The organism is Agrobacterium sp. CGMCC 11546, assembly GCF_013365515.1.
GTDB classification, from domain to species: Bacteria; Pseudomonadota; Alphaproteobacteria; order Rhizobiales; family Rhizobiaceae; genus Agrobacterium; species Agrobacterium fabrum.
This window is the reverse complement of record NZ_CP047387.1, coordinates 2,948,471-3,003,041: the sequence shown is the minus strand read 5'-3', so window position 1 is coordinate 3,003,041 and position 54,571 is coordinate 2,948,471. Positions and strand designations below refer to the sequence as shown.

Here is a 54,571-nt window from a genome sequence, read left to right as displayed (position 1 = left end):
AGCATGAACAATAAAGGTCAGGTCCATGCTTTCGATGCCGATCGCAAGCGGCTCGCGCCGATCATCGAGCGGCTGAAGCGGGCCGGTACGCGCAATGTGCAGGTGCATGATCGCGCAGCAGGTCTTGCGCCGTTCCAGGAAAAATTCGACCGCGTTCTGGTCGATGCACCCTGCACCGGCACCGGAACATGGCGCAGACGTCCCGACACCAAATGGCGGTTGACGGCACGCAATCTAGAAGAACGCGTGCAGCAGCAGGGCGAGGCGCTTTCGCAGGCCAAGGGTTTCGTGCGCCCGGGCGGCGAGCTACTTTATGTCACCTGTTCGGTTCTGCCCGAGGAAAACGAACAGCAGGTCAGGCGCTTCTGCGAGGAAAATCCAGAATTTGCCATCGGTTCGGCTCTGGAGCGCTGGCAGTCGATTTTCAGTGGCAATGCGAATAAACCGCATTCTTCAGATGGCAAGACAGTGACGCTCACGCCTGCAACCACAGATACGGACGGTTTCTTCTTCTGCTTGATGAAACGCAAAGCATAAAGCAGGTTTTGCACGCAGCGATTTTACTTGGGAAATACCGCGCAGGCTTGTTTCAAAGCGTTCTAAACTAGAATGTTTGACACAAGTTTGTGATTGGGTCAGAACTCGCTGGTCGCAGCCTGATGTCTTTTCACGGCTGCCCAAGGAGAGGGATCATGATCCGCAAAACCATTCTCAGCGCGTCTTTCGTGCTTCTGGCCGCATCGGCGGCCTTCACCGCGCTTCCCGCACAGGCTGCCACCGACGCTGCCGCCGTCATCAAGCATTATGCCGATGTCGCGCATGCCAAATACGAGGATTCGCTGACCACGGCGAAGGCGCTGGACAAGGCTATCGACGCTCTGATCGCAACGCCGAGCGAAGAAACCCTCAAAGCCGCGCGCGAAGCCTGGATCAAGGCACGTGTTCCCTACCAGCAGTCGGAAGTCTACCGCTTCGGCAATCCCCTTGTTGATGCATGGGAAGGCAAGGTGAATGCCTGGCCGCTGGATGAAGGCCTGATCGACTATGTCGACGCCTCCTACGGCACGGAAAGCGACGAGAACGAACTTTACGTCGCAAACATCATCGCCAATCCGAAGATCAAGATCAGCGGCGAAGAGGTTGACGCCTCCAAGATCACCCCGGAACTGATCGAAAGCCTGCACGAGGCGGGCGATGTCGAAGCCAATGTGACGACCGGTTATCACGCCATCGAATTTCTGCTCTGGGGCCAGGATCTGAACGGCACCGGGCCGGGCGCGGGCAACCGCCCCTATACCGACTATGACAAGGCAAAATGCACGAATGGCAATTGCGACCGCCGCGCCGATTACCTGAAATCCGCCTCCACCCTGCTAGTCAAGGATCTTCAGGAGATGGTGGATGCCTGGGCGCCGGAAGGTGAGGCCACGAAGACCGTGGAAGCCGATCCGAAGGCAGGCCTCACCGCCATTCTCACTGGCATGGGCTCACTTTCCTATGGCGAACTGGCCGGCGAACGTATGAAGCTCGGCCTGCTACTGCACGATCCGGAAGAGGAGCATGATTGCTTCTCCGACAATACCTATAACTCGCATCTGAACGACGCCATCGGCATCGCTTCGGCCTATACCGGCGACTATACCCGCGTCGACGGCACGAAGATGACCGGCGCCTCGCTGGCGGAACTCGTCGGCGCCAAGGACAAGGCGCTGAACGACGAAATGACGGCGAAGCTGAACAAGACGCTCGACGCCATGCATGCGATGGAAAAGCGCGCCCAGACGGTTGAAGCTTATGACCAGATGATCGGCGAAGGCAACAAGGAAGGCAATGCCGTGGTTCAGGCAGCCATCGACGGTCTCATTGACCAGACGAAGACCGTTGAACGTGTCATCGCGGCGCTCGATCTCGGTAAGATCGAGCTTGAAGGCTCCGCGAGCCTCGACAACCCGAACGCCGTCTTCAAATAAGCGGCAAGGCGGGCCGCGATCACTGCGGCCCGCCACCAAATGTGCCTTCCGACCCCCATGGAATTGTCGCTGTCCCCGATCCGCAAGCCGTTTTTCTTCGCCGGGGCAGCCTGCCTTGTGGCGTCGGCAACGCTTGCCGCACCGTTGCGTGAAGACCTGACGGAGAACGATCGAAGCCGCGTGCTGGCCGTCACTGCGCCAACAAACGATTTTACGAGACCGGAGCCCTTCGAGGCCATGTCCGGCGGCGCAACCACCAGCACCGGCAAGGTCGATGGCAACGCATTTTCCCAGCCTTCCGCCACCATGCCTTTCGAGCGGAAGCAGGATTTCAAGCTCGGCAACGCGCTGTTCCAGAAGCTCTGGGTCTCCTCCCCCTCCTCCACCCAGGCTTCCGATGGGCTCGGCCCTTTTTATAACGCCCGATCCTGCCAGACTTGCCATGTGAAGGATGGCAGGGGCCGCCCACCACTTGCCGGCGAAGACGCTGTTTCCCTGTTTCTGCGGTTGGCGCGACCGGCCCGGGACGAGACGGAACGGGCCGCGATTGCGCGCCATGAGGTGCTGAATTTTCCCGACGAGACCTATGGCCGGCAGCTGCAGAATCTCGCCATCCCCGGCCTCGCCGCCGAGGGCAGGCCGGTCATCACCTACACTGAAAAGCCCGTGCGCCTTTCGGATGGCGAAGTGGTGTCGCTGCGGAAGCCCGCTTATGCCGCTACCCTGAGATATGGCCCGCTCGGTACGGACACAACAGTTTCGGCCCGCATTGCGATGCCGACGCTCGGCCTGGGCTTGATCGAGGCCATTGCCGATGCCGATATTCTCGCCAGCGCAGACCCCGATGACAAAAATGGCGGTGGCATTGCCGGGCGCCCGGCGTGGGTCAAGGATCATCGCACCGGCGAGATAAAACTCGGACGGTTCGGCTGGAAAGCACAGAATGCAAGCGTGCGCGACCAGAGCGCGAGCGCCTTCTCCCACGATATCGGCATTTCCACACCGGATGCGCCGAATGCCTATGGCGATTGCACCGATGCCCAGAAGGACTGTCTGGCCATGCCAACAGGCGTGCAGTCGCGGCTGGGGCTGGTGGAAGCGCCAGACCCCGTTCTCGATCTCGTGACCTTCTACACCGAAAACCTGGCGGTGCCACAGCGGCGCAATGCGGGGGATCGAACCGTTCTTGAGGGCAAGCAGCTTTTCTATACATCCGGCTGCACAGCCTGCCATACACCGAAATTCGTCACCCGCCGCGATGCTGGCGATCCAACGCATTCCTTCCAGCTGATCTGGCCCTATTCGGACTTCCTCCTGCATGACATGGGAGAGGAGCTTGCCGATGGCCAGCAAGTGGGGGAAGCCAGCGGCCGGCACTGGCGCACGCAGCCGCTCTGGGGCATAGGTCTGACGCAAAGAGTGAATGGCAACGGCTTTTACCTGCATGACGGGCGGGCGCGCAGCCTTACGGAAGCCATATTGTGGCATGGCGGCGAAGGGCAAAAAGCGCGCAACGCCTTTGCCGCCTTGCAAAAATCCGACCGGCAGGCTTTGCTGGCTTTTCTGGAGTCTCTCTAATGAACTTTGCCATGCGAAAAATTTCCGGCGTCATCTCCGTGCTGCTGCTTCTCACCACGCCGCCGACAAAAGCGCAGGATGTGGAACTGTTGCCGCCACCGCCACTCGACCCCGCGCAGGTGCGGGGCGTGATGGAAAAGGCGGTGAATGGCTTCATCCGTCCCGGTTATGACCACTTCCGGCAATCTGCGGAAACGCTGGAAGGCAGCATGAAGGCTTTCTGCGCCGCGCCCTCCAAAACGACGGAGGCGGCGGCACAGGCGGCTTTTACTGAAACGGTCTTGAACTGGTCGACAATCGAGATCGTGCGTGTCGGCCCTGTCATCGAGAAGAACCGTTTCGAACGCGTGCTCTATTACCCCGACAAGAAGGGTCTCGGACTGAAGCAGGTGCAGCGTTACCTCTCGGACAAGGATGAAAGCGTTACCACCGCCGACGGCTTGAAGGGCAAGAGCGTCGCGGCACAGGGGCTTGGCGCGCTGGAGTTCGTGCTTTACGGCACCGGCGCGGAAGAACTGCTAGACAAGAAAGGCGATTTTCGCTGCCGTTTCGGCGCCGCCATCGCCGGTAACATCGCCAATGTGGCGACGGAGCTTTCCGATAGCTGGAACGCACCTGACGGTGCGCAGAAAAACTGGACACGGCCGGGACCGGACAACCCCGTTTTTCGCGATGAACGCGAGGCGTTGGTTGCGCTGCTCGGCATTCTCGTGCACGGTGCAGAGGCTATCCGCGACCAGCGGATCGAAACCTTCTACAAGGGGCCGGACAAGGCGAAATTTCCCCGCACCGCCATCTACTGGCGCTCCGGCCTGACCTGGAAGAGCATCTCCACCAATATCAAGGCCGTGCAGACTCTCCTGCATACCGCCGACATGGTCGAACTCGTACCGCCCGATCAGCGCTCCATCGTCAACTCCATTGACTTCATCGCCAAATCGATGATCCGCGTTGCCGCAACGATCGATACGGATGTGGAAAAGGCACTGGACAAGGACGACCAGCGCGCCAAGGTGGATTACCTGTTGCTCAACGGCAAAGACCTGATCTACCGCCTCAACGACCAATATGGCGGCGCCATCGGCCTCAGCTCCGGCTTTTCCTTTGCTGACGGAGACTAAACGATGATCTCCGGCAGCAAGCGGATGCTGATCGACCGGCGCAGCTTCATCAAGGCGGCGGGTATTCCCTTTCTTGCCGCCCTCGCCCCGCGGTCGCTCCATGCGCTGGAACGCACAGACGCCGTCTTCGCCTCCGCCTTCCGCGCCCGTGATGGATCCTACGGCATTGCGACGGTAAGCGAGCGCGGCGAAATCATCGACCGCGTTGCGCTTCCCGCCCGCGCCCATGGAATGGCGACGAGCCATGCGACCGGTAGGACGGTGGCCTTTGCGCGCCGTCCCGGCACTTTCTTCATGGCTTTCGATCCCGTGCAACGTCAGGAGCCTGTCGTGATGCACGCGCCGGAGAACCGGCACTTTTATGGCCACGGGCAATTTTCACCCGATGGCGCAATCCTCTATGCCAGCGAAAATGACTTCGACGGCAATCGCGGCGTCATCGGCCTTTACGACGCCCGCAACGGCTTTGCCCGCATCGGTGAATATGACGCGCATGGTGTCGGCACCCATGACATGACGGTCAGCGATGACGGACGGCTGATCGTGATCGCCAATGGCGGCATCGAGACCCACCCGGATTTCGGCCGGACAAAGCTCAATATCGACAGCATGGAACCGTCACTCGTGCTTCTGGACGCCGCCACCGGCCAGCTGATCCAGAAACATGTAATGCCGGAGCAGCTGCGGCAGCTTTCCACCCGCCACGTCGATCTCGGCGATAACGGCCGCATCTGGTTCGCCTGCCAATATGAAGGACCGCGCAACAATCTTCCGCCGCTTGTCGGCCATTTCTCGAAGGGTGAGGATGTAGCCTTTGTCGATCTGCCGGAGGAAACGACGGTGCGGCTTGCCAATTATGTCGGGGCCATCGCCGTCAACCGGCGCGAAGGGCTGGTGGGCCTGACCTCGCCGAAAGGCAACGCTGCCGTGACGATCGATGCGACGACGAGGCGTGTGGTTTCCGAAGTCACCGTGCGGGAGGCGGCGGGCGTTGCGGCGGCTGCCGGCGGCATTGCGGTTTCCTCCTATGACGGATTTTTCGAGGCCGTTCGCAGCGACGTCGCCTGGGACCAGCATATCGTGCGCCTTTCCGGCTAAAATACTGAAAAGGCAGGGAACAAAAGCATGGCCAGCGCATTTGAGGCGTCATGAAGAACCTTCCCGTGTATATTATTTTTGTGGTTGTTGTTGTCGCCATCGGGGCGTTGATCGGCGTCAACAATGTGCCGGGCGAATGGTATCAATCGCTGCAGAAACCATTCTTCAATCCACCAAACTGGATTTTCGGGCCGGTCTGGACTGCGCTTTACGTGCTGATCGGCATCGCCGGCGCACGGACGTGGATCCGGAAACCGATGGGGACGCGCATGCGCCTCTGGTTCACGCAGATGGTGCTGAATTTCCTGTGGTCGCCGATCTTTTTCGGCATGCAGAGCCCGGCCGGCGCGCTCGTCATCATCATCCCCATGCTGATCTGCATCATCGCCTTCATGGCACTGACCTACCGTCGCGACCGCATATCCATGTGGCTTTTCGCACCCTATGCCCTATGGGTCGCCTTTGCCACGGTGCTCAACGCAAGTATCGGCATGCTGAACTAATTCGCCTTACGCCCTTGCCTTGCCCGACGCCACGCGCCATGTCAGTCTGCGACGGGGCAGAAGGCAGGCAGGTAGGCCATGGAGATTACGGATCCCGGCGATTTTCGCCAGCGGATAGAAACAAGCTTCGCGCGGCAGGGCGTGGTGCAGGCCATCAATGCCGAGATAAGCCGCATCGAACACCGGCTGGTGGAAATAGAACTGCCCTTCCATGAAAAGCTGACACAGCAGCATGGCATATTGCATGCGGGCGTCATCGCCGCTGGCCTCGACACCGCCTGCACTTACGCGGCCTATACGATCATCGAACCGGAAGCCTCGCTACTGACCATCGAATTCAAGGTCAACCTCATGTCGCCGGGACGTGGTGAGCGGTTTCTGTTTCGCGGCGAGATCATCAAGCCCGGCAACAATCTGATCGTGGCGGATGGTCGTGCCTATGCCCTGTCCGATGGACCGGCGAAGCTGATCGCCTCGATGACGGGCACGATGATGGTGGTGAAGGGGCGCGAGGATATTACCGGATGAGCTACCGGCTTTCGCATGTTGCGGATAAATCCGTTCTTTTCGTTATGGCGGCCTCCGCTGAATACGGCCCCCATCTGCAGGCGCGCATCGCGCCACTCATGACCGGCGTCGGCCCGGTCGAGGCGGCCATTTCGGTGACGGCCATCCTTGCCGGTCTCGATGCGGCAGACCATTTGCCCGACCTCGTTGTTTCGCTTGGCTCCGCCGGTTCGCGGACATTGGAACAGATGGGTATCTATCAGGCGGTTTCGGTTTCCTATCGCGATATGGATGCGTCCGCGTTCGGTTTCGAGAAAGGGCGCACACCGTTTCTCGATCTGCCCGCCGAAGTTGCCCTGCCTTTGCGGATACCCTATCTTGCCGAGGCGAGGCTTTCCACCGGCGGCAACGTCGTTTCCGGAGAGGCCTATGGGTTGATCGATGCCGATATGGTGGAAATGGAGACCTTTGCGGTCCTGCGAGCATGCCAGCGCTTCGGTGTGCCGCTCATCAGCCTGCGCGGTATTTCCGATGGCAAGGCCGATGTGAACCATGTCGATGACTGGACGGCGTACCTGGATATCATCGATGAAAAGCTCGCCGATGCCGTCGACCGGCTCTGCCGCGCCATTGAGGATGGTGTGATTGCCCTTTGAAACCTTGCGATTTTCGCAAATTTCCGCCGTTTGGCGCCCGCTTCCGGGTTGCCTAAAGCCGCCATTTTCTTTAAAGGCTCGCCATGACCCAGATAGCCCATCCCGACAGCATTCTCATCATCGATTTCGGCAGCCAGGTGACGCAGCTGATTGCGCGCCGCATCCGCGAAGCCGGGGTCTATTGCGAAATCCATCCGTTTCAGAATGCCGCAGAGGCTTTCGAGAAGCTTCAGCCCAAGGGCGTGATCTTCTCCGGCGGCCCCGCATCCGTAACGGCTGAGGGCAGCCCGCGCGCGCCGCAGGCGGTGTTCGATAGCAAGGTTCCGATCCTCGGCATCTGCTACGGCCAGCAGACGCTCTGCACGCAGCTCGGCGGTGTGGTCGAAGGTGGCCACGCGGCGGAATTCGGCCGTGCGGATATCGATATCAAGAAGGCTAGCCCGCTGTTCGAAGGTTTCTGGGAACAGGGCAAGAGCTATCCAGTGTGGATGAGCCATGGCGACCGCGTAACAAAGCTGCCGGAAGGTTTCGAGGTCATCGCGACCTCCGAGAACGCTCCTTTCGCCATCGCGGCTGACGAGAAGCGTCACTATTACACCACCATGTTCCACCCGGAAGTGGTGCATACGCCTGACGGCGGCAAGCTGCTCTCCAATTTCGTGCACAAGATCGTCGGCCTCAAATCCGACTGGACGATGGCTGCCTACCGCGCCGAGATGATCCGCAAGATCCGCGAGCAGGTCGGCACTGGCCGGGTGCTCTGCGCACTTTCCGGCGGCGTCGATTCCTCGGTTGCAGCCATTCTCATTCATGAGGCGATCGGCGATCAGCTGACCTGCGTTTATGTCGACCACGGCCTGATGCGACTTGGCGAAAGCGAGCAGGTCGTCGGCATGTTCCGCGATCACTACAATATTCCGCTTGTTCACGTCGACGCCGCCGATCTGTTCCTCGGCGAATTGTCTGGCGTTTCCGATCCGGAAGTGAAGCGCAAGACCATCGGCCGCCTGTTCATCGAGGTGTTCGAAGCTGAGGCGGCCAAGATTGCCGCCGATGGCAAGGGTGCGCCCAAGTTCCTCGCTCAGGGCACGCTTTACCCTGACGTCATCGAAAGTGTATCCTTCTCCGGCGGCCCGTCCGTCACCATCAAGAGCCACCACAATGTCGGCGGTCTTCCTGAGCGCATGAACATGCAGCTCGTCGAGCCGCTACGTGAACTCTTCAAGGATGAAGTGCGCGCGCTTGGCCGCGAACTAGGTCTGCCGGAAAGCTTCATCGGCCGCCATCCCTTCCCCGGTCCGGGTCTCGCGATCCGCTGCCCCGGCGCGATCACCCGCGAGAAGCTCGATATTCTGCGCAAGGCGGATGCGATCTATCTCGACGAAATCCGCAAGGCCGGTCTCTACGACACCATCTGGCAGGCCTTTGCCGTGCTGCTGCCGGTGCAGACCGTGGGCGTCATGGGCGACTATCGCACCTATGACTTCGTCTGCGCGCTGCGCGCCGTGACGTCGGTGGATGGAATGACGGCGGATTTCTATCCCTACGACATGAACTTCCTCGGCCGTGCGGCAACCCGCATCATCAACGAGGTGCGCGGTATCAACCGTGTGGTCTACGACGTGACGAGCAAGCCGCCCGGCACGATCGAGTGGGAATAAGCACTATAATCGACACAGTGTGTGTTGCCGCGGCAATGCCACTGTGCCGAGAACAGTTTGAACGATAACGCCGCGACTAGTTCGCGGCGTTTCTATTTTGTCTTGTGAGGTAGATGATCTGGGCGGCAAGACCGACCACGAGGATCGCCAGCAAACCCGCCTGAACGCCGAGAAGCAGCGGTGATTTCAGATCGGTGACAAAAGGATGACCGTCCGGAACACGGCGCAGCGTCTCGGTCGCTGTCGGCACCATTAATAGAAACGCGCTCACGCTGAGACAGATGGTTTCAACATATCTGGCGACGCGCGTTGAGCCGAGAATGCGCTCGATCCCGTAACCTGCAAGCAGGAACAGGATGGTCAGCGCGCCAATGGCGTAGCTGACCGGCTGATGCGCCACGAGGAACGCCGTCGCGGCACCGATCAGCATGGAAACGAAATAGATTGCACCCGGCGTGGATCGGGGAACGATTCGACCGTGACGGGCAAACATGTAGATGGCCACGGGAATGGCCGGCAGACTGCAGAGTGTGTGGACCCAGCCAAGCGGAGAAATACCGAACATACGAGATTGCCTTTCTCTTCCAGAAAGATGGGGTGGTCCGGGGAGCAGATTGTCACCGACATATCTGCAAGCGTAGCGTTGTCTGCTAGATTGATCGGCACCTCACTCGGGTCACGCGTTCACGCCCCTCACAAGGTGCAATTTCAAGCGGCGATGCGCTCCAACACGGAGCGGGTTACCGCGCCAAAGGTCGCGGCATCCCCGTGGGCCCGCGCTGAGAGCATTGCGCCGTGCACTGTAGCCATGAAGATTTCAGCGTTGGTCCGCGCTGTTCCGGTCAGTACAACGCGCCCTTGGGCAGCGCCGCGCTCCAGCACGGCGGTGAGCCAGTCAGAGAGACTTCTAAAATGTGCGCGCACTTCAAGAACCACTGTTTCGGGAAGAACCGGAATCTCGCTGGCAAGCAGCGCACAGACGCAGAAAGGATGGGTCGCGTCAGCGATACAGCCTTCCCAATAGCCGATATAGGCGCGAAGCTGTTCCAGCGGATCAGAAATGTTTTTTTCCAACTCGGCGATCCCTGCTTCAGCTTCCTGCCTGTATTGTGAGACCAGTTTGCAGACCAGGTCCGCTTTGCTGGGAAAATGGTGGTGAATGCTCGCATTGCGAATGCTAACTACCTGGGAGATATCCGCGTAGCTGAAACTGTTATAGCCACCTCTTATGATCAGGGTGCGTGCGCACTGGAGAATATCATCGGCTTTGCTTTGAGGGTTTTTCATGTGCGATACCTACCAATTAGTAGGTAGATTGTCAATGGTGCCGTGTCGTAAGGCTATCGATCTTTCCGGCGTGCGGCGCGGACACCGCAATTTGTTCTCTTTTTGTTCTTTTAATTTCCCATTGGCGATGATAATGTCGCGAGCTTGGAATAGACCGTGGAGCATCGTCATGGGTTTGGAGTTGACGGATAAAGAAGGGTTGAGGCAGCTTTTCCTTGAAGGGTTCGAGCTGGAGAAACAACGCCGGATCAATCCGCGATTTAGCAGCAAGGTCCTGATCGTGGTGAAACCGCCGGCGGCTTTAGCGGAGAGAATTTTCACCGATGCGTCGAGCCATGCCGCAGGGCGGACGAAGCGTGAGGCCTATCCTGCGGAGCTTCTGCATATCACCCTGCTCTGTGTCGGGTGTTTCGACACCGTGCCTCGCGGCCTGGTAAACCGGCTGAAGGAAGCACTGGGGGAGATAAGGGCGCGGCCCGTTCCGATCACCTTCGATGGGAGTTCGCTTTTCGGCAATCGCAACTGTCTGGTGCTAAACAGCCGCCGCGAGATGCTGGAGCTCAGGGCTTTGGCGAAGATGGTGCAGCGCGCCCTCTGGCGGGCAAATCTTCCCTATATCGCCGCATCATCGTTTATGCCGCACCTCACCATGATCTATGGCTGCGGGAAAATCGAAACCATGCCGGTTGAAAAACCCTATAGCTGGCTGGCAGGCAGTTTCGAAGTCATCTTCAGCCATAATGGGGAAACGCGGCACGAGTCTCTGGGACGCTTCGCGCTTTCGGCGAAAGCGGACCGCTACGAGCAGCCGGAGAGTCAATTATATCTGCCGCAAAAAGTATTCGGTCCATCGAAGCGGCCAGCCCGTAAGATAGCGGCGCGATAAGGTGGGGCCAAAAAAGCGTGGCTCCCATGCCCGAAATTATCCACCTCCGCTGCTGGGCGACTATACGAACAAAGGCGCAGTTCAAATCATCCGAGGCGCCTGCGGAAAACCGACGCGGATTCGGGTGCCAGGCGCAAGCGAGGCGAAGTCGCCTCGCTACAAACGATAACCAGCTTAGAGCTGGACCTTGTCGAAAGCCTTGCCGTCGATGCCGAGAGCTTCGAGATCGGCGCGAGCGGGCTTGCGATGTGCGCGAACAGCGGCCGAAACCGAGAGCGCTGCACCGAGAACGGCGAAAGTTTCACCGAAGAAGTTACGCGATGTCTTTGCAACCTGACGCATTTTTCTCTCCATCTTTGATACCTAAATAATGGGGATTTCCGCCGCGTTCTACAACTCATGATGTAGCAGGGAAGCCATGCAGCTTTGCTCGCGCTCGTTCGGATATCAGCCACTTCGATTTTGCATGGCTCAGGCATCATGCTTCGAAAATGGCGCAACGCACCTCGGGCGGCTGCTTGAATAAGATGGATATTTTGTTATGCCGGAAGGCTTAAAGACAAAGAGGCGGTAGCATGACGGTCACGATTTACGGCATCAAGAATTGCGACACGATGAAGAAGGCCAGAAGCTGGCTGGAGTTGAACGGCATCGATTATTCTTTCCACGACTACAAGGCAGCCGGCATCGACCGCGCCCATCTGGAAACATGGTGTGACGCCGCCGGCTGGGAAACGGTTCTCAATCGGGCCGGCACGACCTTCAAGAAACTCGACGACAGCCAGACGGCCGATCTTACCCGCGAAAAGGCCATCGGGCTGATGCTGGCGCAGCCCTCGATGATCAAGCGCCCGGTGCTGGAGGCGAAGGACAAGATAACCGTCGGCTTCAAGCCGGAAATCTACCAGACCGTTTTTGCCTGAACGCAGCCCACCATGTCCAAAACGACCCGCGCCACCCAGATGCTGACGAAGGCCGGCATTGCCTTCACCACCGTCACCTATGATTACGACCCGAATGCCGATCGCATCGGCCTGCAGGCGGCCGAGGCGATCGGTGAGGCGCCGCATCTGGTGCTGAAGACGCTGATGGCGGAGCTGGACGGCAAGCCGGTCTGCGTCGTAGTCCCCTCCGACCGCGAGGTGAGCATGAAGAAGCTTGCCGCCGCTTTCGGCGGCAAATCCGCCAACATGATGAAACCCGCCGATGCGGAGCGGGCGACCGGTTACTATGTCGGCGGCATCAGCCCTTTCGGTCAGAAGAAACAGGTGCCGACAGCCATTGAAGCCGATGCCTTGGCGCATGATTACGTCTACATGAATGGCGGGCAACGTGGTTTGCAGGTCAGGCTTTCGCCCCGCGATGCCCAGAAAGTGCTTGATGCCATTGTCGCACCGCTGGTCGCGGAATGAGGCGAAACGGCCGTTCCTGAAAGCATTTGGCTTTCGGAAGGAATGGGCTATGGTCGGCGCCTCCTATGAAATAGACGAAGGCAGATCATGACTGTTTCCCCCATCGATCCCGTCAAACTCGAAAAACTCGCGGAAGTCGCAATCAAGGTCGGCCTGCAATTGCAGAAGGATCAGGATCTGGTGATCACTGCCCCGCTGGCGGCCCTGCCGCTGGTCAGGCTCTTGACCAAGCATGCCTATATCGCTGGCGGCGGGCTGGTTACCACTTTCTACTCTGACGAGGAAACCACGCTTTCGCGCTACCGCCACGCCAGCGACGCGAATTTCGACCGGGCTTCCGGCTGGCTCTATGAGGGCATGGCGAAGGCCTATGCCAATGGCGCGGCGCGGCTGGTGATTGCCGGTGATAACCCCATGCTGCTTGCCGAAGAGGACCCCGCCAAGGTCGCGCGCGCCAACAAGGCCAACTCCACGGCCTATAAGCCGGCGCTGGAGAAGATTTCCAATTTCGATATCAACTGGAACATCATTTCTTATCCCAACCCCTCCTGGGCAAAGCAGGTCTTCCCCGGCCTCACCGAGGATGAAGCAGTGCGCAAGCTCGCGGATGCCATCTTCGCCGCTTCGAGGGTGGATGTTGCCGATCCCGTCGCCGCATGGTCGCAGCACAATGCCAATCTTGCCAAGCGCTCCGCATGGCTGAATGGCGAACGCTTTTCTGCGCTGCACTTCACTGGCCCGGGCACCGACGTAAAGATCGGCCTGGCGGATGGCCACGAATGGCATGGCGGCGCTTCCATGGCGAAAAACGGCGTGACCTGCAACCCGAACATTCCGACCGAAGAAGTCTTCACCACACCGCATGCGCTGCGCGTTGACGGTTACGTCTCCAGCACCAAGCCGCTATCGCATCAGGGAACGCTGATCGACGATATCCAGGTGAAGTTCGAAGCCGGTCGCATCGTCGAAGCCAAGGCTTCCAAGGGCGAAGCCGTGCTGAACAAGGTGCTCGACACCGATGAAGGCGCGCGGCGTCTCGGCGAAGTGGCGCTTGTGCCGCATTCCTCGCCGATTTCGGCAAGCGGCATCCTGTTCTACAACACGCTGTTCGATGAAAACGCCTCGTGCCATATCGCGCTCGGCCAATGCTATTCAAAATGCTTCCTCGACGGCGCCTCGCTGTCGCAGGATCAGATCAAGGCGCAGGGCGGCAATTCCAGCCTCATCCATATTGACTGGATGATTGGCTCCAACAAGGTCGATATCGATGGCGTGAAGCCGGATGGCTCCACGGTTCCTGTCATGCGCAAGGGCGAATGGGCCTGACGGCCCCCTACCTCGGCAACTGGCTGCGCTGACTGAGCCAGATGCTGAAAAGCACGGTAATGAACCCGGCGATCTGCGCTGGCGCAAGGCTTTGGCCAAGCGCCAGCCAGCCCAGCAGGGTGGCCACGACAGGACTTAGAAAACCGAGCGATGCGGCCGCAGAAGGTTCGATGCGGGCGAGCCCACGAAACCACAGAAGATAGGTGAGCGCCGCACCGATGAGGCCGAGATAGGCCATGCCCATCACATTGACCGCCGTTGGCGCCGGAAGGGCCGGCTCCAGAGCATAAGCGACCGGCAAAAGAAGAATGCCACCGGCCGTCAATTGCCAGGCTGTGAAGGTGAGGTTCGAGACGGGCGGGCGCCATTTGCGGGTCAGCACCGTTCCGAAGGCCATGGAAACGGCGCCGGCAAGACCCGCGGCAACACCGATACCATCCAGTGCCGCGCCGGGCGTCAGCACCAGAAGCGCAACACCGGCAATGCCGAGAAAACCGGCGCCGATGGCGAGCGGCCGCACCGGGGTTGAGAGAAACAGCCGCGACAGACCGATAACGATGAGTGGTTGCACCGCCCCCACCGTTGCGGCGACACCGCCGGGCAACCGATAGGCCGAAACGAAAAGCATTGCCCAGAAAAACGAGAAATTCAGCGCGCCGAGAATGAAGCTGCGCGACCACCAGATACCCTGTGGCAGCTTTCGGACGAGAAGCAGCAGCAGGATACCGGCCGGCAAGGCGCGCAGCATGGCGACATGCAACGGATATCCCTGCGGCAAAAATTCCGTCGTGACGAAATAGGTGGTTCCCCAGATGGCGGGAGCAAGTGCTGTGACCAGCACATCGGCGGCATAGGTCGTATTTTTCTTCATTTCAAGAATCTCTATATCAAGATAGATTCAGCTTAGTCGATTTTATCTTGACGTCAAGATATCAATTGTTATGCCTTGGTGATGAGCAAGAAACCCATGGACCACGTCGACCATATTCTCGCGCAATGGCGCAAGGAACGACCCGATCTCGATGTCGGCCCGATGGGGCTGCTCGGGCGCCTGCACCGGCTCAGCACGTATCTTGGCCGCGAGGTGGAGGCGGTGCTCCTGAAACATGGCCTCTCCTCCTCCGCTTTCGATGTGCTGGCGACATTGCGGCGCGCGGGCTCGCCCCACCAACTCTCTCCCGGCGATCTGCTGGCTATGACCATGGTTAGCTCCGGCACCATGACAAACCGGATCGACCAGCTGGAAAAAGCCGGGCTGGTGGAGCGCATTCACAATCCGCAGGACCGGCGCAGCGTCTTGATATCGCTGACGGAGCGTGGCTTTGCCATCGTCGAGGAGGCGGTGGGTGCGCATGTCGACAACCAGCATCGTCTTGTCGCCCATCTCAGCGAAGAGGAGCGGGATACTCTTGATGGGTTGCTGAAGCGGTTTCTGCAGGACTTCGAGGAATAGATTTACGTCGCAGATGGAACCGTGCAATCGCGCGGGCCAGGGCGCTTGTCTACGTAGAGAAAATCCTGTAAGCAATTTTCCATAAACCTGTACTACAGGTTGGAGGAAAAATGTTAAACGCCATTTCGCATGATTCCGGCCTCGTCAGCAGCACGATCGGCGCGATCACCCGCCATATCCGCGAAAACGAGCTGGCGCCCGGCGCGAAGCTGCCGAGCGAACTTTCGCTCTCGCAACAGCTGGGCGTCTCGCGCACGGTCGTTCGCGAGGCTTTCCGGTCTCTGTCGGCCATGCGGCTGATCGATGTCAGCGCGGGCAAGCGCGCAACTGTGGCGACGCTGGACCATGGTGCGATGTCGCTGATGTTCGAGCATGGCATTCACACCGAGCAGATCAACATACAGCAGATTTACGACGTACGCCGCACCATCGAAGTCAGAACCGTAACGCTCGCAGCGCTCCGGCGCACCGACGCGGAAGCGCTTACAATCCTCGACCGCGCCAACAATATGGAGCGGGACTTCAGCGACAATGACAGGGTGATGGAGCATGACCTTGCCTTTCACCTTGCTGTTGCCAGAGCCTCCAAAAACCCGGTTTTCGAACTCATTCTCGGCGCTTTCCAGAATGTGACACGCCAGACCTGGCCGATCGGCTGGAAAAGCCGCACCTCCGATGCACAGCGCCTCGCCGCGTGCGAACTGCATATCGCCATCGGACAGGCCATTGCCGCAGGCGACCCGCAAACCGCCTCAACGCTGATGGCGCGGCATTTCGATGAAAGTGTGCATGCACTTCTGGCAGCCGGCATTGCCTGATTTTTTCAACGCAGTCCCAGATGGAAACGACTGCCTCTGGAGGAGACACCATGAAAATCACGAAACTCGAGACCGTCCGTGTGGCGGAACGGACGAACCTGCTCTGGGTTCTGGTCCATACGGATGAGGGCATTACCGGGCTCGGCGAAACCTTCTTCGGAGCGGAGACGGTGGAGACCTATGTGCATGAATATATCGCCCCCCGCGTGATCGGCCGCGATCCGCTGCAGATCGACCTGCTGGCTCAGGACCTTGTCGGTTATCTCGGTTTCCGTTCATCGGGTGCGGAAGTGCGTGGCAATTCGGCCTTCGATATCGCGCTGTGGGACATTTTCGGCAAGGCCACCAACCAGCCCATCGCCCAGCTGCTCGGTGGCTTCAGCCGCAAGGAAATCCGCACCTACAATACCTGCGCGGGCACCGAATATATCAAGAAGGCCACCGGCCAGCAGACGGCCAATTATGGCCTCTCCGGCGGCAAGGACTATGATGATCTGAACGGCTTCCTGCATAGGGCGGACGAGCTTGCCCATTCGCTGCTGGAAGACGGCATCACCGCCATGAAGATCTGGCCGTTTGATGCGGCGGCGGAAAAGACGCGCGGGCAATATATCTCGATGCCGGACCTGAAAAGCGCGCTCGAGCCGTTTGAAAAAATCCGCAAGGCGGTCGGCGACAAGATGGATATCATGGTGGAGTTCCACTCCATGTGGCAGCTTCTGCCCGCCATGCAGATCGCCAAGGCGCTCACCCCCTACCAGACCTTCTGGCATGAAGATCCGATCAAGATGGACAGCCTGTCCAGCCTGACGCGGTATGCCGCCGTGTCGCCTGCCCCGATTTCCGCGTCCGAAACGCTCGGTTCCCGCTGGGCTTTCCGCGATCTCCTGGAAACGGGTGCGGCCGGTATTGTCATGCTCGACATCAGCTGGTGCGGCGGCCTTTCGGAAGCGCGCAAGATCGCCTCCATGGCGGAAGCCTGGCACCTGCCGGTTGCGCCGCATGATTGCACGGGGCCGGTGGTGCTCTGTGCCTCCACGCATCTGTCGCTCAATGCGCCGAATGCGCTGGTGCAGGAAAGCGTGCGCGCCTTCTACAAGACCTGGTATCGCGATCTCGTCACCGCTTTGCCCGAGGTGAAAAACGGCATGATCACCGTGCCACCGGGTGCCGGCCTCGGCATGGAGCTGCATCCCGATATCGAAAAGACCTTCACCGTCAGCCGCCGTTTTTCGGATGCCGCGTCGATCTGATCAGAACAGATTGCCCTGATTGCCCGGGTCAGAAGAAGCCGGTTTCGCCGGCTTCTTTTTTGGCGCGGCGGCGATATCCGGGGCGGTTGTCCCCTCTCCCGTCGTGATGGCGGAAACGCGACCATCGGCAAATTCCATCGACACCACAGCGCCTGAGGCAATGGCAGCAGCACGGGTCAGCGGCCGGTTCTCTCCGTTACGGATCACGGCATAACCGCGGTTCAGCACATTCTTGTAAGAGAGCGATTGCAGGATACGATCATGGGCGGCGAGACCGGAACGGTTCTGCGCCATACGGTGCAGCACCGCTGTATCGGCCCGGCGCGCTGCGGTGACGACCCGTTCCTTCTGCCGTTCCAGCTGGCCAAGCAGGCGGGCAGGAAGCGAACGCAGCGCGGAATCGAATGAATCAACCCGGCCTTTACCCTGCAACAGACGGCGCTCCACCAGGGTCTCGGCCCGGTGCATACGCTCGGTGACGCGCTGCCTGTGGTGTTTGAGACCGTTCAACAGGGTTTCCGGTCTCAGCCCCGAGGCGGAACGTTCGAAGGCGCGGCGCTTGTTCAGCGTCGTCAATTCCAATCCACGGCCAAGACCACTCGCAGCTTCATCGAAACGGCGGCGCGGCAGGGCCAGAAGTTGATCGAGCGATGGCAAAGCGCGCACCAAAGCGCGCACGCCCTGGCGGCGATTGTCCATTTGCCGCGAGACCGAACCGGAAAGGCGGGCAGCGAGACCGGAAAGCTGCGCTTCGAGTTCCGCCCGCACCGGCACCGCCATTTCGGCAGCGCCTGTCGGCGTCGGCGCGCGCACATCAGCGGCATAATCGATCAATGTCGTATCGGTCTCGTGGCCGACGGCAGAAATCAGCGGGATTTCGCTCTCAGCTGCCGCGCGCGCGACGATTTCGTCATTGAAGCTCCAGAGGTCTTCCAGGCTACCGCCGCCGCGCGCGACGATCAGCACATCGGGACGGGCAATGTCGCCACCGGGCTTCAGCGCATTAAAACCGCGAATGGCGTTCGCCACCTCCTCGCCCGAGCCTTCGCCCTGCACCTTGACCGGCCAGACGACGACGTGGACCGGAAACCGATCCGAGATACGGTGAAGAATATCGCGAATGACCGCACCCGTGGGCGAGGTGACGACGCCGATGACACGCGGCATGAATGGCAGGGGACGCTTGCGGGCCGCATCAAAAAGCCCCTCTGCCGCCAGCCGCCGCCGGCGATCTTCCAGAAGCGCCATCAGCGCGCCGGCACCGGCAGGCTCCAGGCTTTCGATGACGATCTGGTATTTCGAGGAACCGGGAAAGGTGGTGATCTTGCCGGTGGCGATCACTTCCATGCCCTCTTCCGGGCGGAACTTCAGCCGAGAAAACGTGCCCTTCCAGATCACCGCGTCGATACGGGCACGATCATCCTTCAGCGAGAAATAGGCGTGGCCGGAAGAATGCGGGCCACGATAACCGGAAATCTCGCCGCGCACACGCACCTGCTCGAAAGCCGTCTCCACCGTGCGTTTGATGGAACCCGACAGTTCGGACACCGAAAATTCGGCAAGATTGCTCAAGGCGGCGTGGGAGAAGATATCGCTCATGACCGTTTGTAACCAAAAGCCGTCGATTCGGAAATGCCGGTGCTCGCCAGCCAGATTTTAACGACGATGAAACCATATCCTCAACTAACGAGTTAGCAAAACAGGGTTTGGAGGAGAAAACAAGGGTTCGTTAGGGAACGAGACGCTACGTCTTGTTCCAGACCCGGCAACCAAAAGAGGAGGCGGCATCATGATTTTTCTTACCGCCACAGTGCTTGGCGTAACCGCAGTGGCGTTGCGTTCTGTGTTCAGCATCGTTTTCATCTGCATGATGATCATCGGCGCCTATGGTGTCGCAATGGTGCTTTCTTCCACGGCCGTGCCGCTGATGTCACTGCTCTTGGCGCTTGCCGGTTATAATTTCGGCGTCGTGGGTGTCGTTATCAGCCTTCTGGTGCTGCAGCGCCCGCGCTCCACGCAGCCGACGCTTTAAAAGCCCACCCCGTTGAGACTTCCGCACTTCGCGCTGACCGAAATTTGCGGATTAGCCGTCGATCTCGCCGTTACCTGTCTGCTTGTGTTCTATCTCCACGTCGATCCGCTGGCAGCCCGTTTGCCCGGTGCGGCGGCGGGACTTGCGACGAGCTGGCAGCTTAACCGGTCGAATGGCGCAGAGCTCAACGGCTTTTTGAAGAATGCCGTCACACTCACATCCCGGATCGTCGGCGTCGGCCTGTTTGCCCTGTTGCTATGGCGCAACCCGCTTTTGCAGCCGTTCATCCCGCTCGCACTTTCAGCGATCGCAGCATTGGTCCTGGCGCTTTACGGATATTTTCGGCTGCAAAAACAGCGGACTTAAACCGTTTCCCAACCATCCTTTTCCGCCGCGCGGTAGATGGCGTCGATGAAAAGCTGGTTCTTCCTCGAATTTTCCAAAGTAACGACCTGTCCCTCACCTCTCACCGCACGGGTAAAGGCCTCCGCCTCGAGCTTGTACTGGCGGCTATCCTGAAACCGGAAGAACTGCGACTGGTCATGGGCCTGATTGGTTAGTTCTATCTCTTCCGCACCCCAGCGGTTGGCGTTGAATGGTGACTTCACCTCGATGTAACCGTCCGTGCCGTGAAAGACCATGAGCTGGCGGGCGGCAAGCTGGGTTGCCAGATAGAAGCTCAACTCAAACGTGCCAAAATCGGCCCGGACGCTGGAATAGATATCCGTGCCGAATTCCCTGTCACGCTCGACGGTGGCCTGCACGCGCCTGGGCTCGGCGCCGGTGGCAAAGCGGGTAACGATGGTCGGGTAGACGCCGATATCAGGCAACGCCCCACCACCCAATTCGGGAATATTGCGCATATTGCCGGGATCACGATTGAAATAGCTGAAAGCGCCCTGCACATGTTTCAGCGTGCCAATGGCGCCCGACGCCAGCAAATCCCTCACCTTGGCCCAAACAGGGGAATAGGTGACCATGAAAGCCTCGGACACGATGACACCATTGCGGTCCCTCGCAGCGATGAGCGTATCAATCTCTTCTGCCTTCAACGCAATCGGCTTTTCGCAGAGAACATGTTTGCCGGCATCGGCAGCCTTAATGGTCCACTCCACATGTTGCGCGGTGGGAAGCGGAATATAGACCGCATCGATCACATCCGATGCCAGCATCTCCTCATAGGAACCAAAGGCATGGTGTACGGAAAAACGCTCGGCAACCGTGCGCGCCTTGGCGTGATCGCGGCTGGCAATGGCACTCACCACGCAGTTTTCCGCATCCTGTATCGCCGGAATGACGTGATCCTGAGCGATTTTCGCCGTTGAGATTATTCCGAAGCGCAGCATTTCATTCTCCCGCTCTGCCATTCACCGGAAACTTATCACCATCGCACGGGCTGGCAAACCTCCGGCAGGCAACGAAATTAGGTATGGCTGGATTTGTCCTTCCTTTGTCGGTCTGGGTGCTTTTATCCGCACAAACATAGGAGAATTATGCTATCCATGACCTCACTGGAGAACCATGAAATGTCCTCGTCCAACACCGCACTTCTCGTCATCGACGTTCAGGAATCCTTCCGGCATACCCCCTATTTCGAAGAAAGCGGGCTTGCCGCCTATCTGGAGAAGCAGCAGGCACTGATCGATGGCGCCAAGGCTGCGGGAATCCCCGTCGTGCAAATCTTCCATGTCGATGGCGACCGGGCCTTCTCGAAAGACAGCGGTTATATCCGCGCGCTGGAGGGGGTGCGGATTACCCCTGATGTCACCTTTCACAAGAGGCGGCACTCGGCCTTCGCCGGCACCGGTCTCGAGATCTGGCTAACGCAGAGAGGCATAAACCGGCTGATCGTTTCCGGCATCCGCACTGAGCAATGCTGCGAAACCACCACCCGGCACGCATCCGATCTCGGCTACAGTGTCGATTACGTGACCGAGGCGACGCTGACCTTTCCGATGACACATGCCTCCGGGACAGTGTTCAGCGCGGATGACATTCGCAAGCGGACCGAGCTGGTGCTGGCCGGCCGCTTCGCGCGCATCGCCACTGTGAGCGACGCGCTTGCACCGCTGAAGGCCGCAGCCTGATGGATAAAGGCGGCACACGCGTCATTCCTTTTTATACGCTTGTGCCGCCGCACGCGCTGCTGCTCGATATTGCCGGGCCATTGCAGGTGATCCGCTATGCCAATGACGAGCAGAGCGATGTTTTTTTCGACTGCCGCTACATTGCAGCACAGGAAAAGCAGCAGTCCTCGATCGGCCTTGGCATTTGCGGGCTTGAAACCCTGCCTGCCACCCTGCCGGAGAATGCCTTTCTGCTGATCTCCGGCAGCACGTCGCGCTCGGAGAGCGAACCGGAAACCCGGCGGGAGCGGCAGGCGTTGGCAGCATGGCTGCGCCGCGTCGTGGGTCTCGACACGACAGTTATTTCCATCTGCTCCGGCGCATTGCTGGCGGGTGAGGCCGGGCTTTTTGACGGGCGGAGCTGCACCACGCACAGCGACTGCATCGAGACGCTCCGCCGTGTCGCGCCCTTGTCCCAGGTGGCCGAAAACCGGCTGTTTGTCGAGGATGGCAACCGTTTTTCCAGCGCAGGCATCTCCACCGGCATCGACCTGATGCTGCATGTGGTTTCGCGGCTGACATCCCTCGCCGTCGCGGCGCGCATCGCCCAAACCATGGTCGTTTACCTCCGGCGCAACGGCAATGATCCGCAGATTTCCCCCTGGCTGACCGGCCGCAACCACATGCACCCCGCCATCCACCGGGTGCAGGACCGGGTGATGGCCGAACCAGCGCGGGACTGGTCGCTGGAGCGGTTGGCCGATATCGCAGCACTCAGCGAAAGGCATCTGTCGCGCCTGTTTCGCGAGCATACCGGCATCAGCGTTATCGATTACGTCAACCTGATGCGTGTCAATCTGGCCCGTGACATTCTTTCAAATAGCCGTCTCGATATGGAAGCCATCGCCGAGCGGGCTGGCTTTGCCTCCGCCCGGCATTTACGGCGCGTCTGGCAACAACACAATCGTTATCCGCCCAGCCATTATCGCGGCATTCAGGCCTGATTTTTCCGGCCGTCGCCCCCCTCGCTGATGAGTGACATCAAAGGAATTGAATGGTTATGCAGGCGGGCAATTGCTAACCTGCGGCAAAGTCAGCAACAGGAGCATTCCCGTGGAAAAACGAAGCCTTGGCCGCACCGGCCTCTCCATCGCGCCGATCGTCTTCGGTGGCAACGTGTTCGGCTGGACAGCGGATGAGAAGACTTCCTTTGCCCTGCTCGATGCATTTTTCGACGTCGGGTTCAACGCCATCGACACCGCGGATGTCTATTCCGCCTGGGTGGACGGGCATGTGGGCGGCGAATCCGAGGCGATCATCGGCAAATGGCTTAAGCAATCGAGCGTGAAGCGCGAGGATGCCGTTATCGTCACCAAGGTCGGTTTCGACAATCGCGGCCAGAAGACCGGCCTCAGCGCCAAGTGGATCGCGGAAGCTGTCGAAGCCTCGCTGAGGCGGCTGCAAACCGACTATATCGACCTTTATCTCGCCCATAAACCCGATCCTGAAGTGCCGCTGGAAGAGACGCTTGCCGCCTTCGCAAAACTGAAGGAACAGGGAAAAATCCGCGCCATCGGCTGCTCCAACTATTCCGCGAGCCAACTTCAGGAGGCGCTGGACGTGGCCACGAAGAATAATCTTCCGCGTTATGATGTGCTGCAGCCCGAATATAACCTCTATAACCGCGCGGATTTTGAAGGTCCTATTGCTGACCTTTGCGTCAAGGAAGAGATCGGCGTCATCAATTATTACAGCCTCGCCGCTGGCTTCCTGACCGGGAAATATCGCGCCAAGGCCGATACGGAAGGCGTCGCCCGCAGCTATCGCGTCGGCGACTATGTCAACACACGGGGTCTTGCCGTTTTGGGCGCCATGGATGCTGTGGCGGTACAGACCGGGGCCAAGCTCGCGGATATCGCGCTAGCCTGGCTGTTGCGGAAAAAAGCGGTGACGGCGCCAATCGCGAGCGCCACAAGCCTGTCGCAGCTTGAAAGCTTCAAACGCGCTGTCGATCTGAAGCTGACGGATGAGATGATGACCCTTCTCGACAAGGCAGGCGCATAAGATGGAACTCACAATTCGCGACACAAAGCCCGCTGACCGGGCGGAATGGCTGCGCCTCTGGAACGATTACCTTGCCTTTTACAAGGTCGATCTTGCCGAGGATGTGACGGAACACACTTGGGCGCGTATCCTCGATCCCACATCCCGCGTTTCCATGCGCGTGGCTATGCTCGGTGAGCGAATGGCCGGTTTCGCCATCCACCATTTCCATGATTCCACCTGGGTGAAGACACCGGACTGCTATCTGGAAGATCTGTTTGTCGATGGCACGATCCGCGGCAAGGGAACGGGCCGGGCGCTGATGGACGACCTCATCACTATTTGCAAGGATAGGGGCTGGTCGCGGCTTTACTGGAACACCGACGAAGGCAATCACCGCGCCCAGAAGCTTTACGACAGCTACGTGAAGAGCGACGGGCATATCCGCTATCGCATCACGTTCTGATCAACCGCGGAAGCGGAAGAAATCCACGAAGGCCCTCAGCGCCGGGCGCATCTGCCGGCGCGAGGGATAATAAATATAAAAGCCGTCGAAGGGTGCGCACCAGTCTTCCAGCACGCGGATGAGCCGGCCTTCCGCGATATCGTCCTCAACGCGCTGCTCGAAAACAAAGGCGAGCCCTGCGCCGTCGATTGCCGCCCGACGAATGAGGCTCTGGTCCGACAGGATCAGCGGCCCTTGAACATCAACCACCAGTGGCTTGCCGTTTTTCTCCAGTTCCCAGCGATAGATCAGGCCACTGGAGAAGCGCCGGCGAATACAGCGATGGCGGATGAGATCTCTTGGCTCGCGCGGCGATGCATTTTCCGCGAAATAGGCGGGAGCGCCGACGATCGCTCCGCGCCATGCGCCGCTCGCCTTCACCGCAATCATATCCGCATCGAGATGTTCTCCGAGACGCAGACCGGCATCGAAACCCTTCGCGACAATGTCTTCGAAGCGATCATCCGTTGAGATTTCGAGGGAAACATCGGGATAAAGTCGCAGGAATTCGCCCAGCCGTGGCACGATGAGATCCTCGGCGGCCAGTCTCGGCAAGGTGATGCGCAGGGGGCCAGCGGGTCTTCCACCATGCTCGGCAAGGGTCTCGATAACCGCATCAATGTCGGCAAGCGCCGGACCCAGCGTTTCGAGAAGCCGCCTGCCCTCCTCTGTCGGCGAAACGCTGCGGGTGGTACGATGCAGCAGGCGTAACCCGAGGCTCGCCTCCAGCGATGACACCGCATGGCTGACGGCGGAAGGCGCAATGGCGAGCTCGGCGGCGGCCTTGCGGAAGCTGCGGCCTTCGGCGACGGCGGCGAGAACTGCCAGCTGGGAGAGTTGCACACGGTTCATTGTTCTAAATGATAGAACAACCCAAGCGGATTTGCAGCGATTATTTTTACCGCCATGAGACGCTATTTTCTGATCACGCCCTGATGACGGGCGGCTCCTTATGGAAGGACGAACAGATGGAAAAGAGAACCCTCGGAAACAATCTTTCCGTTTCGGCGCTTGGCCTTGGCTGCATGGGAATGACCCATGCCTATAGCCCGACCGGCGATGAAAGCAGCGCAATAGCAACGCTGCACCGCGCCGTGGAACTTGGTGTCACCTTTTTTGATACGGCAGAGGTTTATGGGCCTTACAATAACGAAATTCTCGTCGGCAAGGGTTTGAAGCCCTATCGCGACAAGGTGGTCATCGCCACCAAGTTCGGTTTCAGGATCGACCCCAGCAAACCCGCAGGCCAGATGATGGTGGGCACCGACAGCCGGCCGGAAAACGTGCGCGCCGTCGCAGAAGCTTCGCTCAAACGCCTCGGTGTCGATGTCATCGACCTGTTCTACCAGCACCGCGTCGATCCCAATGTCCCGATCGAGGATACGGTAGACGCCATGGCCGAGCTGGTCCAACAGGGCAAGGTGAAATATCTCGGCCTGTCTGAAGCGAGCGCCGAAACTCTTCGCAAAGCGCACGCTGTTCATCCGATTGCGGCCATTCAGAGCGAATATTCGCTGTGGACCCGTGACGTGGAGGAAAACGGCGTGCTGGAAACCTGCCGCGAACTCGGCATCGGTTTTGTCCCCTTCAGCCCGCTCGGTCGCGGCGCTTTGACGGGCGCGCTGAAGTCACTCGACGGCCTTGCCGCCGATGATTTCCGCCGCGGCCTGCCGCGCTTCCAAAGCGAGAACTTCGACGCCAATCTGGCGCTCATCAAGCTTCTGGAGGACATGGCTGCCGAGAAGGGCGTCACCGCCGGGCAACTGGCACTCGCTTGGGTTCTGGCGCAGGGCGACTTCATCGTTCCAATCCCTGGCACCACGAAGATTGCCAACCTGGAAAAGAACGTGGCTGCAACGGATGTTTCGCTGACGGCGGACGAAGTCGCCAGCCTCGGTGCGTTGCTCTCGCCGGCAAAGGTTGCAGGGGAACGATATCCCGAACGCATGTCGCAGATGGCCAACCGCTAAAAAGAAAAGCCGCGGCAACTGCCTCGGCTTTTTTCATTCTATCATCCGCTCTCAGGCTTTCAGGCGCGTAGAACGCCGCCCGTCGATTTCTCGACATTGCCAACGATCTTGGCCGTCAAGGCTTCGAAATCCTCGTCGGTCAGCGTCTTGTCGACTGGCTGGATCTGGACCTCGATGGCCACCGACTTGCGGTTTTCGCCGAGCGATGCGCCTTCGAAGATGTCGAATACGTTGACGCCGGTGATCAGCTTTCGGTCAGCGCTCGTTGCGGCCTTGATGATGGCTCCTGCTTCCACCGACTTGTCGACCACGAAAGCGAAGTCGCGCTTGACCGCCTGGAACGGCGAAAGCTCGAGTGCAGGCTTGGTGCGGGTCGCTTTCTTCTTCGGCTCTGGCATGGCGTCGAGATAAATCTCGAAACCGCAATAGGTGCCAGAAACATCCAGCTCGGACAGCGTCTTGGGATGGAACTCACCGAAATAACCGAGCACGACCTTCGGACCCATCTTGATGGTGCCGGAACGGCCGGGGTGATACCAGGCGGGAGCGCCTGCTTCGATCTGCACATTGGCCATGGGCAGGCCGCAGGCTTCCAGCACCGAGAGAGCATCGGCCTTGGCATCATAGACATCCACCGGCTTGCCGCCACCCTTAGCCGCGTTGGACCACATGCGGCCGCTGCCAGCGAGCGAGGCCGTGCCACGGCGGATACCGCCGGCAACGCGACGCTGCTTCTCAGGCGTATCGCCCTCATAGGTGCCGGAAACCTCGAAGATCGCCACGTCGCCATGGCCCTTGTCGGCATTGCGCTGGGCGGCGGTGAGAAGGCCCGGCAGCAGCGAGGGCCGCATATCCGACATGTCGGCCGCGATGGGATTGGCCAGTTTCAGCGCGGGCGAACCGCCGCCAAAAAGCTTCGCCTGCGCTTCCGGGATGAAGGACCATGTGACGGCCTCCAGCATGCCACGGCTTGCCAAGGCACGGCGCGCAGTACGGGTGCGGATCTGCAGCGTGGTCAGGATACGGCCGTTGACGGCACCGAAGTTTTCCAGCGGTTCCGGCTTGATATTGTCAACGCCGTGGATGCGCATGACTTCTTCGACCAGATCAGCCTTGCCGTCGACGTCAGGACGCCAGGACGGGACGGTAACGGATACGCGCTCGCCCGTTCCTTCGACGCCAAAACCGAGGCCTTTGAGAATGGCGAGGCTTTCTTCCGACGAAACTTCGAGACCGGTCAGGCGCTTCACTTCCGACAGCGGAAAATCCACGACCTTGGGCTGATGGCCCTTGTAACCGACGACCTTGGCTTCGCCAGCGATGCCGCCGCAAAGTTCCAGAACCAGTTCGGTGGTGCGTTCCAGACCTGGAACCATATATTCCGGATCGACGCCGCGCTCGAACCGATAACGCGCATCGGTGATGATGCCGAGCGAACGGCCGGTCTTGGCGATGTTGATCGGATCCCAGAGAGCGGATTCGATCAGCACGTCGGCGGTGTTTTCGTCACAGCCGGAATGTTCGCCACCCATGACGCCGCCAATCGACTCAAGGCCGTTTTCGTCGGCGATGACGACATTGTTCGGGCCGAGCCTGTATTCGCGCTGATCGAGCGCGAGGATAGTCTCGCCCTCTTTCGCACGACGGACCGTGAGATCGCCCTTGACCTTGGCGGCGTCGAAGACGTGCATCGGCCGGCCCTGATCGAAGGTCATGTAGTTGGTGATGTCAACAAGCGCATTGATGGGACGCAGGCCGATCGCCATCAGGCGCTGCTGCATCCATTTCGGGCTCGGGCCGTTCTTGACGCCGCGCACGATACGCAGCGAAAAGCCGGGGCAGAGGGCCGCATCGTCCAGTTCCAGCTTCACGTCGACGGGCGTTGCGCCTTCCACCTTGAAGGAGGGCGCAGCCTTCGTCTTCAGCTTGCCGAGGCCGGAAGCGGCGAGATCGCGGGCAATGCCGTAGATCGACGTGCAATCCGGACGGTTTGGCGTAAGGTTGATCTCGATGACCGGATCGTCGAGACCGGCATAGGTGGCGAAAGACGTGCCGACAGGCGCATCTTCCGGCAGATCGATGATGCCGTCGTGATCGTCGGAAATGTTAAGCTCCTTTTCGGAGCACATCATGCCGTGGCTTTCGACGCCGCGTATCTTGCCGACGGCAAGCGTAACATCGATGCCCGGAACGTAAACGCCGGGACGCGCCAGCGCGCCGACAAGGCCGGCGCGCGCATTCGGCGCGCCGCAGACGATCTGCACCGGCTTGCCGTCACCCGCATCCACCATCAGCACCTTGAGACGGTCCGCCTCCGGATGTTTTTCGGCGGAGACGACCTTAGCGATGACGAAAGGCTTGTAGGCCGCCTTGTCATCGACATCCTCGACTTCAAGACCGATCGCCGTCAGCCGTTCGCAAATCTCGTCCAGAGTCGCATCCGTTTCGAGATGCTCTTTCAGCCAGGAAAGAGTGAATTTCATGTCGTTGCTCCTTGGCTAACCGGATTAAACGCTCAAACCGCCGAACAGCGTCGGCATGTCGAGCGGGCGGAAGCCGTAATGGTTCATCCAGCGGACATCGGCGTTGAAGAAATCGCGCAGGTCCGGCATGCCGTATTTCAGCATGGCGATGCGGTCGAGGCCCATGCCCCAGGCAAAGCCCTGATATTCATCCGGATCCAGTCCGCCGGCGCGCAGCACATTGGGGTGCACCATGCCGCAGCCGAGGATTTCCATCCAGTCCTTGCCTTCGCCGAACTTGACAATGGGGCCGGAACGGTCGCACTGGATGTCCACCTCGAAGCTCGGCTCCGTGAAGGGGAAGAAGGACGGGCGAAAGCGCATGACGACGCTATCGACCTCGAAGAAGGTCTTGCAGAACTCTTCCAGCACCCAGCGCAGATTGCCGACATGCGCCTTCTTGTCGATGACAAGACCCTCGACCTGATGGAACATCGGCGAATGGGTGGCATCGGAATCCTGGCGATAGGTCTTGCCGGGAATGACGATGCGGATCGGCGGCTTCTGGCTTTCCATGGTGCGGATCTGCACCGGCGAGGTATGGGTGCGCAGCACCTTGCGCTCGCCTTTTTCATCCGGCTGGAAGAAGAAGGTGTCGTGCATCTCGCGTGCCGGATGGCCTTCAGGGAAATTCAGTGCCGTGAAGTTGTAATAGTCGGTCTCGATGTCAGGACCTTCGGCGATCGAGAAACCCATATCCGCGAAGATGGCGGTGATTTCATCGACGATCTGGCTGATCGGATGGATACGGCCACGTTCGGTAGGCGACTGGCGCACCGGCAGGCTGACATCCACCGTTTCCGCCTTCAGCCGGGCGGCGATGGCCGCATCCTTCAGCGCGTTCTTGCGCTCGCCGATAAGGTCGGTGATTTCGGTCTTCAGCTGGTTGATGGCAGCGCCACGGGTCTGGCGCTCCTCCGGCGTCATGCTGCCAAGCGTCTTCAGAAGCTCCGAAACCGAGCCCTTCTTGCCGAGCGCGGAGACGCGCACGGCCTCGATGGCCGGCTCATCGGCAGCGGCGGCGATCTCCGACATCAGTTGCGATTTCAAGGTATCAAGTTCAGTCATCTTTTCCTGCCTTGCCGGACTTTTTAACAGCGGCGTCGGTGTTCACAGCATTCATCAGATAGTCGGTCGCCATGATAAAGCGTCGCAGATCACTACCCATCCGCACGCGCCCGATCAACCGGGCAAGCGGTAAAAATCGCCCGAGAATGCCGGTCAGGCGGCTTAATTCTTCGACTGCCCGGGGCGGGGTGTTTTCAAGCCAGCGTGAAAAGGCTGCGTCGCGGGTTTTAGGGGCATCACAGGCACGGGTCGCGACCTGCAGAAACAGCAGCCAGATATCGCGGGCCTGCGCCGTTTCAAGCGGCATGACCTCCTGCGGGCGCTCCTCGAAATCCATGAAACCGACACGGCCGTCCTTTAAAAAGAAATCACGCACATGCGGGCGGCCGTGGCAGAGGCCCGCAGCATGAAGCTCGCCGAGCGCTTCCGCGGATTTCACAAGCAAGGCGTCATGCTCCACCGGATCGGACGACTTCAGCGCATCCATCCGCTCCATGAGCGTCGGTCCGACATCTCCCAGCACCACCGCCGTGCGTGAAGAATAGATCAGCGGCGGAACCGGGAAGCCGCGTTGCTGGAACTGCTGCAATGTTTCCAGTTCTCGCTGCATGAGGCCCGCACCGTCAAGCGGTTCGGAAGGACGAAGAAAGGTGTAGGGCAGAAGTTTCGACAGCAGCTTCTGCATTTTCATCCACCAGGTCACCCGTTCCGTGCCCTGCCGTTTGATCCATACCGTCAGCTGCGAAAGCTCGACCTTCTGAATGCGCCGGTCACTTTTCAGGAGGACACGCATCACGGTTGCGATGTCATCGTCGTCAAGATGAACGCGAAAACCTTCCGTTTCCACAACCTCACTTTTATTGACCAGCATTTTCGTCCACCAAAGGTTTCGCTCCAAACGGCGTGAATACTCCAACTCTTCTAAATTTCTAAATTAAAAAACGCCGAGGGAAATGTATCAGCAGCTCAAAACGAAAAACCCGCGCCGGTTTCCCGACGCGGGTTTCAAATGACAACAGATTGTCCGCGCCGTAATTACTTTACAGCGGTTTCAAACTCGTTGGTCGTACCGGCATTCTTGAGGTACTCAAGCGCCTTCTTCGCTGCTTCAACGAGCGCGCCGAATGCTGCCGGCTCATGGATAGCCATGTCGGACAGAACCTTGCGGTCGACTTCGATGCCAGCCTTGTTCAGGCCGTCGATGAAGCGGCCGTAGGTCAGGCCGGATTCGCGAACAGCAGCGTTGATACGCTGGATCCACAGAGCGCGGAAGTTGCGCTTGTTGACCTTGCGGTCGCGGTAAGCGTACTGCTTGGAACGATCCACGGCAGCCTTTGCTGCGCGGATGGTGTTCTTGCGGCGGCCGTAGAAGCCCTTGGCTGCCTTGAGTGTCTTGGTGTGCTTGGCGCGGGAAGTTACGCCACGTTTTACGCGTGCCATGTCATGATCTCCTTAAAGTGTCCAAAAGTGCGGAAAAGTCTCAGAGACCGTTCGGCAGGTAGTTCTTGACGACTTTCTTGCCGTCAGCTTCGGCGAGAACCATGGTTCCACGCGCGTCGCGAATGAACTTGTTGGTACGCTTGATCATGCCGTGGCGCTTACCGGCGGCGGCTGCAACAACCTTACCGGTGGCGGTGATCTTGAACCGCTTTTTTGCAGCGGACTTCGTCTTCATCTTGGGCATTTTGCTACTCCGTTTTTTGTATCGAAACAGGCAGACGAGGCCTATTTCAAGCTATTCAGGAACGGCCTCGGCATGCCCTGCCGGACCGTTCGGACGCGCGCTTATAACCGCAGTCGGCTAAAAGCGCAACGGGGAATGAAAATTTCCCCTTGCGGCGGTGATTTACGCAGCTTTCAGAACTGGCGCAAATTATCTCGGGGCGAGAACCATCATCATCTGACGGCCTTCCAGCTTCGGCTCGGCTTCCACCTTGGCAATTGCCTGGGTATCTTCCTTAACCTGAAGGAGAAGCTTCATGCCGAGTTCCTGGTGGGCCATTTCACGGCCACGGAACTTCAGGGTAACCTTCACCTTGTCGCCCTCGTCAAAGAACCGGTTCATCGCCTTCATCTTCACGTCATAGTCATGCGTGTCGATATTGGGGCGCATCTTGATTTCTTTGACTTCAACGATCTTCTGTTTCTTGCGCGCTTCAGCGGCCTTTTTCTGGGTCGAGTACTTAAGCTTGCCGAGATCGAGGATCTTGCATACCGGCGGTTCAGCGTTAGGCGAAATCTCGACGAGATCGAGACCGGCCTCTTCCGCCATTTTCAAAGCCTGATCCGTCGGCATGCTACCGAGGTTCTGGCCCTCTTCATCAATAAGCTGAACTCTGGGAACCCGAATTTCCCGGTTGGAGCGCGGGCCCTCCTTAACGGGGGCATCGGCTTTGAAAGGTCTGCGAATGGTCGTATTCTCCTGATCTGTTTCTGGATCACGTCAGCAAAAAACAGCTTGTTTGGTACAAGCGGCGGAAATGTCGTTATTGCCGTGGCGAAGTCAATAGCATATCTGCCCGAAAAGATCACCTGTTGCCACGGTTTTTGCAAATACGCCGCCGATATTGCACGAAAATCAGGAGAATTGCATATACATGACCGAACAAACTGCTGAATTCCTGCATATAGGAATGGGCGAGGATGCCCGCAACATCGCCTTCCTCCATCGCCCAGCAACATCTCAGCCGGATGCACCCACGCTCGTCTGGCTCGGCGGCTATCGCTCCGACATGACGGGAACCAAGGCAGTTGAACTCGATCGCTTCGCAGCGGAAAACGGCCTTGCCTGCCTGCGGCTCGATTATTCCGGCCACGGCGCTTCCGGCGGCGATTTCAACAAAGGCACGATCTCGCGATGGCTCGAAGAGGCACTTGCAGTAGTGCGCGCCAAGGCGTCGTCGCGCGTCGTTCTCGTCGGCTCGTCGATGGGCGGGTGGATTGCGTTGCGCATGATCGAGGAGTTGCGCAAGGCGGGTGGCGGGCCCTCGGTCGCCGGTCTGGTTCTCATCGCGCCTGCGCCCGATTTCACGCAGGAACTGATAGAGCCCAGCCTTTCGGACGCGGAAAAGACCTCTCTCGCAGAGCGGGGTTATTTCGAGGAACATTCGGACTATAGCCCCGAGCCCAACATCTTCACCCGCGCGCTGATGGAAGACGGAAAGCAGAACCGTGTGCTCACGGGCATCATCACCACCGGCTGCCCGGTTCATGTTCTGCAGGGCATGCGCGATCCCGATGTTCCCTATCAGCATGCGCTAAAGCTCATCGAACATCTTCCGTCCGACGATGTCGTGCTGACGTTGATCCGCGACGGCGACCACCGGCTTTCCCGGCCGCAGGATATCGAGCGGATGCTCGCGGCCGTCAAAGCCCTTGCAATATAGGCATTTGCGCAACGCTCTTAACCATATTCAACGAGTCTTGCGCGCCATCGATTGCTAATGATTGACTCCTCCCCCCCATCCCTCTTAACTTTTCGTTAAGAATTTAAGGGACGGGTTTCATGATGAACGCACCGCTGGCGCGTGCTCTGCTGTTTGCAGTTGCTGCCGGGCTAATGACTGCTGCCTCCGCCATGGCGGAAATCAAGGGAAGCCCTTCCATGGTAACGGGCGGGATCACGTCCCAGCCAATCGGCCATTACGAGTTCTGTCAGAAATACGCCGACGAGTGCAACATCCGCAGCAAGGTGACTCCGCCGCCGCGCGTCACCGACTATGGCTGGGGCGTCATTCGCGAGATCAATACTTCCGTTAACACCACCATCGTGGCGATGACCGACCAGGAAATCTACGGCAAGGACGAGGTCTGGGAATATCCGACGACCGCCGGCGACTGCGAAGATTTCGTGCTGCTGAAGCGCAAGAAGCTGATCGAGCGCGGTTTTTCCGTGGCCGATCTACTGATCACCGTCGTGCGCAAGCCTGACGGAGAAGGCCATGCCGTGCTGACGCTTCGCACCACGGATGGAGATTACATTCTCGACAACCTCACCGACGACGTGAAGCTGTGGACCGACACCAACTACACCTATCTGAAGCGGCAGGCGTCCTTCAATACGGGCCGCTGGATTTCCATTGAAGATGGTCGCGACGTTCTGGTCGGCGCGTTGCGCTGACACTCAAATTCCAGGTCTGATATAATTTTGATTGAGCCCGCCATCCCGGGCTCTTTCTTTTTTTTCACGCGTTGCCGATGATAATGCCGGCCGCCAGCACCAGCGAGCCACCCAGCACCACCTGAAACACCGCCCGCAGGAACGGCGTTTCCATGAAGCGGTTCTGAATGAAGGCGATGGCCCAGAGTTCCACAAAAACGACGATGGCGGCAATCGCCGTGGCCGTCCAGAAATGCGGGATGAGATAGGGCAGCGCGTGGCCGAGACCGCCAACGGCCGTCATGATGCCCGACGCCAGGCCGCGCTTCAGCGGTGATCCACGGCCGGAAAGCTTGCCGTCGTCATGAGCGGCCTCTGTAAAGCCCATGGAGATACCCGCACCGACCGAGGCGGAAAGACCGATCAGGAAGGTCTGCCACGTATCCTGTGTGGCAAAGGCCGCCGCGAAGATCGGCGCCAGCGTCGAGACGGAGCCGTCCATAAGGCCGGCAAGGCCCGGCTGCACATAGGTCAGAAGGAACTGCCGCTTGGCGGTTTCCTCCTCTTCCGTGCGGCCGCCCTCATCAAGATGTTTTTCCTCCAGCATTTGGGCGATGTCTTCATGACCCCGTTCCGCCTCGGCCAGATCACCCAGGAGCTTGCGGGTGGATGCATCGGTGGTGCGCTTGACGGCTTCATCGTAAAAGCGGATCGCCTGCGCTTCCATCAATTCGGCCTGGGCGCGGATTTTCTCAAGCGACAGGTTCTTCACCAGCCAGTCCGGCGTGCGTTCGTAAAAACCGCGCACATGTTCGCGGCGGATCAGCGGAATGGTTTCGCCGAAACGACGGCGATGCATGTCGATCAGGACATTCCGATGCTGCTGCTCGACCTCGGCCATATCCTCGAAAACTTTGGCCGATTGTGGATATTGCGCGCGAAGGTGATCGGCATAGGAGCGGTATATACGGGAATCGTCCTCTTCGGACGAAATGGCGAGTGCCAGGATTTCCTGTTCGCCGAGCGAGGAAAAAGGGCGTTTGGACAGGGAAAAAAGACTGCGAAACATGGCTCAAACCTTTTTAGAATAATTCTAAATACATCCGCCTCGTGTCGAGATCAAGTCGTTTTAGAATAATTCTAACAAGGCAATAGGTCGCATTGCAGCCAGCGGCGCTGCGCGGTAAATTTGCCAAAAAGGAAAGACGATGCAGGATCAAATTGCAGGGCGAGCCGCCCACAATGCGGAAACTCAGGACAGGGCGGAAAAGGCCATGGCTGAGATCGGCGTCGACGCCGCTTTTATCGATCTGCTGGTAGAGACCTTTTACGGCCGTGTTCTTGAACACCCGACGCTTGGCCCCGTTTTTGATGCAAGGCTTGCCGGGCGCTGGCCGGAACATATGGCCAGGATGAAACAGTTCTGGACGGCTATCGCCTTCAAGAATGGTAGCTATGGTGGCAAACCGGTGCAGGCGCATCTGGGGGTAAAAGGCATGTCGGCGGAGCTTTTTCCGCAATGGCTCGCACTTTTTTCAGTGACGCTCGATGACATCGCGCCGAGCAGAAAGGCGCATGACTGGTTCATGGAAACGGCGGAACGCATCGCCAGAAGCCTGACGCTTTCGCTGTTTTATAATCCTGCAATGGATGACCCGGCGTTAAAACGCAGTGGGTCTTAAGGCAAAGAAAGAGCCACGCGAGTTTCAATATTCCCTCTTGATGGCCGCAGGGATAAATGTTTAGTAGCCAGCGGGAGGCGTACCGTGCGGTTCGCCTGTTTTTACAGACATAGCAGGGCTTATCGACATGGATCGCAGATCATTTATCCGCAAGGCGGGCGCCGTCGGCGCCGGTGTTACCGCAACCGCTCTGGCCGCTCCGGCCATCGCGCAGGAAAACCCCAAGATCACCTGGCGCATGACGTCGTCCTTCACCAAGGGCCTCGACATTCTGTTCGGCGCAGGCCAGCTCGTTGCCGACCATGTCAAGGAAGCCTCCGGCGGCAATTTCGTCATCCAGCATTTTGCCGGCGGCGAAATCGTGCCGGCGTTGCAGGCGGCGGATGCGGTGACGGCTGGCACCGTTGAAATGGCGCATACCTGCTCGTATTATTATGTCGGCAAGGACCCGACCTTCGCCCTTGGAACCTCCGTCCCCTTCGGTCTCAATGCACGCCAGACAAATGCCTGGTTCAACCAGGCCGGTGGCAACGAGCTGCTCAATGAATTCCTTGCCCAGCACAATATCTACTCGATCCTGCTCGGCAATACCGGTGCCCAGATGGGCGGCTGGTTCCGCAAGGAAATCAACACCATCGACGACCTCAAGGGCCTGAAGATGCGCATTGCCGGCCTGACGGGCCAGGTGATGCAGAAAGTTGGCGTGACACCGCAGCAGATCGCCGGCGGCGATGTTTATGCGGCGCTGGAAAAGGGCACGATCGACGCCACCGAATTCGTCGGTCCCTATGACGACCAGAAGCTCGGTTTCTACAAGGTCGCGAAGTACTACTACTATCCGGCATGGTGGGAAGGCGGCCCGGCCGTGCATGCTTTCGTGAACCTGCAGAAGTTCAACGATCTGCCTGAGAACTACAAGCGCATCCTGAAAGACGCCTGCGCCGCCGGCAGCGCCAGCATGCTGGAGCGTTACGATGCCCGCAACCCGAAGGCGCTAAAGGAACTCGTGGCACAGGGCGCCATCCTGCGCCCCTTCAGCCAGGAAATTCTCGACGTCTGCCACAAGGCAGCGCAGGATACCTATGCGGAGATTTCGGCCAAGAACGAGAGCTTCAAGAAGATCTATGAAAGCCAGCAGGCCTTCAAGAAGGACGCCTATCTCTGGGCCCAGATCGCCGAATATACCTATGATACCTACATGATGATCCAGCAGCGCAACGGCACGCTCTGATCCTCATTTCAATATCCTCAAACGGCTACCCGGCATCTGCCAGGTGGCCGTTTTAGTGTTCGATACCAGCTTCCACACCTCGCGTTCACGCCAGTCCACCGGGCTCATGCCGGTAACACGGCGAAATTCCCGATTGAAATTAGACTTGGTCTGAAAGCCGGCGGACAACATGATGGCCGTCACCGATTGCTCCGTTTCCTCCAGCAGTCGGCAGGCTTCGCGGATGCGGAGCTGATTGACATATTGCGAGACATTGACGCCGAGGGAGCGGTTGATCGCACCCGAGATTTGCCGGCTTGGCAGGCCGAGGCGTCTCGCAAGCCGGGACAGGTTGAGGTTCTCGTCGCGATAAAGCGCCTGCGCCTCCATCAGCCGGTCGACCCTTGCGACGATGTCCTTGTCTTGTTCTGATGGCTCTACCGTCGGCGATAAGTCCGAAGTCGGCTCCGCCGCCGTTTGCGGCGCTTTGCTTTTACCGGCGAGAGCCGCCATGAGACCGATCAACAACAATCCGAAAAGATTGGCATTGCTGACGAGTGCTGCAACATTCTGCCCCTGCGCCCATTCGAAATCAAAAAACACCAGCAGATCGACAAGAGCAGAAACGCAAAGAGCAGCCGCGGCGATGATAAGCGCCCGGTGTGCCGAGGCGACGCTGGCGAATTGCGCCTCGTCCAGCCCATCCGGCCCCTTCCTCCCAAGAAGAAGAAGCGCGACGGCGTGGCCGACAAAAATGGTGATCAGCGCGATGTCGATCGCCGCCGGAAATGCAAATTCCAGCACGACGATCAACAGTGGCGACAAGGCCAGACTGGCGAGCATCACCCTGCGGCTCTCCCGCCCCGCCCCCATCAATCCGCGAAAGGCGATGTAGATGAGAGGCGGCAGGCAGGAGGCAAGGATCGGCAGGGCATAACGCATTTCGCTGATGCCATAACCCCAACGTAGCCCGACGAGGACAGATTGCACGGCGCAAAGGGCAATGGACGCGAGAAAGGCCCGGTTGGTCCGCACGTCGTTTCCGCTTCGCAGGAAGACAATGAACATGACGACCAGCAGAAGCCCCACGACAAAAGGCAGCGGAATGAACAGCACGAACGATATCCCCTAAGCGAGACCCTATTTTGCCCAGTCATGGACCAGATCGCGTTTCGGTACGACCTCAAACGCGATCAAGGACGCAAAAAACCGGTGACGGCGCAGATTGCATCTCGTTCTTTTCACCGCACGGGGTTTTCATGCGCACCTTTACGACCATCACGACCTTCCTGTTTTCCGCTCTCGCCATCCAGCCGCTTTTCGCGGGCGAGGCCGTCGGCGTCAGCGACATCGCCATCCATTCGCCCGAACGGGGCAAGGATCTTGCCGTGACGATCTGGTATCCATCCGACGGCAAGGGCACACAGGTGATTTCCGGAGAGGATCGGATTTTTCAGGGCACACCCGCCTTCAAGGGCGCTGCGGCGCAGCCGGGCCGCCTTCCGCTGGTGCTTCTCTCTCATGGCTCGGGTGCCAGCGTGCGCAGCATGGCTTGGATCGCCTCGAAACTCGCGGGTGAGGGTTTCATCGTTGCCGGCACAAACCATCCCGGCACGACAAGCGGCGATTCCACGCCGGCCGATACGCCGAAAATCTGGGAGCGGACCGGCGATCTTTCCACGATCGCCACAGCCCTCACGACACAAGGCAAATGGTCCACCTCGATCGATGCGGGCAGGATCGGCGTCCTCGGCTTTTCGCTAGGCGGTAGCGCGGCAATGGAGATATCCGGCGCCCGCGCTGATCTCGACGCCTATGCGCGTTATTGCGAAGAATATACCACGATGCCGGATTGCCAATGGTTTGGTGGGGGCCGGGGTTATCTCAATAAAGAGCCGGTCAGCGTGCCCAAGCTCGATCTCAGAACCCTCGACAAGGCCCGTTTCGAACAGCAGAATCGCGATTCCCGTATCCGTTCCGCCGTACTGGTCGATCCCGGCCTCGCACTCGCCTTCCAGCCGGAGAGCTTGAGAAAGATCTACATTCCGCTCACCTTCATCAATCTCGGCAGCAAGGGGAAAATTCCGCCGGCGGTGCTGGCGGACAGGCTGGCGGCCGAAGTGTCCGGTGCAACCTATCAGCAGGTCGACGAGGCCGACCATTTCAGCTTCCTGCCCCTCTGCAAGGAAGGCGCCAGCGCGTTTCTCAAATCCGTTGGCGAGCGGGATCCGATCTGCGAACCGGCCGGGCCGCGTGATCGTTCTGATATTCATGCCGAGCTGGAAAAGATGATCGTTGCCGCCTTCAACCGAACGCTGAAGCCCGGACAATAAGCCCCCAGCAACGTGCTAGCCGATCCGCTTGTAAAACAGGGTCGTGCCGCAATAACGCCCATCGGGAAACAGGGCGTAATCGGGAATGACGCCAACCCGCTGCCAGCCGAGACGGGGATAGATCGCCTCGGCATCACTGCCGGTGGCCGTATCCAGCACCAGAAGGGTACGGCCACGGGCAGCCGCTTCACGCTCCGCCTTATCCATGAGTTTGCGGGCGAGACCAAGTCCCCGCGCCTTGGGATGCACAAGAAGCTTCATCAGATCGCCGCGATGCGGCTGGTTGGGTTTGGAAGCAAGGCCGACCTGCACGGTGCCCACCACCCTGCCATCCACTTCCGCCACCACATGGATCGTGCCGCCCTCGCCCACGTTTTCCGCCACGGAGCGCCAAAAGGGTTCTGCATCCCGCGGGGAGAAGGGCAACATGAAGCCGACGGATGCGCCGCCATTCACGCACTCGGCAAGGACGTCGCAGAGTTCGGGCAGGACGTCGATGGTCTCTTGCCCGTTCAATACGCGGATGGTGGCCATATGAACTCCTCTGGGAATCAGCGCTGTCTTTGATCCAGCACGACGGCATAACGGGCGGGTTTTTGGGAAGGATTGTAAAAGACATGCCCTTCGCCCACCGGCATGAAAAGGCAATCTCCGGGTTCCATCAGGTGCACGATACCGCCGCTCGTCATTTCCAGAACACCTTCGAAAAGCCAGACATATTGCGTCATGCCCCGGCTTGCCGCGTGCGGCGGAAAACCGACACGCGCGCCTGCCGGAAATTCGACTTCAACGATATCGACATCGGACGCCACCCGTGGTGGGGAAATGGCGCGGCGGACATAACCGGTCTCCGGGTCTTTCCACAGCTGCTGGTCGCGTTTCTTCACCAGCGGGGAAACCGCCTCTTCGTTTTCCGCGAAGAAACCGGAGAGCGACAGGCCGAGTGCTGCGCAGATGCGCGCAAGCAGCGACGCGGTGGGGCTCGCCTCCCCTCGCTCGATGCGCGAAATCATGGCGCGACTGACGCCGGATTCGGAGGCGAGCCGTTCCAGCGTCAGGCCGCTTTCAGCCCGCAACACCTTGATCCGCTCGCCGATGGAGCGTTCTAGAATTCGATCTTCAGTTTCCATCATATGAAATTATTATTCTCACATGATGGAGTCAATATCCACGATAATGGAAATTATGGTTATCCTTCGTGGCGGACTCCGCGTGGCAAATGACGGTTCAGGCGCCGACCTGGCCGATCCAGTCGTTCAGATTATAGTAGTTTGTTACTCGGCTAACTTTCCCGTCCTTCAGGTCGAAGAAGGCGCCGGCCGGCAGCACGTATTTCTGACCGTTCGCTTCCGGCAAGCCCTCATCGGTTTTGAGATATTCCCCGTTCACGACGAATTCAGCGGATGCGCTTTTGCCGTCTTCGCTCGCCATGATCACCATGTTCGTGAGGTTTTCCCGGTAGCAGCGGTTCATATGATCCATGAAGGAGGCGAAGGCGGCCTTGCCGGTCTGGCGCTCGCCCTGATTGATGTCATGCACCACCTCATCGTGAAGCAGCGCCAGGAAGGCATTCATGTCCTGACGGTTGAAGGCATCGTAATAGGCGCGGATGGTCTCGGCAGCGGTCATTGTCTTCTCCGTTCATGCTTGCGCGGGTGTTCCATGACGGTATAACCAGTGCAACCGAGAGTGAAAATGCCCATGACCGTCGAAATCAAGTCTCTTTCCGGCATTGACGCCGCAGCCTATTTCGATGACCTCGCACGCCTGCGGATCAACGTCTTCCGTGCCTTCCCCTATCTCTATGACGGCACGCTGGATTATGAGCGCAAATATCTCGCGACCTATGCCGATACTGACGGCGCGGTGTTCGTGCTGGCGCTCGATGACGGGCGCGTTGTCGGTATGTCTACCGGCATGCCGATGATGGCGGAAACCGATGAGGTGAAGGCGCCCTTCCTCAAGGCAGGTTACGACCCGGACCGGATATTTTATTTCGGAGAAAGCGTGCTGCTGCCCGACTATCGCGGTCACGGGATAGGAGTGCGCTTCTTCGAGGAACGGGAGGCCCATGCAAAACGCCTGGGCTTCGACTGGTGCACCTTCTGCGCTGTCGAGCGGCCCGCTGATCATCCGCGCCGTCCGGCGGATTACGTGCCGCTGAATGCGTTCTGGGAAAAGCGGGGTTATCGCCACCATCCCGAATTGCGCACCAGCTTCACATGGCAGGACCTCGACGAGAGCAGTGAAAGCGCAAAACCGCTATCCTTCTGGATGAAGACCATTGCCGGAGATGCAAACGAATGACACGGTTAGCGGCCAGCCAATATGCCATCGAACTGATCGAGACATGGGAGGCCTATGCCGCGCATCTTTCCGCCATCGTCCGCGAGGCCAAGGAAAAGGGCGCGGAACTGCTGCTTCTGCCGGAATATTCGGCGATGGCGCTGACCGGGCAATTGCCACCCGATGCGCGCTCCGATCTGCACCGTTCCATTGAAGAGATACAGCCGCTCATCCCCTCCTGGGTGGAGCTTTGCGAAGAGTTGGCGCGGCAACATCAAATTCTGTTCCAGCCCGGCAGCGCGCCGGTGAAGGACCCGGACGGCAAGTTCCGCAACCGGGCGTGGCTGTTTGGCCCTGATGGCCTGATCGGTTATCAGGACAAGCAGATCATGACCCGCTTCGAGCGGGAGCAATGGAACATTCATGCCGGGGTCGAGGGTTTGAAAGCCTTCGAGACGAGCATCGGCAGACTCGGTATTTTGATCTGTTACGACAATGAGTTTCCAATGCTCGGCCGCAAGCTGGCAGAACTCGGAGTTGAACTGGTGCTCGCGCCCAGCTGCACCGACACTTTGGCCGGCGCTTACCGGGTGCGCATCGGCGCGCAGGCCCGGGCGCTGGAAAATCAATATGCCATTCTTTCCTCCCCCACCGCGGGCGAGGCTCCATGGTCTCCTGCCGTCGATGAAAATCGCGGGCGGGCGGCGCTTTACGTACCGTCCGACTACGGCATGCCGGCATCCGGCATCCTCGCGGAAAGCGAAAGCGATGCGGTGACGGAGAGCTCGATGCTGATCGCCGATATCGATCTTGCCACTGTGGCAAGGCTGCGTACCGAGGGACAGGTTGCCACCCGCCGCGACTGGCCAGAGCAATTTGCGGTCTGAAAGCCCATTTTAAAGGGCTTTTAACCAAATTCCCGCTTTGCGGCATGACAAGCCCCTGCTATAGCGCGGAACATGAGCACAAATTCGACCCGCACGCCCCTGGACCATATCCGCAACTTCTCGATCGTTGCCCACATCGATCACGGCAAATCGACGCTGGCCGACCGGTTGATCCAGTCGACGGGCGGCCTTGCCGAGCGCGACATGTCGGAACAGGTTCTCGATTCGATGGATATCGAGCGCGAGCGCGGCATCACCATCAAGGCCCAGACCGTACGCCTGCACTACAAGGCGAATAACGGCGAGACCTATGTGCTGAACCTCATCGACACGCCCGGTCACGTCGACTTTGCCTACGAAGTGTCCCGCTCGCTTTCGGCCTGCGAAGGTTCGCTGCTGGTGGTTGACGCATCGCAGGGCGTGGAAGCCCAGACGCTCGCCAACGTCTATCAGGCGATCGACAACAATCACGAGCTGGTCACGGTCTTGAACAAGATCGACCTGCCGGCGGCCGAACCAGAACGCATCAAGGAACAGATCGAGGAAGTGATCGGTATCGACGCCTCCGACGCCGTGATGATCTCGGCCAAGACCGGTCTTGGCATTCCCGATGTTCTGGAAGCCATCGTCAACCGTTTGCCGCCGCCGAAAAGCGATGTCGCCGAAAACGGGCCGCTGAAGGCACTGCTGGTCGACAGCTGGTACGACACCTATCTCGGCGTCATGGTTCTGGTGCGCGTCATCGACGGCGTGCTGAGCAAGGGCCAGCAGATCCGCATGATGGGCTCGGGCGCGAAATACGGCGTCGAGCGCGTTGGCGTACTTACCCCGAAGATGGTCAATGTCGACAGCCTCGGCCCCGGCGAGATCGGTTTCATCACCGCCTCGATCAAGGAAGTCGCCGACACCCGCGTTGGCGATACGATCACCGACGACAAGCGCCCGACGGCGCAGGCCCTGCCCGGCTTCAAGCCCGCGCAGCCCGTGGTGTTCTGCGGTCTCTTCCCGGTCGATGCGGCAGACTTCGAAGACCTGCGCGCGGCTGTCGGCAAACTTCGCCTCAACGACGCTTCCTTCTCCTTCGAAATGGAATCGTCAGCCGCCCTCGGTTTCGGTTTCCGCTGCGGCTTCCTCGGCCTGCTGCATCTCGAAATCATCCAGGAACGCCTTGAGCGCGAGTTCAATCTCGATCTCGTCGCCACCGCCCCTTCGGTTGTCTATGAAATGACGCTGACGGATGGCACGGAAAAGGAACTTCACAACCCGGCCGACATGCCGGACGTGGTGAAGATCAAGGAAATCCGCGAGCCGTGGATCAAGGCGACGATCCTGACGCCGGATGAATATCTCGGCGGCATCCTGAAGCTCTGTCAGGACCGGCGCGGCCTGCAGACGGAGTTGACCTATGTCGGCAACCGAGCAATGATCACCTATGAACTGCCGCTCAACGAAGTCGTGTTCGATTTCTATGACCGCCTGAAATCCATCTCCAAGGGTTACGCCTCGTTCGATTACAACATCATCGACTATCGCGAAGGCGATCTCGTCAAGATGTCGATCCTCGTCAATGGCGATCCTGTCGATGCCCTCTCCATGCTGGTGCACCGCTCTGCGGCCGACCGGCGCGGGCGCGGCATGTGCGAAAAGCTGAAGGAACTCATTCCGCCGCACATGTTCCAGATCCCGATCCAGGCCGCCATCGGTGGCAAGGTCATCGCCCGCGAAACCGTGCGCGCGCTGCGCAAGGACGTGACGGCGAAGTGTTACGGCGGTGACGCAACGCGCAAGCGCAAGCTTCTGGACAAGCAGAAGGAAGGCAAAAAGCGCATGCGCCAGTTCGGCAAGGTGGAAATTCCGCAGGAAGCCTTTATCGCCGCTCTGAAGATGAACGACGAATAAGCTAGGTTGTTTTTTTTCCGAGCCTTTGAATCTTAAAGTCCAGATAGTCCCGAATAAATTCGTAACGCGCTACCGTTGCTTTGCCTCGGTAGCGTATTCGTATCTCGTCACCACCATCATCGATTAAGTTCTCTTCGCTCCATCCTTCCGGCACCCGACTATCGCTATCAGGTAAATCACGCACAGGCGGCGAAATTGGTTTTTCGGGCGCATTACTGGCTTCTTGAACAACAACCTGCCCTATCTCCACCCCGGTTTTTTCACCTTCGAGGAAGACCCATAGACGCCCTTCGTACTCCTGAATTTTCTCAACGCGTTTTGGCTCTTTTAATTGAAATGCGCCGCCAATTTCTATCTGAACAAAGTCACCAACCTTAGCTTCGACATTAGTGTGATGTGAAGCTTCCTGTTGGTCGCTACTATCCGAACCTGCTTCGCTATTTACACCGGCAAACGACAAGGTCGCCCGATAAACACGAAGCACTTCATATGCAGCCTTATCGGTAAATACTCCTCCGTGCTCATGTCCCCTATCGGACGTGAGATAGTAAAGAGGAACGCTGTCATTCAGCCCGACAGCATCGCCAAAACGGGACCAAAGCTCAGAAAATATCGGTGGATTAAGCGCTGCTACCTTTAATCCTTGCCGCACTTTCTCTTGTGGGGCATGTGGATTTAGAATTCCTTGAGCAAGCGTGGACACGCGCATTTTCCGTGCTGGGCCGGAGACATTTTCGAGCAAACCATACTGCAGCAACGTAGCAAACGTTTGGATCGTCGCGCTGCTCGTTACCGGTTTTCCATATGCCTTCGCTAGAACCTCCCTTGGTTGCGGGTGGTCACGAACCTCTGTAAAAATTCGCTTCGTTCTTTCTATCGCCAGATCCAGCGATATGTAAGGATACGCAGGACTACGCTGTTGCGGCGCTAATTTCCCGTTTTCTTCATCAGCCATAACATTCCCCAAAACACTATCACGCATTATCGCGATAATTTTCATAGGCTACCCGAATATTTATTGCCAAGCAACCCGAATGATATTATCAAATGAAAGAGATCAGGAGAATCGCAATGATTAGAAGAGGGGCAGCCAACCACACCCAAGAGCACCGTCGCGGTTGGCAGTAACAAAAAGGGCCACAAAGCAGGTGGGCTGGTACCCGACCTGAAATGTGACCCATGGTGTCAGCGGACAAGCCCAAATCCGTTGGACGGAATAACTGGGAATGCCGATATCTGAAGCACTTAACACTTTTAGAATCGCATTTTCCGGTCTCCGTTTCAAGAGGGCATTCCGTCGTAGTCAGGAGAATATAATGACCAACGACAATATGCCGAGCTACACGCTCACTTTTGATGATGCCGTCCAGATTTGGCTTCGCCAATGGAAGGGTGAATTTCAGAACCGGATTGCAGCGAGTTTCGATGTCAATCCGGGTCGCGTTAATGATGTCCTTAAAGAGCGGAAACATGTCGGCAGCCGTGAAGCCGCGCTTTCCCGGCGTTCCGCGTGACGAAAGGTTCTGAACATGACGAATAAGCGTAATCAACACGTTGTTCCTCATCCCGATGGCTGGGCCGTAAAAGGTGCCGGTGCAGAAAGGGCGACGAGGGTGGTGGAAACTCAACGCGAAGCAATCAATATTGCCCGCGGGATCGCACAAAATCAGGCAACGGAAATGCTGATTCATGGAGAAAACGGTCGTATCCGCGAGCGTAACTCCTATGGCAATGATCCCTTTCCACCCAAGGGCTGACTGATCTTTTTGCTGGTGCTGGTGGCCTCCGTGGGCCACCAGCTTTATAAACTCCTTTGATTTTCATATTTCCGGGAACAGCATGGACCGGTGAGCCGCAGCGCCATCGCCCACCGCAAGGGCGACCGAGCCGGCCGGTCTTGCCACATCGCCACACGCGAAGATGCCGCGGGCGGTGGTCTGTTTCATCGGTCCGTCACGATGGTCGATCCCATTGGCCCCTCCTTCACCGCGCAGCCGAGTTTTTCGATATCGCCGCTCTGAAGATGAACGACGAATAAGCGGCAATCACTGCATCGCTATTGAAGGGAGGCACACAGCCTCCCTTTTGCGTTTGAAGGCCGATCCTCAAGCGTGCAGCTTCGCACCCTTGGTGATCTTGTCGACGATCTTCCTGTCGGCCCTCAGCGCCATGCCGACCACCTTGGCAGTGTCGGGAGAAAACTCCGAAAACACCTGGCGGTTGGCGGCATCGTGGCCGGTCGCGAACATTTCCTCGATGTAGAGCGATGTCGTGATGTCACGCTCGAGGGAACGCTGGTGGATTTTCCGCAACGCCTCCTGATCCGTGGCCATGACGACGATGGGCTGAATAGACAGGGGATTGTAGACGTTGCCTGCGCCATCGCGGTATGGTTCCCCGATGATCTCTCCGGTCTGGGCGACAATGCCGGACATGAGAAATGCGGTGACGTTCAGTTTTTGCCACACGGCAAGGTCATCACGAAGAATGACGGCGATCTTGGTATCAAACATGCGAACTCAATCTGGCTGTGGTTACGAAAGAGAAGCGATCCTAGCGCCTCGGGGCAGCAACGATCTTGAACGTTCGTGCAAATTCGAAGGGATCGTGCAGGCCCGCTCCAGCGAAGGCATAGAGCGCATAGACGCGCGCTTTCACGGCAATGCCTATGCACCACATCGCCATGATACCTATGCGCTCGGCGTCACGCTTTCCGGCGTACAGACCTTTTCCTATCGCGGCACGTCGCATTTCAGCATGCCGGGAAATGTCATCGTTCTGCATCCCGATGAAGTTCACGATGGTGGCGCGGGGACGGACGAAGGCCTGCACTATCGCATGCTCTACCTTCCACCGGAGAAAACGACGGAGGCGGGATGTAATACGCTGCCCTTTGCCCTAAGTGCCGTCATTGAGGACGAAGAGTTCCGCCAATGCCTGGCCGAGGCACTCGGCAATCTCGACGGCGAACCTGACAGTCTGCTTCTCACTGACTGGCAATCGCGGCTTTCGGATCTGCTCTGGAAACATTCGAACGGAAACGCCAGACCCATCAAGTGGATCGACCGCGCCGCCGTTCTGCGATGCCGGGACTATCTGCTGGAAAACAGCGCCAACACCGTTGTGTCGCAGGAGCTGGAACAGATAAGCGGGCTCGACCGCTTCACACTTTTCCGGCACTTTCGTTGCCTGTTCGGCACCAGCCCGCACCGTTATCTCATCATGCGCCGGCTGCAAAAATGCAAGGACATGATGCGCGCGGGTGCGAGCCTTGCCGAAACGGCGTTTGCCTGCGGTTTCGCGGACCAGGCGCATTTCACCCGGCATTTCAAAAATGCCTTCGGCATGCCCCCGGGCCGTTGGCTGAACCTCGTCTCACATTAGCGCATTTCCGGGAACAGGATAGACCGGTGAGCCGCAGCGCCCGCCATGGCACCATCGCCGACCGCAAGCGCTACCGAGCCGGCCGGTCTTGCCACATCGCCACAGGCGAAGATGCCGCGGGCGGTGGTCTGTTTCATTGGGTCCGTCACGATGGTCGATCCCATTGGCCCTTCCTCCACCGCGCAGCCGAGTTTTTCGATCCAATCCACAGTGATGCGCAATTTCGGCTGGGTGAAAAGCCCGGCCAGTGCGATGCTGCGGCCATCCGCCAGAACGACATCCGCATGCCGGGCAATCTCCCTGATGCTGGTTTTTTCCATCCGGACGCCGCGCGCTGCCAGCAGCGCATGCTGATCCGCATCCGGCTCGACTATGCCATTGGTAAAAAAGGTCGTCTCGCCCCAGTCGGGAAGCATCAACGCGTGGTGGATGGCCATTGGTGAAGCGGCGATGACGCCGATTTTTCCCTGATCGAGTTCATAGCCATGGCAATAAGGGCAATGAAAGACCGCAGAACCCCAGCGCTCCCTCAGCCCGGCAATCTCAGGAAGTTCATCGGTCACACCCATGGCGAGGATAAGCCGGCCCGCCGTCTCCCGGCGGCGGCCGTCGATCTCAACGACGAACTCGCCGAAAGAGCCCTTGGCGTCGGTCACCCTGCCCTCGACCCAATGTATCGTGGGGTAACGTTCGATCTGCTGGCGTGCCTCGGCGATAATCTCGCCCGGCGCCTTGCCATCCTGCCCGAGGAAACCGTGTGAATGGCTGGCGAAACGATTTCTGCGTTCGCCGGTATCCACGATCAGGATGTTCTTTCTGGCGCGACCAAGCTGCAGGGCGGCGGAAAGGCCGGCATAGCTGCCGCCGATAATGATGACGTCGAATTTCATGATGCACCCATTGTTCAGGGAACGAGGCGGAAGCGCCGTTCATTTTCATGAAACTTATATTGTTACATGAATTTTGAAGTCAATAGTCACGCAACTTATATTGTTACGTCACATCCAAACTGATAGCGTCCAGATAAATGGATGGGCTTGGCAATGAGACACGACACGCGCCTTTCTCGGGTGCTGCATATTCTGATCCATATGGAAAAACATGAGGGTGCCGCGACCTCCGAAAACATAGCGGCGATGCTGCAGACCAATCCCGTGGTGGTGCGCCGCACGATGGCTGGCCTACGGGAGCATGGTTACGTATCGTCGGAAAAAGGCCATGGCGGCGGGTGGGTGCTGGCACGGCCGCTCACCGAGATCACGCTGCTCGACATTTACCGGGCGCTTGGCGCACCGGAGCTGTTCTCGATCGGGCTGGCCGGCGACAATCCTAATTGCGTCATCGAACAGGCGGTCAATGCAGCACTTTTCGACGCCATGAACGAGGCGGAAAACATCCTGTTGTCCCGCTTTGGAAGCATAACGCTTTCGACGCTCGCAGAGGAGTCGATCAATCGTTGGTCGAAGCTTTCCAACTGCCCCTCCGCCATGGAGCAGCTTTAAGCGCGGTTGGCTTTTCACAAAGAAAAACCGCCTGCCGAAAAGCAGGCGGTTTTATGATATCAATCAACCCGTTAAGGCTGGGTCTGCGTGCCACCCGTATTCGGGCTTGCCGGTGCCGTGTTGTTCACGGGCGGCGTTGCCGGGGTAGTCGGAGCCATCGGCGCCGGTGCCTGATCCGTTGCCGCAGGCGGCGTGGTGGAGGACGTCGTTGCCGGATCGGTGGTCGGGCCGCTCATCTGCGACCAAGCGAAAACGCCGACCAGAACGACAACGATGATCGCCAACCACGGTACCCAGGACGACGACGTGCGGGCATGCGGTTCATTGCTGATATTCAGTTCCGGACGTAAATCGCGGTCCGGACGCGGGTTATTGGGATCGAATGTCATGGTGTTTCCTCCTCTTCATTCTGCGGAGAAAACGACGTTCACGGGATTTTGTTCCGATTTCCTTCAAATGCCGATAAATGGGTAAGGCCAGTCACTCATCGAAGGGCATCCGCGAGCACCGTCATGACCTGCGGGCCGACCATTTGCGACACGTTGAAACGCATGAAACCGGAAGCGTTCTGCGACGAGCTGAACACATTGCCGGGGGCCAGCACCACCTGCCGTGCAAGCGCCCGCTGCGCCACATCGGCGGCATCTATCCCTTCCGGCAGGCGGCACCACAGGAACATGCCCGCCTGCGGCTCGATCCACGGCATACATCCGATCGATCTCAGACGGGTTGCCGCCTCCGGCACCGCAGCCGCAAGACGCTGCCGGAGAGCCTCGACATGCTTGCGATAACTTCCATCCGTCAAAAGCGACAGGACAAGCGCCGCCGAAAAATGCGTTCCACCGAAAGCCGTGGCGATCTTGAGGTCGGTCAGGGCTTCCACCCATGCCTGGGGTGCCGCGATGAAACCGCATCGCACGGAGGCGGACAGCGTCTTGGAAAAGCTGCCGATCTGGACAACGCGGTTCAGACCATCAAAAGCCGCCAGCCGGGGAGCCGCCTGCGTTTCGAAATCGGCAAAAATATCATCCTCGATGATGGTCAGGCCCGCCTGTTCGGCCAGCATCAGCAGGCGATGGGCGGAAACGGCGGATAGTCTTGCGCCAGTCGGATTATGGATCGCGGAATTGGTGATATAAAGCCGCGGCTGGTGCTCTTTCAGCGCCTGCTCGAAAAGTGGCAGGTCGGGTCCAGCAGGTGTATAGGGCACCCCGACGATCTTCACCCGATGCGCTCGCAACAGGGCGTGGAAATTGAAGTAGCAGGGGTCGTCGACAACAACCGTATCCCGCGGCTGCAGCAGGAAACGGCAGAGAAGATCGATTGCCTGCGTGCCGGAATCGGTGAGCATGATCTGGCTCGCTCCTGCCTGTACACCGTGTTCGGCCAGCCGCCGTGACAGAAGCTGACGCAACGGCAACAGCCCCATCGGGCTGCCGTAATCCGTCAGCAAGGCGTCATCGGCACGGGCCAGCCCTCGCATCGCCCGCCGCAATCCCTCCTGTGGCATCCACGATGCCGGAAGCCAGCCGCAGCCGGGCTTGGCGAGAGCGGAACCGTCATCCAGCGCCTGTCGCGAAACCCACAAGGGGTCCACCGCCCTGTCGAGCCGCGGTTCGATATCGGCAAGCGAGAGCGGCGCAAGCGGACCGGCGACGAAAAAACCTGAGCCGGGGCGCGAGCTTATCGTACCATCCGCCACAAGCCGGTCATAAGCCTCGACAATGGTGGACGTGGAAAGCTGCATGGTCTTTGCCAGTGCCCGCACGGATGGCAGGCGCCCGCCCGGAACAAGGCTGCGCGAGGCGATGCGCTGGCGGATATTCGCCATCACTTTTTCGATGCGTGTGCCTGCCGTAACCTTCCCGTCCACATCCGTCCCTAACTGTACTGCTTTTAAGACCATAACAGTTTATTGATATTGTAGCGTATTGTCGCTGTTCCTGCCAGCCATTCCGGATCAAGAAAGGCAAAAGGCAGGAGACGATCATGGACAAGACGACAAGCGGTTGGCTGAACGGGCTGACGGGCGTGGTGATATTCAGCGGGTCTCTGCCCGCGACACGCCTTGCGGTAACGGGTTTCGACCCGGTGTTCCTGACCGCCGCCCGCGCCAGCATTGCGGGCCTGTTGGCGCTGGCGTTGCTGTTTCTGTTCAGGCAGAAGCGCCCGGCGCGCGGTGATCTGACATCGCTGATCATCGTCTCGATTGGGGTCGTGGTGGGTTTCCCGCTTTTGACCGCGCTCGCGCTGCGGCATGTCACCTCGGCGCATTCCATCATTTTTGTGGGGCTGCTGCCGCTTGCAACTGCAATCTTTGCGGTTATGCGCGGCGGAGAGCGCCCGCGCCCTGTCTTCTGGCTGTTCTCCTGCCTCGGCAGCGCGCTGGTGGCGGGTTTCTCCCTGTCGAATTCGTTCGCCGCCGGGATCGAGGCCTCGCTTGTCGGCGATCTTCTCATGCTCGGCGCAATCATCGTCTGCGGGCTCGGTTATGCGGAGGGCGCTGCCCTTTCGCGGAAGCTGGGCGGCTGGCAGGTCATTTCCTGGGCGCTGGTGCTTTCCCTGCCCGTGATGCTGCCGCTTGCCTTTTTTACCGGGCCGGAAACGCTTGGCGGCATAGACCCGCGGGCCTGGGGCGGCCTTGCCTATGTCTCGCTGTTCAGCATGCTGATCGGTTTCATTTTCTGGTATCGCGGGCTGGCGCTGGGCGGCATCGCTGCGGTGGGGCAGCTGCAACTGCTCCAGCCCTTCTTCGGGCTCGCGCTCGCCGCAACTCTGCTGCACGAAGAGGTGAGCCCGGCCATGATCAGCGTGACGCTGGTGGTGGTGCTGTGCGTTGCGGGCGCGCGAAAATTCGCGCGCTGATCATCAGCTCGAACGACGGTCGACCCAGCGATGCCAGGATTCCTCGCTGCCGTTGAAGACATTGAGATCGATGCGGCCGTCTACGCCATGCGACAGGCCGGAGCCGGAATATTGCCAGAATAGCCACTTGCGACCGGGATAGACCGCTGACGGGTGCTGAGCGACTGCACGCAGCCAGAAGGGATAATCCTGGAATTCGCCCTGGAGGTTGTCCTTGTAGAAATCGGGCGCCGTATAGATGATCGGCCGCTGACCATAATGGCGCTCGAGCTTGTCCATGAAGACACGCATCTTTTCCAGAACGCGTTCGCGGGAATGGCGCATTTTGCAGCTCGATTCGCCGTTATATTCCACGTCGATGACCGGCGGCAGCGCATCCGGATCGCGCGGCACGTTGCGAATGAACCAGTCCGCCTGTTCGCTGGCGTTGCGGCACCAATAAAAGAAGTGATAGGCGCCGCGGCGGATGCCTGCTTCCTTCGCGCGCTGCCAGTTGGTGCGGAACATCGGATCGAGATGATCGCCGCCATCCGTCGCCTTGATGAACGCGAAATTCGCACCGCGGGTGCGCAGCTGCGGCCAGTCTATATTCGCCTGCCAGCGGGACACATCCACCCCATGGACCTGGAAATGGCGTGGCTGAACCCGGCCGAAATTGATGGGCTTGGCATCGCTGAAACTGGAGCGGAAGATGCGGGAGCGGATCTGCGCGCCAGCGCTCGCCGCCGGAGCGGCAGCCATGGCCAATTGCACCGGGCGCTCCATCGGCCGTTCTGCCGGTCGCACCATTCCGGTCTGCGAAGGAACGGGCAGACGGATTTCAGGCGCATTCTGCGGCAGGGATGCCCTCGGCGTGACGGCGGAAAAGGCCTTGGGCTCATCCGGCACCGGCCCGCCCCACGCCAGGACTTCCTGCCGTGGCTGAGCCGTAATCGGCTGCGTGCCGACACTTGCCTGCGGCACCGGCGCCGATGGCTTGACCGAACTGGTGGTTTCCTTCGACGGCAAGCCAGCCATCAGGCTTTCCGGCCCGGAACTGGACGTGCAGCCGCCAAGCAGAAGGCAACCGAAGAGAAGTGCTGGTGCAGCCGATGAACGCATGAGAACCCGTACGCAAAACAAAATCGGGGGGCACTCAGACGCCACCCGCAGACCTCGAAAGACAAATGCTAACGGAAGATTATCAAAAAAGACTGAATCTTATCTTTACGCCGGCACCTGTCGATGCGCCCGTCATTTATGACAGGCGAAACGCTTCGAGTTCTCGCGCAAGGGCGGCGCTCAGGCCGTCATTGTGGTGAGATCGACGGTATCGGCACCGGCAAAGTTTCTCTTGATCGATTCGATCGCGTGGATAGCCGATGCCTTTGCCTTGTACCCTTCCGACGAAAACATCGTCTCGCCATTGGATGCCTTGAAGCGGAAGCGATATTCGCCGGCTTTGTCCTGATAGATTTCGAATTTATACATGATCTTTGCGCCTCTGTTGCAAATCGAAGTGAACCCGTCGCAATCTTGAGCAGAACCTGTTCAATTCGCAACCGAAAATCACCGCTGTCAGATCAGCCGAATCCAGGCGCGGGCTATTTCCAGACCGGCCATGTCGGCCATCTGCGCCCGCGTGCCACGGTGGTCACCGTAATTTTCCAGCCAGCCGGGCGACATTCTTTCGACGGAACCCGGAAATCTCCGACACCATTCGTCGACAACCTCGGTGGAAGCCTCGAAATGGAACTGGGTGCCATAGGCCGCCCGTCCGATACGAAAGGCCTGGTTTTGTGTCGCGGCATTGGTCGCAAGGCGCGTGGCATCGGGCGGAAGCGTAAAAGTGTCACAATGCCACTGAAAGATCGGGAAGTTCTGCTGCTGCCCGGCCAAAAGCGGATCGGATAAGCCCTCCGGCGTCAGGGACACATCCTGCCAGCCGAATTCCGGCGGGCCTGAGAGAATATTCTCTCCGCCATAGGCGCGCGCCAGCAACTGGCTGCCGAGGCAAACACCCATGACTGCCTTGCCCGCATCGCCGAAGGCCTTCATCAGAAGCGCCAGGTCCGGAAGATAGGGATAAAGCACATCATCTATCGCGTTCTGTTCGCCGCCCAGCACAACAAGCGCATCATGGTCGTCCGCATCTTCAGGAAGAGAATCGCCCGCATAGGCGCGGATGACGTGAATATCCGCCGCTGCCTCTCGCAGGGCGACGCCAATTTGCCCATGCGGCGTGCCCGCCATGTTTTCTATGATTGCTACGCGCATAAGACCTCTTGGCGACGACGACGGACTCAATCGGCAAAAATTGCCGATTGAGTCCAGCTTCACCACGGGAAAAAACGATTTTCAAGAGCGCGGTATCGTCTTTGAGGCGGTAGCGGACGGCGCGGCGTTTTAAGCCTCAGAATTCACGCGCCAGCTTGGCGTCGACCGAATGCCGGTTGCCGCCGCGCACGGCGAAGAACAGGAAAATCGCAGCCCAGAGAATCGATTTTTCCGCACCGCCCAGACCTTCCGCCTTTACGATGCCGTGAAAATAGACCGTGACCAAGAGCACGATCATGGCAGCGAAAGATGCTGGCCGCGTGAACAGGCCGATGGCGACAAGAATGCCGCCGAAAAATTCCGTGGCGGCAAGCAGCGGCGACCAGAAGACGCCAGGGTAAAAGCCAAGGCTCTCCACCATGCCGACGGCGCC

The 54,571-nt window shown here is 59.0% G+C and carries 63 protein-coding genes and 1 pseudogene (2 of these 64 cut by a window edge); 36 read left to right on the top strand and 28 right to left on the bottom strand.

What is annotated here, in order from left to right:
- The 9 genes from GSF67_RS14765 to guaA form a co-directional block, all read left to right on the top strand.
- On the top strand, positions 1-537 hold the end of the coding sequence (locus tag GSF67_RS14765) for an RsmB/NOP family class I SAM-dependent RNA methyltransferase (protein ID WP_006310135.1). 753 nt of this gene lie to the left of the window's left edge; the window shows 537 of its 1,290 coding nt (coding positions 754-1,290); its start codon lies off the left edge, out of view; the stop codon is at positions 535-537.
- A 155-nt stretch (positions 538-692) separates the two neighbouring features.
- Entirely contained in the window at positions 693-1,970 is a 1,278-nt protein-coding gene (locus tag GSF67_RS14760; RefSeq protein WP_006310134.1) for an imelysin family protein, read from the top strand.
- Between the two features lie 57 nt (positions 1,971-2,027).
- Positions 2,028-3,548, top strand: coding sequence for a di-heme oxidoredictase family protein (locus GSF67_RS14755; RefSeq protein ID WP_006310133.1), 1,521 nt, complete (start codon positions 2,028-2,030; stop codon positions 3,546-3,548).
- Positions 3,548-4,669 (top strand): imelysin family protein, encoded by a 1,122-nt coding sequence (locus GSF67_RS14750; RefSeq protein ID WP_006310132.1) that lies wholly within the window; start codon positions 3,548-3,550, stop codon positions 4,667-4,669. The genes GSF67_RS14755 and GSF67_RS14750 overlap by 1 nt, the downstream gene beginning before the upstream one ends.
- Before the next feature lie 3 nt (positions 4,670-4,672).
- Entirely contained in the window at positions 4,673-5,767 is a 1,095-nt protein-coding gene (locus tag GSF67_RS14745; RefSeq protein ID WP_006310131.1) for a DUF1513 domain-containing protein, read from the top strand.
- Between the two features lie 50 nt (positions 5,768-5,817).
- Positions 5,818-6,270 carry a TspO/MBR family protein gene (locus GSF67_RS14740; RefSeq protein WP_035214545.1) on the top strand — a complete coding sequence of 151 codons (453 nt, stop codon included), beginning with the start codon at positions 5,818-5,820 and terminating at the stop codon, positions 6,268-6,270.
- 78 nt (positions 6,271-6,348) lie between these two features.
- Positions 6,349-6,798 (top strand): PaaI family thioesterase, encoded by a 450-nt coding sequence (locus GSF67_RS14735; RefSeq protein ID WP_006310129.1) that lies wholly within the window; start codon positions 6,349-6,351, stop codon positions 6,796-6,798.
- Entirely contained in the window at positions 6,795-7,433 is a 639-nt protein-coding gene (locus GSF67_RS14730) for a 5'-methylthioadenosine/S-adenosylhomocysteine nucleosidase (RefSeq protein WP_006310128.1), read from the top strand. Before GSF67_RS14735 ends, GSF67_RS14730 begins: the two co-directional genes overlap by 4 nt.
- An 83-nt stretch (positions 7,434-7,516) precedes the next feature.
- Positions 7,517-9,094, top strand: coding sequence for a glutamine-hydrolyzing GMP synthase (gene guaA / locus GSF67_RS14725; RefSeq protein WP_006310127.1), 1,578 nt, complete (start codon positions 7,517-7,519; stop codon positions 9,092-9,094).
- A 76-nt stretch (positions 9,095-9,170) separates the two neighbouring features.
- Here the strand turns inward: guaA and GSF67_RS14720 are convergent, their stop codons facing one another.
- Both GSF67_RS14720 and GSF67_RS14715 read right to left on the bottom strand, forming a co-directional pair.
- Positions 9,171-9,659: a hypothetical protein gene (locus GSF67_RS14720; protein ID WP_006310126.1), complete on the bottom strand. Its 489-nt coding sequence runs from the start codon at positions 9,657-9,659 to the stop codon at positions 9,171-9,173.
- A 143-nt stretch (positions 9,660-9,802) separates the two neighbouring features.
- Complete coding sequence (locus GSF67_RS14715; RefSeq protein ID WP_006310125.1) at positions 9,803-10,381, bottom strand: TetR/AcrR family transcriptional regulator; 579 nt, start codon at positions 10,379-10,381, stop codon at positions 9,803-9,805.
- Between the two features lie 169 nt (positions 10,382-10,550).
- On the opposite strand from GSF67_RS14715, the gene GSF67_RS14710 reads away from it, so the two are divergent.
- Positions 10,551-11,267 (top strand): 2'-5' RNA ligase family protein, encoded by a 717-nt coding sequence (locus GSF67_RS14710; RefSeq protein WP_006310124.1) that lies wholly within the window; start codon positions 10,551-10,553, stop codon positions 11,265-11,267.
- 174 nt (positions 11,268-11,441) lie between these two features.
- Here the strand turns inward: GSF67_RS14710 and GSF67_RS14705 are convergent, their stop codons facing one another.
- Complete coding sequence (locus tag GSF67_RS14705; RefSeq protein WP_003503889.1) at positions 11,442-11,609, bottom strand: hypothetical protein; 168 nt, start codon at positions 11,607-11,609, stop codon at positions 11,442-11,444.
- Positions 11,610-11,842: 233 nt separating this feature from the next.
- On the opposite strand from GSF67_RS14705, the gene GSF67_RS14700 reads away from it, so the two are divergent.
- The 3 genes from GSF67_RS14700 (at position 11,843) to GSF67_RS14690 (ending at position 14,005) form a co-directional block, all read left to right on the top strand.
- On the top strand, positions 11,843-12,190 hold the full coding sequence (locus tag GSF67_RS14700; protein WP_006310123.1) for an ArsC family reductase: 348 nt from the start codon (positions 11,843-11,845) through the stop codon (positions 12,188-12,190).
- A gap of 12 nt (positions 12,191-12,202) precedes the next feature.
- On the top strand, positions 12,203-12,679 hold the full coding sequence (ybaK, locus tag GSF67_RS14695) for a Cys-tRNA(Pro) deacylase (RefSeq protein WP_006310122.1): 477 nt from the start codon (positions 12,203-12,205) through the stop codon (positions 12,677-12,679).
- A gap of 87 nt (positions 12,680-12,766) precedes the next feature.
- Positions 12,767-14,005: an aminopeptidase gene (locus tag GSF67_RS14690; protein WP_006310121.1), complete on the top strand. Its 1,239-nt coding sequence runs from the start codon at positions 12,767-12,769 to the stop codon at positions 14,003-14,005.
- Positions 14,006-14,012: 7 nt separating this feature from the next.
- Here GSF67_RS14690 and GSF67_RS14685 read toward each other — a convergent pair whose 3' ends face one another.
- Entirely contained in the window at positions 14,013-14,876 is an 864-nt protein-coding gene (locus tag GSF67_RS14685; RefSeq protein WP_006310120.1) for an EamA family transporter, read from the bottom strand.
- Between the two features lie 81 nt (positions 14,877-14,957).
- On the opposite strand from GSF67_RS14685, the gene GSF67_RS14680 reads away from it, so the two are divergent.
- The 3 genes from GSF67_RS14680 to GSF67_RS14670 all read left to right on the top strand — a co-directional run bounded on the left by GSF67_RS14680 (position 14,958) and on the right by GSF67_RS14670 (position 17,529).
- Positions 14,958-15,458, top strand: coding sequence for a MarR family winged helix-turn-helix transcriptional regulator (locus tag GSF67_RS14680; protein ID WP_035214543.1), 501 nt, complete (start codon positions 14,958-14,960; stop codon positions 15,456-15,458).
- A 110-nt stretch (positions 15,459-15,568) separates the two neighbouring features.
- Complete coding sequence (locus tag GSF67_RS14675) at positions 15,569-16,276, top strand: FadR/GntR family transcriptional regulator (RefSeq protein ID WP_006310118.1); 708 nt, start codon at positions 15,569-15,571, stop codon at positions 16,274-16,276.
- Between the two features lie 50 nt (positions 16,277-16,326).
- Complete coding sequence (locus GSF67_RS14670) at positions 16,327-17,529, top strand: mandelate racemase/muconate lactonizing enzyme family protein (protein ID WP_006310117.1); 1,203 nt, start codon at positions 16,327-16,329, stop codon at positions 17,527-17,529.
- Here the strand turns inward: GSF67_RS14670 and xseA are convergent, their stop codons facing one another.
- Positions 17,530-19,128, bottom strand: a complete 1,599-nt coding sequence (gene xseA, locus GSF67_RS14665; protein WP_006310116.1) for an exodeoxyribonuclease VII large subunit — start codon at positions 19,126-19,128, stop codon at positions 17,530-17,532.
- A gap of 190 nt (positions 19,129-19,318) precedes the next feature.
- Between xseA and GSF67_RS14660 the strand changes: the two genes are divergently transcribed.
- Entirely contained in the window at positions 19,319-19,561 is a 243-nt protein-coding gene (locus tag GSF67_RS14660; protein WP_006310115.1) for a hypothetical protein, read from the top strand.
- A 12-nt stretch (positions 19,562-19,573) separates the two neighbouring features.
- Positions 19,574-19,927, top strand: coding sequence for a hypothetical protein (locus GSF67_RS14655; RefSeq protein WP_006310114.1), 354 nt, complete (start codon positions 19,574-19,576; stop codon positions 19,925-19,927).
- On the opposite strand, the gene GSF67_RS14650 is transcribed toward GSF67_RS14655, so the two are convergent.
- Entirely contained in the window at positions 19,924-20,907 is a 984-nt protein-coding gene (locus tag GSF67_RS14650) for a Gfo/Idh/MocA family protein (RefSeq protein WP_006310113.1), read from the bottom strand. The genes GSF67_RS14655 and GSF67_RS14650 overlap by 4 nt on opposite strands.
- Positions 20,908-21,087: 180 nt before the next feature.
- On the opposite strand from GSF67_RS14650, the gene GSF67_RS14645 reads away from it, so the two are divergent.
- The 4 genes from GSF67_RS14645 (at position 21,088) to GSF67_RS14630 (ending at position 24,136) form a co-directional block, all read left to right on the top strand.
- The gene (locus GSF67_RS14645) at positions 21,088-21,648 is read left to right on the top strand and encodes an isochorismatase family protein (protein WP_035214565.1); all 561 of its coding nucleotides are present in this window, start codon (positions 21,088-21,090) and stop codon (positions 21,646-21,648) included.
- Positions 21,648-22,631 carry a GlxA family transcriptional regulator gene (locus GSF67_RS14640; protein WP_006310111.1) on the top strand — a complete coding sequence of 328 codons (984 nt, stop codon included), beginning with the start codon at positions 21,648-21,650 and terminating at the stop codon, positions 22,629-22,631. Before GSF67_RS14645 ends, GSF67_RS14640 begins: the two co-directional genes overlap by 1 nt.
- Before the next feature lie 109 nt (positions 22,632-22,740).
- Complete coding sequence (locus GSF67_RS14635; RefSeq protein WP_035214541.1) at positions 22,741-23,691, top strand: aldo/keto reductase; 951 nt, start codon at positions 22,741-22,743, stop codon at positions 23,689-23,691.
- 1 nt (position 23,692) lies between these two features.
- On the top strand, positions 23,693-24,136 hold the full coding sequence (locus GSF67_RS14630; protein WP_006310109.1) for a GNAT family N-acetyltransferase: 444 nt from the start codon (positions 23,693-23,695) through the stop codon (positions 24,134-24,136).
- On the opposite strand, the gene GSF67_RS14625 is transcribed toward GSF67_RS14630, so the two are convergent.
- Positions 24,137-25,027 carry a LysR family transcriptional regulator gene (locus tag GSF67_RS14625; protein ID WP_006310108.1) on the bottom strand — a complete coding sequence of 297 codons (891 nt, stop codon included), beginning with the start codon at positions 25,025-25,027 and terminating at the stop codon, positions 24,137-24,139.
- A 116-nt stretch (positions 25,028-25,143) separates the two neighbouring features.
- Here GSF67_RS14625 and GSF67_RS14620 point away from each other — a divergent pair, with 116 nt between their 5' ends.
- Positions 25,144-26,145, top strand: coding sequence for an aldo/keto reductase (locus GSF67_RS14620; protein ID WP_006310107.1), 1,002 nt, complete (start codon positions 25,144-25,146; stop codon positions 26,143-26,145).
- 59 nt (positions 26,146-26,204) lie between these two features.
- Here the strand turns inward: GSF67_RS14620 and pheT are convergent, their stop codons facing one another.
- The 6 genes from pheT to infC form a co-directional block, all read right to left on the bottom strand.
- The gene (pheT, locus tag GSF67_RS14615) at positions 26,205-28,628 is read right to left on the bottom strand and encodes a phenylalanine--tRNA ligase subunit beta (protein ID WP_006310106.1); all 2,424 of its coding nucleotides are present in this window, start codon (positions 28,626-28,628) and stop codon (positions 26,205-26,207) included.
- 24 nt (positions 28,629-28,652) lie between these two features.
- Positions 28,653-29,735: a phenylalanine--tRNA ligase subunit alpha gene (pheS, locus tag GSF67_RS14610; RefSeq protein WP_006310105.1), complete on the bottom strand. Its 1,083-nt coding sequence runs from the start codon at positions 29,733-29,735 to the stop codon at positions 28,653-28,655.
- Complete coding sequence (locus GSF67_RS14605) at positions 29,728-30,606, bottom strand: lipopolysaccharide kinase InaA family protein (RefSeq protein WP_010970767.1); 879 nt, start codon at positions 30,604-30,606, stop codon at positions 29,728-29,730. Before GSF67_RS14605 ends, pheS begins: the two co-directional genes overlap by 8 nt.
- 164 nt (positions 30,607-30,770) lie before the next feature.
- A complete protein-coding gene (gene rplT / locus GSF67_RS14600; protein WP_006310103.1) occupies positions 30,771-31,175 on the bottom strand; it encodes a 50S ribosomal protein L20 in 405 nt (134 codons plus the stop codon).
- Positions 31,176-31,215: 40 nt separating this feature from the next.
- A complete protein-coding gene (gene rpmI, locus GSF67_RS14595) occupies positions 31,216-31,419 on the bottom strand; it encodes a 50S ribosomal protein L35 (RefSeq protein WP_003493355.1) in 204 nt (67 codons plus the stop codon).
- A gap of 189 nt (positions 31,420-31,608) precedes the next feature.
- A complete protein-coding gene (gene infC / locus GSF67_RS14590; RefSeq protein WP_080728780.1) occupies positions 31,609-32,145 on the bottom strand; it encodes a translation initiation factor IF-3 in 537 nt (178 codons plus the stop codon).
- Positions 32,146-32,332: 187 nt separating this feature from the next.
- Here infC and GSF67_RS14585 point away from each other — a divergent pair, with 187 nt between their 5' ends.
- Together GSF67_RS14585 and GSF67_RS14580 are read left to right on the top strand one after the other, a co-directional pair.
- Positions 32,333-33,121 (top strand): carboxylesterase, encoded by a 789-nt coding sequence (locus GSF67_RS14585; RefSeq protein WP_006310100.1) that lies wholly within the window; start codon positions 32,333-32,335, stop codon positions 33,119-33,121.
- Positions 33,122-33,240: 119 nt separating this feature from the next.
- Positions 33,241-33,855 carry a transglutaminase-like cysteine peptidase gene (locus tag GSF67_RS14580; RefSeq protein ID WP_006310099.1) on the top strand — a complete coding sequence of 205 codons (615 nt, stop codon included), beginning with the start codon at positions 33,241-33,243 and terminating at the stop codon, positions 33,853-33,855.
- 64 nt (positions 33,856-33,919) lie between these two features.
- Here GSF67_RS14580 and mbfA read toward each other — a convergent pair whose 3' ends face one another.
- Positions 33,920-34,903 carry an iron exporter MbfA gene (gene mbfA, locus GSF67_RS14575; RefSeq protein ID WP_006310098.1) on the bottom strand — a complete coding sequence of 328 codons (984 nt, stop codon included), beginning with the start codon at positions 34,901-34,903 and terminating at the stop codon, positions 33,920-33,922.
- Between the two features lie 139 nt (positions 34,904-35,042).
- On the opposite strand from mbfA, the gene GSF67_RS14570 reads away from it, so the two are divergent.
- Positions 35,043-35,516 carry a group III truncated hemoglobin gene (locus GSF67_RS14570; protein ID WP_006310097.1) on the top strand — a complete coding sequence of 158 codons (474 nt, stop codon included), beginning with the start codon at positions 35,043-35,045 and terminating at the stop codon, positions 35,514-35,516.
- 127 nt (positions 35,517-35,643) lie between these two features.
- Positions 35,644-36,747, top strand: coding sequence for a TRAP transporter substrate-binding protein (locus tag GSF67_RS14565; RefSeq protein ID WP_006310096.1), 1,104 nt, complete (start codon positions 35,644-35,646; stop codon positions 36,745-36,747).
- A 3-nt stretch (positions 36,748-36,750) separates the two neighbouring features.
- On the opposite strand, the gene GSF67_RS14560 is transcribed toward GSF67_RS14565, so the two are convergent.
- Positions 36,751-37,842: an AraC family transcriptional regulator gene (locus GSF67_RS14560; protein WP_006310095.1), complete on the bottom strand. Its 1,092-nt coding sequence runs from the start codon at positions 37,840-37,842 to the stop codon at positions 36,751-36,753.
- A gap of 143 nt (positions 37,843-37,985) precedes the next feature.
- Here GSF67_RS14560 and GSF67_RS14555 point away from each other — a divergent pair, with 143 nt between their 5' ends.
- Positions 37,986-39,059, top strand: coding sequence for an alpha/beta fold hydrolase (locus GSF67_RS14555; RefSeq protein ID WP_006310094.1), 1,074 nt, complete (start codon positions 37,986-37,988; stop codon positions 39,057-39,059).
- A 15-nt stretch (positions 39,060-39,074) separates the two neighbouring features.
- Here GSF67_RS14555 and GSF67_RS14550 read toward each other — a convergent pair whose 3' ends face one another.
- The 3 genes from GSF67_RS14550 to GSF67_RS14540 form a co-directional block, all read right to left on the bottom strand.
- Positions 39,075-39,593 carry a GNAT family N-acetyltransferase gene (locus tag GSF67_RS14550; RefSeq protein WP_006310093.1) on the bottom strand — a complete coding sequence of 173 codons (519 nt, stop codon included), beginning with the start codon at positions 39,591-39,593 and terminating at the stop codon, positions 39,075-39,077.
- A 17-nt stretch (positions 39,594-39,610) separates the two neighbouring features.
- Entirely contained in the window at positions 39,611-40,192 is a 582-nt protein-coding gene (locus tag GSF67_RS14545) for a helix-turn-helix transcriptional regulator (protein WP_006310092.1), read from the bottom strand.
- Positions 40,193-40,286: 94 nt separating this feature from the next.
- Positions 40,287-40,688: a ketosteroid isomerase-related protein gene (locus tag GSF67_RS14540; RefSeq protein ID WP_006310091.1), complete on the bottom strand. Its 402-nt coding sequence runs from the start codon at positions 40,686-40,688 to the stop codon at positions 40,287-40,289.
- A gap of 72 nt (positions 40,689-40,760) precedes the next feature.
- On the opposite strand from GSF67_RS14540, the gene GSF67_RS14535 reads away from it, so the two are divergent.
- The 3 genes from GSF67_RS14535 (at position 40,761) to lepA (ending at position 44,131) form a co-directional block, all read left to right on the top strand.
- The gene (locus GSF67_RS14535) at positions 40,761-41,366 is read left to right on the top strand and encodes a GNAT family N-acetyltransferase (RefSeq protein WP_006310090.1); all 606 of its coding nucleotides are present in this window, start codon (positions 40,761-40,763) and stop codon (positions 41,364-41,366) included.
- Complete coding sequence (locus tag GSF67_RS14530) at positions 41,363-42,232, top strand: carbon-nitrogen hydrolase family protein (protein WP_006310089.1); 870 nt, start codon at positions 41,363-41,365, stop codon at positions 42,230-42,232. The genes GSF67_RS14535 and GSF67_RS14530 overlap by 4 nt, the downstream gene beginning before the upstream one ends.
- A 72-nt stretch (positions 42,233-42,304) precedes the next feature.
- Complete coding sequence (gene lepA, locus GSF67_RS14525) at positions 42,305-44,131, top strand: translation elongation factor 4 (RefSeq protein ID WP_006310088.1); 1,827 nt, start codon at positions 42,305-42,307, stop codon at positions 44,129-44,131.
- A 1-nt stretch (position 44,132) separates the two neighbouring features.
- Here the strand turns inward: lepA and GSF67_RS14520 are convergent, their stop codons facing one another.
- Positions 44,133-45,131: a hypothetical protein gene (locus GSF67_RS14520; protein ID WP_006310087.1), complete on the bottom strand. Its 999-nt coding sequence runs from the start codon at positions 45,129-45,131 to the stop codon at positions 44,133-44,135.
- A gap of 316 nt (positions 45,132-45,447) precedes the next feature.
- Between GSF67_RS14520 and GSF67_RS14515 the strand changes: the two genes are divergently transcribed.
- Together GSF67_RS14515 and GSF67_RS14510 are read left to right on the top strand one after the other, a co-directional pair.
- Positions 45,448-45,645 carry a hypothetical protein gene (locus tag GSF67_RS14515; protein WP_006310086.1) on the top strand — a complete coding sequence of 66 codons (198 nt, stop codon included), beginning with the start codon at positions 45,448-45,450 and terminating at the stop codon, positions 45,643-45,645.
- Positions 45,646-45,660: 15 nt separating this feature from the next.
- The gene (locus tag GSF67_RS14510) at positions 45,661-45,888 is read left to right on the top strand and encodes a DUF2188 domain-containing protein (protein ID WP_006310085.1); all 228 of its coding nucleotides are present in this window, start codon (positions 45,661-45,663) and stop codon (positions 45,886-45,888) included.
- A gap of 63 nt (positions 45,889-45,951) precedes the next feature.
- Here GSF67_RS14510 and GSF67_RS14505 read toward each other — a convergent pair.
- Together GSF67_RS14505 and GSF67_RS14500 are read right to left on the bottom strand one after the other, a co-directional pair.
- Positions 45,952-46,142 (bottom strand): annotated as a pseudogene (locus GSF67_RS14505) (thioredoxin reductase); the annotation flags it as partial.
- Positions 46,143-46,236: 94 nt separating this feature from the next.
- Entirely contained in the window at positions 46,237-46,644 is a 408-nt protein-coding gene (locus tag GSF67_RS14500; RefSeq protein ID WP_006310083.1) for a DUF2000 family protein, read from the bottom strand.
- Between the two features lie 94 nt (positions 46,645-46,738).
- Between GSF67_RS14500 and GSF67_RS14495 the strand changes: the two genes are divergently transcribed.
- Positions 46,739-47,515 carry an AraC family transcriptional regulator gene (locus GSF67_RS14495; RefSeq protein WP_006310082.1) on the top strand — a complete coding sequence of 259 codons (777 nt, stop codon included), beginning with the start codon at positions 46,739-46,741 and terminating at the stop codon, positions 47,513-47,515.
- On the opposite strand, the gene GSF67_RS14490 is transcribed toward GSF67_RS14495, so the two are convergent.
- Entirely contained in the window at positions 47,512-48,405 is an 894-nt protein-coding gene (locus GSF67_RS14490; RefSeq protein WP_006310081.1) for an NAD(P)/FAD-dependent oxidoreductase, read from the bottom strand. The two genes, GSF67_RS14495 and GSF67_RS14490, sit on opposite strands and share 4 nt — an antisense overlap.
- A 153-nt stretch (positions 48,406-48,558) precedes the next feature.
- On the opposite strand from GSF67_RS14490, the gene GSF67_RS14485 reads away from it, so the two are divergent.
- Complete coding sequence (locus GSF67_RS14485) at positions 48,559-49,017, top strand: Rrf2 family transcriptional regulator (RefSeq protein ID WP_006310080.1); 459 nt, start codon at positions 48,559-48,561, stop codon at positions 49,015-49,017.
- Between the two features lie 71 nt (positions 49,018-49,088).
- On the opposite strand, the gene GSF67_RS14480 is transcribed toward GSF67_RS14485, so the two are convergent.
- The gene (locus GSF67_RS14480; protein ID WP_006310079.1) at positions 49,089-49,406 is read right to left on the bottom strand and encodes a hypothetical protein; all 318 of its coding nucleotides are present in this window, start codon (positions 49,404-49,406) and stop codon (positions 49,089-49,091) included.
- 95 nt (positions 49,407-49,501) lie between these two features.
- On the bottom strand, positions 49,502-50,923 hold the full coding sequence (locus GSF67_RS14475) for a PLP-dependent aminotransferase family protein (protein ID WP_083815609.1): 1,422 nt from the start codon (positions 50,921-50,923) through the stop codon (positions 49,502-49,504).
- Positions 50,924-51,006: 83 nt separating this feature from the next.
- Here GSF67_RS14475 and GSF67_RS14470 point away from each other — a divergent pair, with 83 nt between their 5' ends.
- The gene (locus tag GSF67_RS14470; RefSeq protein ID WP_006310077.1) at positions 51,007-51,882 is read left to right on the top strand and encodes a DMT family transporter; all 876 of its coding nucleotides are present in this window, start codon (positions 51,007-51,009) and stop codon (positions 51,880-51,882) included.
- Positions 51,883-51,885: 3 nt separating this feature from the next.
- On the opposite strand, the gene GSF67_RS14465 is transcribed toward GSF67_RS14470, so the two are convergent.
- The 4 genes from GSF67_RS14465 to GSF67_RS14450 all read right to left on the bottom strand — a co-directional run.
- Positions 51,886-52,983, bottom strand: a complete 1,098-nt coding sequence (locus GSF67_RS14465) for a GH25 family lysozyme (protein ID WP_006310076.1) — start codon at positions 52,981-52,983, stop codon at positions 51,886-51,888.
- Between the two features lie 180 nt (positions 52,984-53,163).
- The gene (locus tag GSF67_RS14460; RefSeq protein ID WP_006310075.1) at positions 53,164-53,352 is read right to left on the bottom strand and encodes a YegP family protein; all 189 of its coding nucleotides are present in this window, start codon (positions 53,350-53,352) and stop codon (positions 53,164-53,166) included.
- Positions 53,353-53,439: 87 nt separating this feature from the next.
- Complete coding sequence (locus GSF67_RS14455) at positions 53,440-54,138, bottom strand: GMP synthase (RefSeq protein ID WP_006310073.1); 699 nt, start codon at positions 54,136-54,138, stop codon at positions 53,440-53,442.
- Between the two features lie 136 nt (positions 54,139-54,274).
- Positions 54,275-54,571, bottom strand: the 3' portion of a protein-coding gene (locus tag GSF67_RS14450; protein ID WP_006310072.1) for a DoxX family protein. It continues 153 nt past the right edge of the window; 297 of the gene's 450 nt are visible here — the last part of the coding sequence; the start codon falls outside the window, past its right edge; the stop codon is at positions 54,275-54,277.

Coding starts and splice junctions, on each gene's coding strand:
- GSF67_RS14760 (WP_006310134.1), top strand. CDS start 693: ATGATCCGCAAAACCATTCTCAGCGCGTCTTTCGTGCTTCTGGCCGCA.
- GSF67_RS14755 (WP_006310133.1), top strand. CDS start 2,028: ATGGAATTGTCGCTGTCCCCGATCCGCAAGCCGTTTTTCTTCGCCGGG.
- GSF67_RS14750 (WP_006310132.1), top strand. CDS start 3,548: ATGAACTTTGCCATGCGAAAAATTTCCGGCGTCATCTCCGTGCTGCTG.
- GSF67_RS14745 (WP_006310131.1), top strand. CDS start 4,673: ATGATCTCCGGCAGCAAGCGGATGCTGATCGACCGGCGCAGCTTCATC.
- GSF67_RS14740 (WP_035214545.1), top strand. CDS start 5,818: ATGAAGAACCTTCCCGTGTATATTATTTTTGTGGTTGTTGTTGTCGCC.
- GSF67_RS14735 (WP_006310129.1), top strand. CDS start 6,349: ATGGAGATTACGGATCCCGGCGATTTTCGCCAGCGGATAGAAACAAGC.
- GSF67_RS14730 (WP_006310128.1), top strand. CDS start 6,795: ATGAGCTACCGGCTTTCGCATGTTGCGGATAAATCCGTTCTTTTCGTT.
- guaA (WP_006310127.1), top strand. CDS start 7,517: ATGACCCAGATAGCCCATCCCGACAGCATTCTCATCATCGATTTCGGC.
- GSF67_RS14720 (WP_006310126.1), bottom strand. CDS start 9,659: ATGTTCGGTATTTCTCCGCTTGGCTGGGTCCACACACTCTGCAGTCTG.
- GSF67_RS14715 (WP_006310125.1), bottom strand. CDS start 10,381: ATGAAAAACCCTCAAAGCAAAGCCGATGATATTCTCCAGTGCGCACGC.
- GSF67_RS14710 (WP_006310124.1), top strand. CDS start 10,551: ATGGGTTTGGAGTTGACGGATAAAGAAGGGTTGAGGCAGCTTTTCCTT.
- GSF67_RS14705 (WP_003503889.1), bottom strand. CDS start 11,609: ATGCGTCAGGTTGCAAAGACATCGCGTAACTTCTTCGGTGAAACTTTC.
- GSF67_RS14700 (WP_006310123.1), top strand. CDS start 11,843: ATGACGGTCACGATTTACGGCATCAAGAATTGCGACACGATGAAGAAG.
- ybaK (WP_006310122.1), top strand. CDS start 12,203: ATGTCCAAAACGACCCGCGCCACCCAGATGCTGACGAAGGCCGGCATT.
- GSF67_RS14690 (WP_006310121.1), top strand. CDS start 12,767: ATGACTGTTTCCCCCATCGATCCCGTCAAACTCGAAAAACTCGCGGAA.
- GSF67_RS14685 (WP_006310120.1), bottom strand. CDS start 14,876: ATGAAGAAAAATACGACCTATGCCGCCGATGTGCTGGTCACAGCACTT.
- GSF67_RS14680 (WP_035214543.1), top strand. CDS start 14,958: ATGAGCAAGAAACCCATGGACCACGTCGACCATATTCTCGCGCAATGG.
- GSF67_RS14675 (WP_006310118.1), top strand. CDS start 15,569: ATGTTAAACGCCATTTCGCATGATTCCGGCCTCGTCAGCAGCACGATC.
- GSF67_RS14670 (WP_006310117.1), top strand. CDS start 16,327: ATGAAAATCACGAAACTCGAGACCGTCCGTGTGGCGGAACGGACGAAC.
- xseA (WP_006310116.1), bottom strand. CDS start 19,128: ATGAGCGATATCTTCTCCCACGCCGCCTTGAGCAATCTTGCCGAATTT.
- GSF67_RS14660 (WP_006310115.1), top strand. CDS start 19,319: ATGATTTTTCTTACCGCCACAGTGCTTGGCGTAACCGCAGTGGCGTTG.
- GSF67_RS14650 (WP_006310113.1), bottom strand. CDS start 20,907: ATGCTGCGCTTCGGAATAATCTCAACGGCGAAAATCGCTCAGGATCAC.
- GSF67_RS14645 (WP_035214565.1), top strand. CDS start 21,088: ATGTCCTCGTCCAACACCGCACTTCTCGTCATCGACGTTCAGGAATCC.
- GSF67_RS14640 (WP_006310111.1), top strand. CDS start 21,648: ATGGATAAAGGCGGCACACGCGTCATTCCTTTTTATACGCTTGTGCCG.
- GSF67_RS14630 (WP_006310109.1), top strand. CDS start 23,693: ATGGAACTCACAATTCGCGACACAAAGCCCGCTGACCGGGCGGAATGG.
- GSF67_RS14625 (WP_006310108.1), bottom strand. CDS start 25,027: ATGAACCGTGTGCAACTCTCCCAGCTGGCAGTTCTCGCCGCCGTCGCC.
- GSF67_RS14620 (WP_006310107.1), top strand. CDS start 25,144: ATGGAAAAGAGAACCCTCGGAAACAATCTTTCCGTTTCGGCGCTTGGC.
- pheT (WP_006310106.1), bottom strand. CDS start 28,628: ATGAAATTCACTCTTTCCTGGCTGAAAGAGCATCTCGAAACGGATGCG.
- pheS (WP_006310105.1), bottom strand. CDS start 29,735: ATGACTGAACTTGATACCTTGAAATCGCAACTGATGTCGGAGATCGCC.
- GSF67_RS14605 (WP_010970767.1), bottom strand. CDS start 30,606: ATGCTGGTCAATAAAAGTGAGGTTGTGGAAACGGAAGGTTTTCGCGTT.
- rplT (WP_006310103.1), bottom strand. CDS start 31,175: ATGGCACGCGTAAAACGTGGCGTAACTTCCCGCGCCAAGCACACCAAG.
- rpmI (WP_003493355.1), bottom strand. CDS start 31,419: ATGCCCAAGATGAAGACGAAGTCCGCTGCAAAAAAGCGGTTCAAGATC.
- GSF67_RS14585 (WP_006310100.1), top strand. CDS start 32,333: ATGACCGAACAAACTGCTGAATTCCTGCATATAGGAATGGGCGAGGAT.
- GSF67_RS14580 (WP_006310099.1), top strand. CDS start 33,241: ATGATGAACGCACCGCTGGCGCGTGCTCTGCTGTTTGCAGTTGCTGCC.
- mbfA (WP_006310098.1), bottom strand. CDS start 34,903: ATGTTTCGCAGTCTTTTTTCCCTGTCCAAACGCCCTTTTTCCTCGCTC.
- GSF67_RS14570 (WP_006310097.1), top strand. CDS start 35,043: ATGCAGGATCAAATTGCAGGGCGAGCCGCCCACAATGCGGAAACTCAG.
- GSF67_RS14565 (WP_006310096.1), top strand. CDS start 35,644: ATGGATCGCAGATCATTTATCCGCAAGGCGGGCGCCGTCGGCGCCGGT.
- GSF67_RS14555 (WP_006310094.1), top strand. CDS start 37,986: ATGCGCACCTTTACGACCATCACGACCTTCCTGTTTTCCGCTCTCGCC.
- GSF67_RS14550 (WP_006310093.1), bottom strand. CDS start 39,593: ATGGCCACCATCCGCGTATTGAACGGGCAAGAGACCATCGACGTCCTG.
- GSF67_RS14545 (WP_006310092.1), bottom strand. CDS start 40,192: ATGATGGAAACTGAAGATCGAATTCTAGAACGCTCCATCGGCGAGCGG.
- GSF67_RS14540 (WP_006310091.1), bottom strand. CDS start 40,688: ATGACCGCTGCCGAGACCATCCGCGCCTATTACGATGCCTTCAACCGT.
- GSF67_RS14535 (WP_006310090.1), top strand. CDS start 40,761: ATGACCGTCGAAATCAAGTCTCTTTCCGGCATTGACGCCGCAGCCTAT.
- GSF67_RS14530 (WP_006310089.1), top strand. CDS start 41,363: ATGACACGGTTAGCGGCCAGCCAATATGCCATCGAACTGATCGAGACA.
- lepA (WP_006310088.1), top strand. CDS start 42,305: ATGAGCACAAATTCGACCCGCACGCCCCTGGACCATATCCGCAACTTC.
- GSF67_RS14520 (WP_006310087.1), bottom strand. CDS start 45,131: ATGAAAATTATCGCGATAATGCGTGATAGTGTTTTGGGGAATGTTATG.
- GSF67_RS14515 (WP_006310086.1), top strand. CDS start 45,448: ATGACCAACGACAATATGCCGAGCTACACGCTCACTTTTGATGATGCC.
- GSF67_RS14510 (WP_006310085.1), top strand. CDS start 45,661: ATGACGAATAAGCGTAATCAACACGTTGTTCCTCATCCCGATGGCTGG.
- GSF67_RS14500 (WP_006310083.1), bottom strand. CDS start 46,644: ATGTTTGATACCAAGATCGCCGTCATTCTTCGTGATGACCTTGCCGTG.
- GSF67_RS14490 (WP_006310081.1), bottom strand. CDS start 48,405: ATGAAATTCGACGTCATCATTATCGGCGGCAGCTATGCCGGCCTTTCC.
- GSF67_RS14485 (WP_006310080.1), top strand. CDS start 48,559: ATGAGACACGACACGCGCCTTTCTCGGGTGCTGCATATTCTGATCCAT.
- GSF67_RS14480 (WP_006310079.1), bottom strand. CDS start 49,406: ATGACATTCGATCCCAATAACCCGCGTCCGGACCGCGATTTACGTCCG.
- GSF67_RS14475 (WP_083815609.1), bottom strand. CDS start 50,923: ATGGTCTTAAAAGCAGTACAGTTAGGGACGGATGTGGACGGGAAGGTT.
- GSF67_RS14470 (WP_006310077.1), top strand. CDS start 51,007: ATGGACAAGACGACAAGCGGTTGGCTGAACGGGCTGACGGGCGTGGTG.
- GSF67_RS14465 (WP_006310076.1), bottom strand. CDS start 52,983: ATGCGTTCATCGGCTGCACCAGCACTTCTCTTCGGTTGCCTTCTGCTT.
- GSF67_RS14460 (WP_006310075.1), bottom strand. CDS start 53,352: ATGTATAAATTCGAAATCTATCAGGACAAAGCCGGCGAATATCGCTTC.
- GSF67_RS14455 (WP_006310073.1), bottom strand. CDS start 54,138: ATGCGCGTAGCAATCATAGAAAACATGGCGGGCACGCCGCATGGGCAA.